The organism is Fodinibius salsisoli (assembly GCF_026229185.1).
GTDB classification, from domain to species: Bacteria; Bacteroidota; Rhodothermia; order Balneolales; family Balneolaceae; genus Fodinibius; species Fodinibius salsisoli.
The window spans coordinates 57672-113530 of the sequence record NZ_JAGGJA010000012.1 but is presented as its reverse complement, the minus strand read 5'-3'; the positions used below and the strand labels follow the sequence as shown (position 1 = coordinate 113530).

At 44.2% G+C, this 55859-nt stretch carries 46 protein-coding genes and 6 tRNA genes (1 of these 52 only partly in view); 38 read left to right on the top strand and 14 right to left on the bottom strand.

Features of this window, described 5'->3' with window-relative positions:
* Positions 1-1294 precede the first annotated feature (1294 nt).
* Positions 1295-1621, bottom strand: a complete 327-nt coding sequence (locus J6I44_RS16175; RefSeq protein WP_265767195.1) for a MerR family transcriptional regulator — start codon at positions 1619-1621, stop codon at positions 1295-1297.
* A gap of 89 nt (positions 1622-1710) precedes the next feature.
* On the opposite strand from J6I44_RS16175, the gene J6I44_RS16170 reads away from it, so the two are divergent.
* From J6I44_RS16170 to J6I44_RS16150, 5 genes are all read left to right on the top strand, one after another.
* Positions 1711-2667 (top strand): glycosyltransferase family 2 protein, encoded by a 957-nt coding sequence (locus J6I44_RS16170; protein WP_265767194.1) that lies wholly within the window; start codon positions 1711-1713, stop codon positions 2665-2667.
* 290 nt (positions 2668-2957) lie between these two features.
* Positions 2958-3374, top strand: a complete 417-nt coding sequence (locus J6I44_RS16165; protein ID WP_265767193.1) for an endonuclease domain-containing protein — start codon at positions 2958-2960, stop codon at positions 3372-3374.
* A 68-nt stretch (positions 3375-3442) separates the two neighbouring features.
* Complete coding sequence (locus J6I44_RS16160) at positions 3443-4267, top strand: class I SAM-dependent methyltransferase (protein WP_265767192.1); 825 nt, start codon at positions 3443-3445, stop codon at positions 4265-4267.
* 656 nt (positions 4268-4923) lie between these two features.
* On the top strand, positions 4924-5610 hold the full coding sequence (locus tag J6I44_RS16155) for an SGNH/GDSL hydrolase family protein (RefSeq protein WP_265767191.1): 687 nt from the start codon (positions 4924-4926) through the stop codon (positions 5608-5610).
* 171 nt (positions 5611-5781) lie between these two features.
* Positions 5782-6552, top strand: coding sequence for a creatininase family protein (locus J6I44_RS16150; RefSeq protein ID WP_265767190.1), 771 nt, complete (start codon positions 5782-5784; stop codon positions 6550-6552).
* Positions 6553-6776: 224 nt separating this feature from the next.
* On the opposite strand, the gene J6I44_RS16145 is transcribed toward J6I44_RS16150, so the two are convergent.
* The 7 genes from J6I44_RS16145 to J6I44_RS16115 all read right to left on the bottom strand — a co-directional run bounded on the left by J6I44_RS16145 (position 6777) and on the right by J6I44_RS16115 (position 8520).
* Positions 6777-6852: transfer RNA gene (locus tag J6I44_RS16145), tRNA-Glu, on the bottom strand.
* A 105-nt stretch (positions 6853-6957) separates the two neighbouring features.
* A tRNA-His gene (locus J6I44_RS16140) sits at positions 6958-7034 on the bottom strand.
* A gap of 10 nt (positions 7035-7044) precedes the next feature.
* A tRNA-Glu gene (locus J6I44_RS16135) sits at positions 7045-7117 on the bottom strand.
* Positions 7118-7145: 28 nt separating this feature from the next.
* Positions 7146-7216: transfer RNA gene (locus J6I44_RS16130), tRNA-Cys, on the bottom strand.
* A gap of 18 nt (positions 7217-7234) precedes the next feature.
* Positions 7235-7308: transfer RNA gene (locus J6I44_RS16125), tRNA-Arg, on the bottom strand.
* Positions 7309-7415: 107 nt separating this feature from the next.
* Positions 7416-7489: transfer RNA gene (locus J6I44_RS16120), tRNA-Pro, on the bottom strand.
* A gap of 71 nt (positions 7490-7560) precedes the next feature.
* Positions 7561-8520, bottom strand: a complete 960-nt coding sequence (locus tag J6I44_RS16115) for a glycosyltransferase (protein WP_265767189.1) — start codon at positions 8518-8520, stop codon at positions 7561-7563.
* Between the two features lie 137 nt (positions 8521-8657).
* Here J6I44_RS16115 and J6I44_RS16110 point away from each other — a divergent pair, with 137 nt between their 5' ends.
* On the top strand, positions 8658-9785 hold the full coding sequence (locus J6I44_RS16110) for a hypothetical protein (RefSeq protein ID WP_265767188.1): 1128 nt from the start codon (positions 8658-8660) through the stop codon (positions 9783-9785).
* A gap of 144 nt (positions 9786-9929) precedes the next feature.
* Here the strand turns inward: J6I44_RS16110 and J6I44_RS16105 are convergent, their stop codons facing one another.
* The 3 genes from J6I44_RS16105 to rpsT all read right to left on the bottom strand — a co-directional run bounded on the left by J6I44_RS16105 (position 9930) and on the right by rpsT (position 14575).
* Positions 9930-12545: an ATP-dependent Clp protease ATP-binding subunit gene (locus J6I44_RS16105; RefSeq protein WP_265767187.1), complete on the bottom strand. Its 2616-nt coding sequence runs from the start codon at positions 12543-12545 to the stop codon at positions 9930-9932.
* 238 nt (positions 12546-12783) lie between these two features.
* Positions 12784-14304: a 2,3-bisphosphoglycerate-independent phosphoglycerate mutase gene (gene gpmI / locus J6I44_RS16100; RefSeq protein WP_265767186.1), complete on the bottom strand. Its 1521-nt coding sequence runs from the start codon at positions 14302-14304 to the stop codon at positions 12784-12786.
* A gap of 19 nt (positions 14305-14323) precedes the next feature.
* Positions 14324-14575: a 30S ribosomal protein S20 gene (gene rpsT, locus J6I44_RS16095; RefSeq protein ID WP_265767185.1), complete on the bottom strand. Its 252-nt coding sequence runs from the start codon at positions 14573-14575 to the stop codon at positions 14324-14326.
* Positions 14576-14729: 154 nt separating this feature from the next.
* On the opposite strand from rpsT, the gene cmk reads away from it, so the two are divergent.
* A complete protein-coding gene (cmk, locus tag J6I44_RS16090; RefSeq protein WP_265767184.1) occupies positions 14730-15386 on the top strand; it encodes a (d)CMP kinase in 657 nt (218 codons plus the stop codon).
* Positions 15387-15461: 75 nt separating this feature from the next.
* Positions 15462-17441, top strand: a complete 1980-nt coding sequence (rpsA, locus tag J6I44_RS16085) for a 30S ribosomal protein S1 (RefSeq protein ID WP_265767183.1) — start codon at positions 15462-15464, stop codon at positions 17439-17441.
* Positions 17442-17528: 87 nt separating this feature from the next.
* On the opposite strand, the gene J6I44_RS16080 is transcribed toward rpsA, so the two are convergent.
* Both J6I44_RS16080 and J6I44_RS16075 read right to left on the bottom strand, forming a co-directional pair.
* On the bottom strand, positions 17529-17762 hold the full coding sequence (locus J6I44_RS16080) for a hypothetical protein (RefSeq protein ID WP_265767182.1): 234 nt from the start codon (positions 17760-17762) through the stop codon (positions 17529-17531).
* 376 nt (positions 17763-18138) lie between these two features.
* Positions 18139-19146 (bottom strand): AAA family ATPase, encoded by a 1008-nt coding sequence (locus J6I44_RS16075; RefSeq protein WP_265767181.1) that lies wholly within the window; start codon positions 19144-19146, stop codon positions 18139-18141.
* Positions 19147-19228: 82 nt separating this feature from the next.
* On the opposite strand from J6I44_RS16075, the gene J6I44_RS16070 reads away from it, so the two are divergent.
* The 25 genes from J6I44_RS16070 (at position 19229) to folE2 (ending at position 45675) form a co-directional block, all read left to right on the top strand.
* Positions 19229-20044 (top strand): undecaprenyl-diphosphate phosphatase, encoded by an 816-nt coding sequence (locus tag J6I44_RS16070; protein ID WP_265767180.1) that lies wholly within the window; start codon positions 19229-19231, stop codon positions 20042-20044.
* Between the two features lie 104 nt (positions 20045-20148).
* Positions 20149-20673: an NADH-quinone oxidoreductase subunit J family protein gene (locus J6I44_RS16065; protein ID WP_265767179.1), complete on the top strand. Its 525-nt coding sequence runs from the start codon at positions 20149-20151 to the stop codon at positions 20671-20673.
* Positions 20666-20968 (top strand): NADH-quinone oxidoreductase subunit NuoK, encoded by a 303-nt coding sequence (gene nuoK, locus J6I44_RS16060; RefSeq protein ID WP_265767178.1) that lies wholly within the window; start codon positions 20666-20668, stop codon positions 20966-20968. Before J6I44_RS16065 ends, nuoK begins: the two co-directional genes overlap by 8 nt.
* Before the next feature lie 256 nt (positions 20969-21224).
* Positions 21225-23246: an NADH-quinone oxidoreductase subunit L gene (gene nuoL / locus J6I44_RS16055; protein ID WP_265767177.1), complete on the top strand. Its 2022-nt coding sequence runs from the start codon at positions 21225-21227 to the stop codon at positions 23244-23246.
* 13 nt (positions 23247-23259) lie between these two features.
* Positions 23260-24867 (top strand): complex I subunit 4 family protein, encoded by a 1608-nt coding sequence (locus J6I44_RS16050; protein WP_265767176.1) that lies wholly within the window; start codon positions 23260-23262, stop codon positions 24865-24867.
* A gap of 4 nt (positions 24868-24871) precedes the next feature.
* Positions 24872-25162, top strand: coding sequence for a 4a-hydroxytetrahydrobiopterin dehydratase (locus J6I44_RS16045; protein WP_265767175.1), 291 nt, complete (start codon positions 24872-24874; stop codon positions 25160-25162).
* 5 nt (positions 25163-25167) lie between these two features.
* Positions 25168-26619 carry an NADH-quinone oxidoreductase subunit N gene (locus J6I44_RS16040; RefSeq protein WP_265767174.1) on the top strand — a complete coding sequence of 484 codons (1452 nt, stop codon included), beginning with the start codon at positions 25168-25170 and terminating at the stop codon, positions 26617-26619.
* 225 nt (positions 26620-26844) lie between these two features.
* A complete protein-coding gene (gene rpsF / locus J6I44_RS16035; RefSeq protein ID WP_265767173.1) occupies positions 26845-27231 on the top strand; it encodes a 30S ribosomal protein S6 in 387 nt (128 codons plus the stop codon).
* 31 nt (positions 27232-27262) lie between these two features.
* Positions 27263-27514, top strand: a complete 252-nt coding sequence (gene rpsR, locus J6I44_RS16030; protein WP_265767172.1) for a 30S ribosomal protein S18 — start codon at positions 27263-27265, stop codon at positions 27512-27514.
* A gap of 32 nt (positions 27515-27546) precedes the next feature.
* Positions 27547-27990, top strand: coding sequence for a 50S ribosomal protein L9 (rplI, locus tag J6I44_RS16025; RefSeq protein ID WP_265767171.1), 444 nt, complete (start codon positions 27547-27549; stop codon positions 27988-27990).
* 33 nt (positions 27991-28023) lie between these two features.
* On the top strand, positions 28024-30039 hold the full coding sequence (locus J6I44_RS16020) for a protein-disulfide reductase DsbD family protein (protein ID WP_265767170.1): 2016 nt from the start codon (positions 28024-28026) through the stop codon (positions 30037-30039).
* A gap of 152 nt (positions 30040-30191) precedes the next feature.
* A complete protein-coding gene (locus J6I44_RS16015; protein ID WP_265767169.1) occupies positions 30192-30905 on the top strand; it encodes a MotA/TolQ/ExbB proton channel family protein in 714 nt (237 codons plus the stop codon).
* Positions 30906-30944: 39 nt separating this feature from the next.
* The gene (locus J6I44_RS16010; protein WP_265767168.1) at positions 30945-31214 is read left to right on the top strand and encodes a hypothetical protein; all 270 of its coding nucleotides are present in this window, start codon (positions 30945-30947) and stop codon (positions 31212-31214) included.
* An 18-nt stretch (positions 31215-31232) separates the two neighbouring features.
* Positions 31233-31778: a biopolymer transporter ExbD gene (locus tag J6I44_RS16005; protein ID WP_265767167.1), complete on the top strand. Its 546-nt coding sequence runs from the start codon at positions 31233-31235 to the stop codon at positions 31776-31778.
* Between the two features lie 9 nt (positions 31779-31787).
* The gene (locus J6I44_RS16000) at positions 31788-32240 is read left to right on the top strand and encodes an ExbD/TolR family protein (RefSeq protein ID WP_265767166.1); all 453 of its coding nucleotides are present in this window, start codon (positions 31788-31790) and stop codon (positions 32238-32240) included.
* 91 nt (positions 32241-32331) lie between these two features.
* Positions 32332-33375, top strand: a complete 1044-nt coding sequence (thiL, locus tag J6I44_RS15995) for a thiamine-phosphate kinase (RefSeq protein WP_265767165.1) — start codon at positions 32332-32334, stop codon at positions 33373-33375.
* Positions 33376-33626: 251 nt separating this feature from the next.
* A complete protein-coding gene (gene ftsH, locus J6I44_RS15990; protein WP_265767164.1) occupies positions 33627-35687 on the top strand; it encodes an ATP-dependent zinc metalloprotease FtsH in 2061 nt (686 codons plus the stop codon).
* Between the two features lie 472 nt (positions 35688-36159).
* Complete coding sequence (locus J6I44_RS15985) at positions 36160-38877, top strand: TonB-dependent receptor (RefSeq protein WP_265767163.1); 2718 nt, start codon at positions 36160-36162, stop codon at positions 38875-38877.
* Positions 38878-38992: 115 nt separating this feature from the next.
* The gene (locus tag J6I44_RS15980; protein WP_265767162.1) at positions 38993-40354 is read left to right on the top strand and encodes a beta-helix domain-containing protein; all 1362 of its coding nucleotides are present in this window, start codon (positions 38993-38995) and stop codon (positions 40352-40354) included.
* A gap of 495 nt (positions 40355-40849) precedes the next feature.
* Positions 40850-41185, top strand: coding sequence for an ArsR/SmtB family transcription factor (locus J6I44_RS15975; RefSeq protein ID WP_265767161.1), 336 nt, complete (start codon positions 40850-40852; stop codon positions 41183-41185).
* 1 nt (position 41186) lies between these two features.
* A complete protein-coding gene (locus J6I44_RS15970; protein WP_265767160.1) occupies positions 41187-42077 on the top strand; it encodes an arsenite methyltransferase in 891 nt (296 codons plus the stop codon).
* A gap of 239 nt (positions 42078-42316) precedes the next feature.
* Positions 42317-42928 (top strand): arsenate-mycothiol transferase ArsC, encoded by a 612-nt coding sequence (locus J6I44_RS15965; protein ID WP_265767159.1) that lies wholly within the window; start codon positions 42317-42319, stop codon positions 42926-42928.
* A 189-nt stretch (positions 42929-43117) separates the two neighbouring features.
* Positions 43118-44200, top strand: coding sequence for an ACR3 family arsenite efflux transporter (arsB, locus tag J6I44_RS15960; RefSeq protein WP_265767158.1), 1083 nt, complete (start codon positions 43118-43120; stop codon positions 44198-44200).
* 84 nt (positions 44201-44284) lie between these two features.
* On the top strand, positions 44285-44737 hold the full coding sequence (locus J6I44_RS15955; protein WP_265767157.1) for a 6-pyruvoyl trahydropterin synthase family protein: 453 nt from the start codon (positions 44285-44287) through the stop codon (positions 44735-44737).
* Between the two features lie 38 nt (positions 44738-44775).
* Positions 44776-45675 carry a GTP cyclohydrolase FolE2 gene (gene folE2, locus J6I44_RS15950; RefSeq protein ID WP_265767156.1) on the top strand — a complete coding sequence of 300 codons (900 nt, stop codon included), beginning with the start codon at positions 44776-44778 and terminating at the stop codon, positions 45673-45675.
* Positions 45676-45793: 118 nt separating this feature from the next.
* Here the strand turns inward: folE2 and J6I44_RS15945 are convergent, their stop codons facing one another.
* The gene (locus J6I44_RS15945) at positions 45794-49438 is read right to left on the bottom strand and encodes a multifunctional oxoglutarate decarboxylase/oxoglutarate dehydrogenase thiamine pyrophosphate-binding subunit/dihydrolipoyllysine-residue succinyltransferase subunit (protein ID WP_265767155.1); all 3645 of its coding nucleotides are present in this window, start codon (positions 49436-49438) and stop codon (positions 45794-45796) included.
* Between the two features lie 214 nt (positions 49439-49652).
* Between J6I44_RS15945 and J6I44_RS15940 the strand changes: the two genes are divergently transcribed.
* The 5 genes from J6I44_RS15940 to J6I44_RS15920 all read left to right on the top strand — a co-directional run.
* Positions 49653-51446 (top strand): M3 family oligoendopeptidase, encoded by a 1794-nt coding sequence (locus J6I44_RS15940; protein WP_265767154.1) that lies wholly within the window; start codon positions 49653-49655, stop codon positions 51444-51446.
* Between the two features lie 57 nt (positions 51447-51503).
* Positions 51504-52964: a GAF domain-containing protein gene (locus tag J6I44_RS15935; RefSeq protein ID WP_265767153.1), complete on the top strand. Its 1461-nt coding sequence runs from the start codon at positions 51504-51506 to the stop codon at positions 52962-52964.
* 2 nt (positions 52965-52966) lie between these two features.
* A complete protein-coding gene (locus tag J6I44_RS15930) occupies positions 52967-54136 on the top strand; it encodes a phosphopentomutase (protein WP_265767152.1) in 1170 nt (389 codons plus the stop codon).
* Positions 54137-54327: 191 nt separating this feature from the next.
* Positions 54328-55182: a sigma-70 family RNA polymerase sigma factor gene (locus J6I44_RS15925; RefSeq protein ID WP_073062696.1), complete on the top strand. Its 855-nt coding sequence runs from the start codon at positions 54328-54330 to the stop codon at positions 55180-55182.
* A gap of 132 nt (positions 55183-55314) precedes the next feature.
* Positions 55315-55859, top strand: partial view of a ligand-binding sensor domain-containing protein gene (locus J6I44_RS15920; RefSeq protein ID WP_265767151.1) — the start only. Its footprint extends 2320 nt past the window's final position; the window shows 545 of its 2865 coding nt (coding positions 1-545); the start codon lies at positions 55315-55317; its stop codon lies beyond the right edge, outside the window.

Here is a 55859-nt window from a genome sequence, read left to right as displayed (position 1 = left end):
GAGGGGCTGATTCCCTCCTTGGAGTCTAAACTCCAGTGTACTCCTTAGCCTTTCTCCGGCCGGCTGGTATTTTTAAAATGACAAGATTATTGCCATTTGCAATAGGTTGGTAAGTCTAACAGAGTTGTACTCCCGCAGTCTTTTGAGCCAATTAACATTGCCTGATGTTCCACTTCGACTACGCTGCACTTATTCGGAAGTGAAGGATTCTAAGGCCGAAGGAAAATAGCCTCCCTTTATTAAAAGTGACAAGTCCCCACCGGAAGAATTTCTGTCTGACGAGGGGCTGCCTGCAAACCGTGAACAACGGTGGTTTAATTTGTCAGCACCGAGGAGTTAAATTCTTCTTGGCTTTTTACGAGCCTTTTGTGCCAAGCCCCTCGTATGGACGGGACACGGCAAAAGAAACAATAGCTCGGTTAGTAAATAGTGTATTAGACGAGGAGCTTTAAGAAGGAGTAGGTTTATCACTCATCGGATGAGTGATTTGACCGAATAGGTAACCATGTCTCTTGGTACTCATCCGATGAGTATGAAATGCTCTAATTTTCGGCTGTAGTGCGAAATTTATTTCGCTTAGATACCCTCTACCCTCTACCCCTAAAACCTGTGCTCCGAAGCACGGCCTACTTAGCCGCCTTGCTACTTCGGCTATAGTGGGCCCTTTGGGCGTAGGATATAGGGGACTTTCTATGATTGAATATAGTATTGTAGGTCGGGAAGCTTTCCCGACTGTAACGACAATAATAGAGCTGCTATCAGCCGGACAAGATGTCCAGCCTACTATTGTATAGGCTACCTGTCACAATCTAATCTCCCCTTGAAGGGAGTACTGCGAAGCAGGGAGGGGGGTATTACAAATGTCGGTTGTCGGATATTGGTTGTTTTTGATCCATCCATGGGGGGCAGGCCCTTCAGTTGAAGGCCCAAGTTGCAAACTTGCGCCAGTTGGGGGGGTAGTAATTATACTGCTGTTTCAAGTTTGTAACTTGGAACAGTGTAAAGCATCCCTATATTATTAACAAGTTATCAATCCGAGGTACTTGTGACGAGGAGTCTCAAGCGGGGAATAGTTGGTTATCACTCATCCGATGAGTCTAAGCTTTAACGGATCAAGGCCCAGAATCCTTGGGATAGAATGGCAGGCAAGCTTCTTCAACGTCTCCTGATATTGATTACAAGGATTTGTTCTGTCCAGACCACTATGGACATCCAAACATATAACCAGTAAGAGAAATGTTAAGGTAAGCGCATCGCACTACCAACACTTCGGTTCAAAAAGCCGGGGCGGGCGTTACAGTTTTTCCAATAGTCTTTTTAGGAAAACCCGCATCTCTTTAAGGTCTTTTTTGAGACTGACGGGGACGTCTTCGGTGGAATTCCCGGATTCGGCTTCCTGCTGCAGTACCTGCTGCGCCCCTTCCGTGCTATACTTTTTCTCCTGGATTAGTTCTTTTAGTTTGAGAATAGTCTCAATATCCTGCTCCTTGTAGGTACGGTTGCCGGCTTTATTCTTCTTGGGACTTAATTCATCGAATACCGATTCCCAATAGCGCAACACATGGGCATCCACGCCCGATATTTCACTGACTTCACCGATGGAGTAATAAAGTTTTTTCATAGCAGATCTAAAAGTGTATCTTTACTGCTAATTATACATGATCTGAAGGATTTTTTCTAACTATTTGTGGTAAAATAAGTAAGAAAACATTGTCTCAACAATATTCGAATACATCAGAGATTAGTCTTAGCGTAGTTGTACCCTTATATAATGAGGAGCAGTCGATTACAGAAGTTACCAAAGGGGTGACGGAAGCCCTGTCTGATCGGGCTGCTTTTGAACTTATCTTTGTGGATGACGGTTCTTCAGATCAGTCCTGGAACGAAATTAAAAAGGTTATAGCAGAGCATCCCCGGGTAAAGGGAATTCAGCTGCAGCGTAACTATGGAAAGAGTTCGGCCATGCAAGCTGGTTTTGAGCATGCCCGAGGCCAATATATTGCTACGATGGATGCCGACCTGCAGGATGATCCGTTAGAGATCCCAAAGATGCTTCAACAGCTAAAAGAGCAGCAGCTGGATATAGTGAGCGGATGGAAAAAAACACGGCATGATCCGATCTCAAAAACAATTCCGTCCAAGTTTTTCAATAAGGTTACATCTTTATTTACAGGTATTGAGCTGAACGATTTTAACTGTGGACTAAAGGTCTATCGCCGCGAAGTGATTGACCACATCCATCTATATGGCGAGCTGCATCGCTATATCCCCTTTCTGGCCAAGCTGGAAGGCTATGATCGTATTGGTGAGAAAGTGGTGAAGCACCATCCCCGTAAATACGGAACCACCAAGTTTGGTCTTTCTCGCTTCATGCACGGCTTTCTTGATCTCCTGACGCTATTATTTGTCAACCGTTATCTTCAGCGACCGATGCACTTCTTCGGTACCCTGGGCTTCCTGTTCTTATTTGTGGGAGGGGTAATTAACCTCTATCTAACCATTGATAAACTGGTTTTTGGAGCTAACCTCGGCGATCGGCCGTTGCTGCTGTTTGGAGTCATGCTGATGGTACTGGGAGCCCAAACCTTCTCTATTGGCTTTTTGGGTGAACTCATCCAAAAACGTAATGAAAAGCAACAAAAGCCAAATATTAAAGAGGTGCTATGACCAGTTTTAAGTAAAACATAAGCTCATATTTTTTGATTGAACTTGCTACATTTTGGTGGACACCCGGTTAAGTTTCCCCCTTCCAAAGGGGGACAGGGGGATTTATCGATAAGCTGACGAGGCAAGAGACTATATTGTTGCTATTGAAAGTGAATATATTTCGGCATCACCATGGCGAGGCTTTTGACTTCGATTGATACATCCCCCTTGCTTCGCAGAAAAACGCTGCAAAGCTTCCCCCTTAGAAGGGGGGGAATACAGACTTACTTTAAAGAAGGTTTTATTTTGGCATGAGCTATATAAAATATAATCCAAAGCTTAAAAAGCGTGCCCGGAAACTACGGAAAAACAGTACGTCTTCTGAGATTGAGTTATGGAAAGCTCTTCGTGCCGGTAAGTTTTTGGGATATACATTTAACAGGCAAAAACCATTAGATGAATACATTGTCGATTTTTATTGTAAGAGCTTACATTTGGTGATTGAAGTAGATGGCGAAAGTCATGATGGTAAGAAAGAATATGATCAGAATAGACAGCAAAGATTGGAATCACTGGGCTTGACTGTAGTCCGGTTTTATGATCATGAGGTAATCAATAATATTGGAGGCGTTTTAGAGAAGCTCGAAAAAATGATTCAAGGACTTAATAAGAAACACGGCGTTCCCCCTTCCAAAGGGGGACAGGGGGATTTGAAAAAGGAAGAATAGTGAAGAGTTATATTATCCTGGCTTAGGCAAGAAACACTGATTTTAAATAGGAAAAAGTTTTTAGATAGATGAGTCGTATTGCTTATGATCCGGTAAAAGACCGGTTTGCTAATATCATCCGCAGCAGTCCAATATTGCGGACTGTTTTTTATAAATTACTCGACCTCTTTTTTCTCCGGAGCTGGTATGTACGTAACATCCTTCGGGAATATGGTGGTGAAATAGATCAGAAGGGGCCTTGGAAGTTGCTGGATGCCGGTTCGGGCTTTGGCCAATATGATCGCTTTGTGTTAAACGAGTTCCCCAATGTGAGGCTCAAAGCAGTGGATGTAAAGGAGGACTACCTGGCTGACTCCCGAGCGTATTTTGAGGAAGAGGTAAAGGCGGGGCGGGTCCAATTCCAGCAGATGGATTTACTCACTTTTGATGAAAGAGAAACGTACGACTTTGCCATCTGTATCGACGTACTCGAGCATATTGAAGAAGACCGTCGGGTGATGGGAAATGTTCATCAATCATTGCGCCCTGGCGGCTATTTCCTGATGCATTCGCCCTCCATCTACTCCGAAGAGGATGCCGGAGACGATGACTCTTTTGTAGATGAACACGCCCGCATTGGTTATTCAAAGGATGATATCCGCGGCAAATTAGAAGCCGCAGGATTTACTCCCGTTGATATCGCCTATACCTATGGATCGAAGGGACATCTGGCCTGGGAGCTGTTGATTAAATACCCCATGCTCTGGATGACGAAGATCAGGCTCTGGGCGCTCCCGCTTATGGCTATCTATTATATTTTTACCTTGCCTATAGGGCTTGTGTTAATGAAGCTGGACCTCCACGATACCAATCAAAAGGGAACGGGGATTTACGCTTTGGCCAGAAAGACGTAATCTGGTTTATATCCAGCTGCAACTAAAGCAGAACAATAGTATTTGCGCATTTAGCAGTGCTGGGGTACGGTTTACTTGTAGGATGGGCTTCCAGCCCGTCCAGCCAGATTCATGTGATAGAGTACCTTTTGTTTGTATATTTACTGTTCCATTTTTGAAACGACACAAAAACGGAACCCAAAAACGTCGCCGGCTGAGAATTCTGAAATCGGTTCCGAACGTGCGGCGAGAGTATTTCGATGGTCCATCACACTTACTGCTGCTTTTAATAAACGGACCGGTACGAAATACTCTGATTTCACCTTTCGTTCTCCACTCAGAATTCTTAAGCCGGGGATAACTGGAGACTTTATGAAAAAATAAACACTTGTACCTCCACAGTTTCCTCCAAAATTTGTCAAGTTTTGTGCTTTGATTAGGAGTCTCTCCCTTCCTTAAACTATTAGGGAAGGGAGAACAAGAGGGATGGGTAAAAACAGTCAGGCTCATTTGGTATAGCACCGAGGATTAAGGTAAGATATTCAAACAACTACTAGCGTTTGGGGGGGAATGAAGTTGGCACGGGCATATATTCCCGCGAACAGGCTCAATACAGGGTAGCATTTGTAAGATAAACTTTTATATTCGTATCAACAGTTAATTATATTTTATATGCTATGAAGTTTTTTCAATATTTTCTTTCCATATTTTTATTGTCGGTATTAATACTTCCGGCCCAAAATAGTTGGGCTCAAGAAACGGAAGAAAAACCGGATTTTGGAGCCTATTACTATCATAAAAAAGGCCTGTTTGAAGCCTTGCCAAATGCGAGCAATGAGATTATCTGGCTGGGCGACAGTATCACCGATGGTAATCAGTGGGCCGAACTATTCGGCAACCACAGGATGAAGAATCGTGGTATTTCAGGGGATATTACTGATGGCGTACTGTATCGCCTGGATGAGGTGACTGAATCGAAGCCGGCTAAGGTGTTTATTATGATTGGGGTGAACGATTTTGCCCGCGACCGTTCGGTTGATGATGTGCTCTCCAACTATAAAGAAATTGTTAATCGGATCAGGGAAGCCTCGCCGGAGACTGAAATTTATATTCAGAGTATTTTGCCGGTCAATGACGACTTCACACAGTTTCCTTCCCATACGGATGAGACTTCAGATATCAAAGAAGCCAACCGACAGTTACAGCAGCTGGCTGAAGAAAAAGGAGCCGTCTACATCAACCTTTTTGATGAGATGAGTGTGCAGGATGATAAACTAAATCCTGACTACACCGAAGATGGCCTTCATCTAAACGGTCAGGGATACCTGGTTTGGAAGTCAGCCGTTGAGCAATATCTGGATTGATTCTCACTGTATCGAGGCCTCCTTCTTGTCATTCTGAACTCGTTTCAGAATCTTATAAATATTTGTTAGCAACTTAAATATAGATGCTGAACTAAATTAAAAATGACCAGTTAAGTTTTGCAAAATCTCCTGCACCTTAATAATTCACTCCAACTAAATTTATGAACTAAGATGGGATCACCACGTCCGTATATTCTTGCCGAAACGAATTGGAAAACGGTTAAAGACCAAAATTATAATCTAGCGGTACTTCCATGGGGAGCGATCGAGGCTCATAACTATCACTTGCCCTATGCCACGGATGTGATGCAGTGCGATTATGTGGCGGCAGAGGCAGCTCGCAAAGCCTGGGAAGAGGAGGCTCAAGTCATTGTACTGCCTACGGTTCCTTTTGGGGTAAATACGGGTCAGCTGGATGTAAAACTTTGCCTTAATATGAATCCATCTACCCAGTTGGCGGTGCTTAATGACATTGCGGATGTCCTTAACCGACAGCAAATATCAAAGCTTGTAATCTTAAACGGGCATGGCGGCAATAACTTCAAGCAGATGCTGCGTACCCTTAACGTCGACTATCCGGAGGTCTTTTCTTGTGCACTTAACTGGTACCAGGCAGCAGATGCGGATCAGTTTTTTGATGAACCGGGTGACCATGCCGGGGAACTGGAGACCAGCGCTATGATGCATATTCTTCCGGATTTGGTGTTGCCCTTATCCGAAGCCGGTGATGGAAGGGCCCGCTCTTTTGCCGTGCAGGGACTGAATGAGCAGTGGACCCAAACACAGCGTAAGTGGACCGAGGTAACCGAAGATACGGGCGTTGGAGATCCATCCCAATCAACCCCCGAGAAAGGGGAAGCCTTCCTGGATGCGACGACGGATGCCATTGCGCAACTGTTCATAGACCTTTCGAATACGCCAAACCAGAAGCTGTATGAGTGAGGGGGAGATTCAGTAATTGCTGGCAGTATATAGTTTGCTGGATCCCTTTTCCCAATCCCAATAGCTGGAAAAGTTAGGCCTCAGCTACAGCTCAATGAAATAGGGAGAATTTAATATGAGGGGCGTCCCAGAGCTATATTTACCAAAGGTATGATTAAGCTGATTATTGAGTAATACCTACAAATAAAAAAGCCTTGATAAATTAGCTTTATCAAGGCTTTAGATGGTACCGCGTACGGGATTCGAACCCGTGTTACCGCCGTGAAAGGGCGGCGTCCTAAACCCCTAGACGAACGCGGCATTTAATCCAGTAAAAAAGCTTCACCGAACGGTCGTTCAGCAAAGCTGAAAAATGAAGTGCAAGGATACGTTAATTTATCCTTTATTACAAACATTTTCGAAAAATGGGGAGCCTGATGGGATTTGAACCCACGGCCTCCAGGGCCACAACCTGGCGCTCTAACCAACTGAGCTACAGGCTCCATCGAAGAGTACCGCGTACGGGATTCGAACCCGTGTTACCGCCGTGAAAGGGCGGCGTCCTAAACCCCTAGACGAACGCGGCATAATAGAATCAATATATAAAATAACAGAGGCGACAGGCGGATTCGAACCGCCGTAGGAGGTTTTGCAGACCTCTGCCTAACCACTCGGCCATGTCGCCTTAAAACAACAATCTGAGTACGCCCGACAGGAGTCGAACCTGTAACCTACGGCTTAGAAGGCCGTTGCTCTATCCAGTTGAGCTACGGGCGCCTGTCGGAATTTAGAATGTAACCCCTCCTAATACTGTTGGGATTGAATGGTGATTATTGCCCGTATCTAAATAAGTTTCAATAATCGTAATTCATCATTCCTTAATGTCGGGGAGACAGGATTTGAACCTGCGACCCTTCGCTCCCAAAGCGAATGCGCTACCGGACTGCGCTACTCCCCGAATTTCCTTTCAGAAAGAAGTCAAATATAAGGGTCTTCTGGTCTGAAATCAATTTCAAAACCAAATGATTTTTATTCTTTTAGTTTAGCCCACCATTCCTGCAAAAATCCGTGTCCATAGGCCGTAAGCTGAATGAATGAGGCCAAAACACTAAGGGCACCAATGGATATACTTTTATTTTTATAGGTAGCATGTGTAAAGAGTAGTGCGCAGGTAAAGAAAAAGGGATAAAGAAAAAGCTTAAACAGAGATAAATTCCACAAGGGAAGCGTTATAAAGACAAAGAATCCAATGGTAAATAGTGCCGGAAGCAGGTGGACTATTTTAATTTCGGAGGGATAAAAACGGCTAATATTAATACGAGCCCGCCCAAAAAAGTGCAGTTGATTATAGAACTGTTTTAAACTGGTGCGCCGCTTGTGGTATACGAATGCGTCTTCAATGAGTGCGGTTTTAAATCCGCTGTTGATAATACGAATGCTAAACTCAATGTCTTCGCCCATCCGGGTGATACGATACCCGCCGGTTTCTTCAAATACCTGCCGCGAAATGCCCATATTAAAACTTCTGGGATGAAAGGTGCCGGCATGCCGCTTATTCCCACGAATTCCGCCTGTGGTGAGGGGAGAGGTCATGGCATAGCTGATGGCCTTCTGAGTGGGGGTAAAAGCTTGATGCGCCCGATCAGGCCCGCCAAAGGCATCCACCGAATGTTCCTCAAGGTATTGATTGACGGTTTCAAAATAATGAGGGGGAATGATGCAATCAGAGTCAAAAACGATGAAATAGTCCCCCCCGGCTCGTGTAAATCCATAATTCCGGCTAAAACCCTGTCCCGAATTCTCCTTATAATAATATTGTATGTCTAACTGGTCGGTATATTTTTCTACAATATTTTTACATCGCTTTTCGGAACCATCTTCAATAATTAACGTTTCAAAATTTTTGTAGGACTGTCTGTTCAGGCTTTCCAGGAGTTCATCTACTTCCTGGGGGCGATTGTAAACGGGTATGATAACCGAAAAAAACATGCATTCAATACTAAGTTAAAAGTAGGCCAAATCTACAAATAAAATGATAGAATTGTGACTTGGATACAGGCCTGCAAGTTTGCCTAAAAATTACGTTCTTAAATTTGCTAATTCTTAATGCTTCAGTTGTTTCAATTATGATTCGTACTCTGTTTTCATTGATATTTTTGATGCTCTTACCTGCCATGGTGTGGGGACAATCATTAACAATTGCACCAACACCCGCTACATCTACAAATGAACCTTCCGAATTTACTATGGAAGGAGGGGCTAAGATAAAGCTGGATGGTAATAGTCTGCATTTTTTAAATTCGGGGAAAAGGGTATCGCAATATTTTGCTTTTGGAGTTTCCCAGGACCGCTCTGTGCTTAGTTTATTAGGCTACTCCGATGGCAAAGCCCAAATAACGTTATTTACGCCCCTTGGAGATACGCTGAATAGTTACGCTTCCATATCGGTCAATCCCAATGACCCCTCTTTGGCGGTGTATCCAGTGAGTTCGGGGCATCTTTTGCTTCGGGATAATATTATGAATTTTATTTGGCACGATGGGCTTGGCAATAAGGGGACTAACATCTCAAGCGGAAGTGGTAGCCAGCAGGGAGAGACGATCTCGGAAGTGGCAATGAGTACCGACCGCCAGACCGTCGTTGTATATACGCCTAAAATTAAGCTGAAAAACGGCTTAGGATCCAAAGCAGAATTGCTGAAGGCTGATGATGAGTTCCAACGAATTTTTCAGTCTGACAGTCGCTATATTAAAGATTTAGGGGTAGCCGATGATGGTAATTTAATAACGGTTGTAACAGCTGCTGAAGGGACCAGCGACGAGGTAATTATCCTGGATAAGTATGGAAATGAAATCAATACTTTCACCATTGAAGAGCCTGTATTGGGAGCTAACTTGGCAGCAGATGGAAAACATATCACTGTTTATTCTAATAAGAGGGTAGGGGTGTATAATACTCTCAATGGCGAACGTCTGGGAAGGGCCAGCCTGCGAGAAGCCGTTTTGTCAGCCGACTATTTTCCAGCCGACCAGATGATTGTTCTGCTTAGTGGTGATTACTCTTCGGCCTCCGGGATCTTAAATGATGTACAGGTTAAAGCCATAGACTTAGAAAAAAGAGACATTGTCAGTGAAGGTTATTCAGGGGCATTGGGATTTAATGAGGCCTTTACCCTTAGCTTTGAGCGGCTTTCCACCAACAAGTATCAGTTTAACGGAAGTAACAAGGAACTGATTATTGATGTTGCCTTTTAACAGTTCAGAAATAATCCACAAAACGTAACGCAGTATCGGATGTATTTGAAGAGAGTGCGTTATTAAGATTATAGAGTAACAAAAAAGGCCTCCGGTTGGAGGCCTTTTGTATAAGGAGTTTTAATAAGTTACAGTGGTTAACCTTTAGGCTTTCGCCTCAGAGGCAGACTCTTCATTTTCAGAAGAGCTATCACCGCTCTTATTTTTGGTTTCTTTATCCGTGGTGGATTCATCACTGCTTTCGTCTCCATCAGCTTCAGACCAATCAAAAACAAGACCATCGCGCGACTTGTTCATCTTGATTTTAATACTTGATCCTTCCGGATGATCTGCTTCAAGGAGATCCTCTGCCAGTGGTTCTTCCACATATTTCTGGATGGCTCGTTTCAATGGACGCGCCCCATATTTCTGGTCAAAGCCTTTGTCGCTGAGGAAGTCTTTTGCTCCCTGCGTCACTTCAATCTCATATCCAAGCTCTCTGATACGCTCGAAAAGGTCGTCAGACAGCAAGTCGATGATTTGGAAGATGTCTTCTTTTTCCAGTGCACGGAAGGTGATGACATCGTCAATACGATTGAGAAACTCAGGATTGAAGACCTTTTTGAGAGCATCCTGAATTGTGGACTTCATCTTTTCATAATCCAGGTTACTGTCTCCTGACCCAAAGCCAATACCCTGGCCAAGATTTCGAATATCGCGGGCACCAATATTGGAAGTCATGATGATGATGGTGTTACGGAAATCGACCTTTCGTCCAAGGCTGTCCGTAAGGATTCCATCATCCAATACCTGCAACAGAATGTTGAAGACATCGGGGTGGGCTTTCTCTATTTCATCCAGCAGTACGACGCTGTATGGTTTGCGTCGAACTTTTTCGGTAAGCATACCACCTTCTTCGTAGCCAACATAGCCCGGAGGTGCACCAACCAGTCGTGAAACGGAGAATTTCTCCATATACTCACTCATGTCGATGCGGATAAGGGCATCTTCTTTGTCGAAAAGATATTCTGCGAGCACTTTGGCCATTTCCGTTTTACCAACACCTGTTGGACCCAGAAAAATAAATGAACCAATCGGTCGCGTGGGATCTTTAAGTCCGGCGCGGGTACGTTTGATGGCTTTTGTCAGTTTGACAATAGCTTCGTTTTGGCCAATAATCTGTTTGGAAAGTTCTTCCTGCATCTTAACCAGCTTCTTGCTTTCGCTCTGGTTAATTTTGCTGACTGGAACGCCGCTCATCATACCTACAACCTGGGCTACATCATCTTCCTCAACGTCGTAGATAATTTCTTCGGATTCCTTTTCCCATTTCTTCTGTTCTTGCTCCAGCTCTTCGGTCAGGCGCTTCTCCTTATCACGAAGTCGGGCGGCCTCTTCGAAGCGCTGTTTTTTGACCATTCCATTCTTCTCTTTGCTGGTCTCTTCAATCTCTTCTTCGAGATCAATGATATGCTGAGGAACGTGAATGTTCGAGAGATGAACACGCGCACCAGCTTCATCCAGTGCGTCAATAGCCTTATCCGGCAGAAAATGATCCGTCACATAGCGATCCGTAAGTTTAACGCAAGCTTCGATTGCGTCGTCGGAATAGGCAACGCTGTGGTGTTTCTCGTATTTATCCTTTATTTGAGTAAGGATTTCAGTGGTTTCTTCCGGCGTAGTGGGATCAACCATAATTTTTTGGAACCGACGTTCCAGGGCGCCATCCTTTTCAATATGCTGGCGATACTCGTTGAGCGTGGTTGCCCCAATGGCTTGAACTTCGCCACGAGCCAGGGCCGGTTTCAACATGTTGGAGGCATCTAATGAGCCACTGGCACCACCAGCGCCTACAATAGTATGTAACTCGTCGATAAACAGAATGACGTTCTCTGTTTTCTCGAGCTCGCCCATGACGGCTTTCATACGTTCTTCAAACTGCCCGCGATATTTTGTGCCTGCAACCAGGGCTGCAAGATCCAGAGCAATGACCCGCTTGTCATAAAGGACGCGTGATACCTTGCGCTCTACAATGCGCGATGCCAGTCCTTCGGCGATTGCTGTTTTACCTACTCCAGGCTCACCGATTAAAACAGGGTTATTCTTTTTACGTCGGCTAAGGACCTGGGCAACACGTTCAATTTCTTTTTCCCGACCGATGATAGGATCGAGTTTACCTTCTTCGGACATTTGGGTAAGATCGCGTCCGAAGTTATCGAGTACCGGTGTTTTTGATTTTTCCATTTTCTTTTCTCGTGAGCTTCCGGATGATTTTGAGCCTTTAGATGAAGAGGAAAGGCTGGCAGAAACCGAGCGTGAATCCTGACGGTCTTCATCCGGGGATTTTCCTGATATAATAAGATCCAGTTCTTCGCGAACGGCATCGTACGACACATTGAATTGCTGCAATATTTGAGCGGCGATATTTTCATCATCGCGCAAAAGGGAAAGCAGCAGATGCTCCGTGCCAATAGTATCACTTTTGTATAGTTTCGCTTCCAGGTACGTAATTCGAAGTACTTTTTCGGCCTGCTTGGTAAGCGGGATGTTGCCAACTTTCACCGAACCACCGGTACCCCGAACCGTATCTTCTACAGTTTTCTTTAGCTTGAAAAGATCACAATTCAAGTTTTTGAGAATTTTAACCGCAACGCCTTCGCCCAGACGTACAATTCCTAATATTAGATGCTCTGTGCCGATATAATCATGACCTAATCGCAGCGCTTCTTCGCGGCTGAATTGGATGACATCTCGAACTTTGCTTGAGAAATTACCCTCCATAAAAATGAATCTTCTTAGGTGTTTGGGGTTATCTTCAATCGGTAAAACGAGTGAGTCGTAAATTTAGTTCATATTTATTATCGAAAGTAGTACTGGCATTATGCAAAAGCAAACAAAATCGGCGAATTAACCTGATAGAAGTTAGAACTCTTTGATGATACCGATTTAAAACCGATGCCTGATAGTAATATACAGGGATGTAAATTTATAAGAAAAGGATATCTGCTTTTAGCGACCGTTAAAACAGAGCAGAACCTGTCATCTCTTCTGGCTTAGACAGCCCCATTAGCTTGAGCAGAGTAGGGGCTACATCTGCGAGGATACCATCGCGAAGGGTCTGTGCCTGGGGTTCATTTAAAATTAGGGCAGGAACTAAAGCCGATGTGTGCGCGGTATGAGGATTGCCTTGTTCATCAAATAGTTTGTCAGCATTGCCATGATCGGCAATAATGAGAATTTTATATCCATGTTCTGTAGCAGTCTCTACGGTTCTTTGAAGCTGCTCATCAACGGCTTCAACGGCTTTAATGGCTGCTTGTAAATCACCGGTGTGACCGACCATATCCGCGTTGGCATAATTGAGCACACACAGCTGATATTGTTCGGTCTCCAGCTGTTCGCATAGTGCATCGGTTACTTTGGAGGCACTCATCTCTGGCTGAAGGTCATAAGTAGCCACCTTTGGACTTGGGATGAGGATACGCTCTTCGCCCTCGAAAGGTGTTTCTTCCCCTCCGTTGAAAAAGTAAGTGACATGCGGATACTTCTCGGTCTCTGCAATACGGAGCTGCGGCAGGTTATGACTGCTTACTACCTCACCCAGCGTATTATGAAGTTTAAGGGGAGGGTAGACGACATTGACATCAAAGTTTTCATCGTAAGCGGTGAAGGTAGTGTAATGCAGATTAAGCTCTGGTTCTACATTAAATTCACTAAAATCATCTTCCGTAAGCGCCCGGGTAATCTGCCGCGCCCGATCTCCACGTATGTTATAAAAGATGACGACGTCACCTTCCTGGATGCGGGAGTCGGATGATTGATCAATAAGCTTAGGCTTGATGAACTCGTCCGTTATGTCTTCGTTATAAGAAGATTGCAGTGCTTCTGCTGGGGTGTCAAAGGGTTCGCCCTGGCCATGCACTAACAGATCGTATGCTAGTTTCGTACGCTCCCAGCGATTATCGCGATCCATAGCATAGTAACGACCTACAATGGAAGCAATTTTGCCGGTACCAATCTCTTCGGCTTGCTGTTCAAATTCCCGAACATATTCAATTCCCCCATTTGGATCGGTATCACGTCCATCGGTAAAAGCATGAACATAGGTATTGGGGATACCTGACTTTTTCATGAGCTTCAGCAGGGCAAAAAGGTGGTTGTTGTGGCTATGCACGCCGCCATCGGAGAAAAGCCCCAGGATATGGACACGCCCATTTTCTTTGGCTTTATCTACCGCTGTTGTGAGGACGTCGTTCTCGAAGAACGAGCCGTCCTCGATAGAAGTGTTCACCCTGGTCAATTCTTGAGGTACAATGCGCCCGGCCCCAATATTAAGGTGGCCAACTTCAGAATTGCCAAACTGGCCATCAGGTAACCCTACCTGTTGCCCACTGGCTGTAAGCTTAGAATGCGGATGCTGCTCAAAAAGTGAATCGATAAAGGGTTTGTTTGCTTTATCAATGGCGCTGGCCTCAGGGTTTTCAGCCAACCCATAGCCATCCAATATAATAAGAAGTGCTTTCGAAGTTGAGTTGGCCAAAATAAAAGAAACGTTTTATTTAGAGGTTGTTCAGATGCTTAGCAAGCTTTGACTTTCTGCGGGCCGCAAAGTTTTTGTGAATGAGTCCTTTGCCCGCTAACTTATCCAAGTAAGCCGTAGCTTCTCTGACCGCTTCCTGAGCTTCCTCTTTGTCAGTCGTTTCAAGAGCTTCGTTGACCAGCGTTTTCATTTTTGAACGCTGTGGTTGATTGTGTTTGCGTCGTTTTTCGTTCTGACGAACGCGCTTTATTGCTGATTTATGTTGTGGCATAGATTTATAAAAAGTTTCTTAACAGTTCTTTAAATTAATTTGTATCATCTCTTCGCCATTTCAGAAAGAGCCCAAAGTTAAAATTTCTGGAATTGTTAAACAAGAAATCATTGAAAAATTAATAAAAGAAGGGTAAATTAGGAGACTTTCCATTATGATCACAGTGATCGATGGACCGGCCGGTTCAGGAAAAAGTTCAACTGCGCGGGCCGTAGCCGATAAATTAAAGATAGAATATCTCGATTCGGGAGCGCTTTATAGAACGGCGACACTGCTTTATTTGCAGGCAGCGTGCGATGAAGCGCAGTTCTTTCAGTTGTTGAATAAGATAAAGGTTACGTTTAGCTATTACGATCAGCAGTTTCATGTAAAAGTGAACGATGATGCGGTAACAGATCAGCTCCGTACCCCCAAAGTAGCGCAAAATGTAAGTCACGTTGCAGCTATGCCTCGTGTGCGTGCATTTATTAATGATTTAATGCGCGAAGCTGTGGCCAATGGTGTATATATAGCTGAGGGCCGAGATCTGGGAACGGCCGTGTTTCCGAATGCTGATTTAAAGTTTTTTATGAAAGCAGCACTCGAAGAGCGGGCTCGCCGACGGTATAAAGAACGAAAGCCGGACAATCCTGAGCTTACACTCGACGAAGTAAAGCAAAATATTGAGCAGCGTGACCATAAAGATTCAAATCGTGAGGCTGATCCGCTCCAAAAAGCGGACGATGCCATCGAGATCGATACGACCCATTTGAGTTTCGAACAACAGGTCGAAAAAATTTGTTCACATATCAGCGATCAGATCGAAAGCTGATTTTTAAACTATAACATATAACTCTAATCCCATTCTGGGTATCCGGGATGCGGTAATTTTAACTAAAAGTAAATAATGACAGACGAACTAAAACAAGAACCACAACAAGACGAAACAGAAGATCAAGCAGTAACAAATGAAGCTGAAGAAACTGCTGTAGATACTGTTACGGAAGACGAAGTGCGTGTAGCTCCGGAAGAAGACAAAATTGCCACATTTACCGGCGAAGCGGACGAAGATGAAACCTACACCTATGAAGAACTGCAGGCAGCATCCGAGGATTATACGGATGAGGAGTTCCATCAGCTTGCAGATATGTATGAAGATACCCTCAATGAGATTGAGGAAAAAGAAATTGTAACGGGTCGTGTTGTTTCCGTTGACGAAGATTATGTAATTGTAGATATCGGATTTAAATCCGAAGGAATTGTACAGGCAAATGAATTTCCGAATGAAGTACTTGAAGATCTTGCGCCTGGCGATGAAGTAGATGTTTTCCTTGATCAGGTTGAAGATCAGGAAGGCCAGTTAATTCTGTCTCGTCGTAAAGCCGACATCCTGCATGCCTGGGAGACTATTGAACGGGCCTCAGAAACCGGCGAAATTATTGAGGGATATATTAAGCGACGCATTAAAGGCGGTATGGTTGCCGATATTATGGGCATTGATGCATTCCTGCCCGGCTCTCAGATTGATGTACGTCCTGTGCGCGACTTTGATGCCTATGTCGGTAAGACGATGGAGTTTCAGGTTGTAAAACTCAATATGCATGCCGAGAACGTTGTTGTCTCGCACCGTGCGCTTATTGAGTCTGACCTTGAAGAGCAGCGCGAAGAGATCCTTGCTACCATTGAAGAAGGCCAGGTACTCGAAGGTATTGTCAAGAATATTACCGACTTCGGTGTATTTATTGATCTTGGAGGCGTTGACGGTCTCTTGCACATTACGGACCTCTCTTGGGGACGTGTGGAGCATCCGGATGAAATTGTTTCGCTTGATCAGCGACTTAATGTGGCTGTTATCGACTTTGATGAAGACACCAAGCGTGTTTCTCTGGGACTTAAGCAGCTGCAACCGCATCCATGGGATGAAATCGACCTCAAGTATCCTGAAAATATTCAGGTTCAGGGCCGCGTAGTTTCAATAGCGGATTACGGTGCCTTTATTGAGCTCGAAAAAGGTGTTGAAGGCTTGATCCACATTAGTGAAATGTCGTGGACACAGCATATCAAGCACCCATCGCAGCTGGTAAGCAAAGATGATATTATTGACTGTGTTGTACTTAATGTGAACGAGCCGGAGAAGAAAATCTCCCTCGGTGTTAAGCAGCTTGAGAAAGATCCCTGGGAAGATATCGACAAGCGTTATCCTGTGGGATCCAAGCATACGGGAACCGTTCGCAACCTCACCAACTTCGGTGTGTTTGTTGAACTCGAGCCCGGCATCGACGGACTTATCCACATTTCTGACCTGAGCTGGACTGAAAAGGTTAACCACCCGAATGAAATCATCGATAAGGATGAAGAGATCGAAGTGGTTATTCTGGCGATCGACTTTGAAAATCGTCGTATTACGCTTGGTCATAAGCAAATCGAGGAAAATCCTTGGGAAGAGTTCGCTGAAGAATACAGTGGAACCAACCAGGTTGAAGGTGAGGTTGTAAATACCACCGATAAGGGGGTATTTGTCAAATTGCCTCATAACCTCGAAGGCTTTATTCCTGCCAGCAAAACGGAAGCGGATGGAGAACCCGCCGACAACTTTGCTGAAGGTGATAGCGTGAAAGCGTATGTTATTGAACTGGATGAAACGAATAAAAACATTACGCTCAGTCAGCGCGAGCAAGATGTGAAGAAGGCGACTAAATCTTCAGGCAAGAAAAGCCGTTCTCAGAAAAAAGATTCTGCACCTCAAACCGGTACACCTACTTTAGGTGAGATGTCGGGTCTTGCAGATCTTAAAGAGCAGATGGCTGCCAAAGAAAAATCGGAGGCTGCGCAGAATTTAGAAGCAGCGGAAGATGAAGAGGAAGAAGCCGGAGACGAGCAAGAGTAATTGCTTGGGTAGGTTTACTACAAAAAAATAGAAAGGCTCAGCGTTTAAGACGCTGAGCCTTTTTTATGTTAAATTATTTTTGTCTTCCTATATGTAGAAAAAGACAGTGTTAAGGTCAGGCTTCTTACTGCTTCTGATGGTCTTTTCATTATTCTGGTTAATTTTTAGTGCCAGATCTATTGCTGAATTCAATTCAGCTTCAGATTTACAGGATACTTCAAGGGCTTTGCCACCTTCCGTTAGTTTTTGGAGGGCAGTGGCGAGGGATTTACGCTCTTTTTTGGGCATTTGGTTTATGTGGGGTTGGGGTTCAATTGCCATGGATACCTCAGCTTTAGTTAAGGTTTATGAACCAGATATATATTTATTATAGGATTATATAAGACTTGGTACTTAAGGTAATGCCTGTTGTATGATTAGGCTCTAATGATATTTCTTGAGGTTCTATAGCCTGTATATAACCTTGATGTAATTATATAGCTAAGTAATAAACTAATGGAATAACATTCAAATTATTTAGTTATTAACTAATCTTTAAGCTCTTGTTGAGTAAAATGCCAGTAAAAAGGGAAAGGAGGGAAGGTAATTTAAGGTGTTCAGAAAGGTAAATAATGAACTGACGCCTTGAGTCTGATACTCATGACAAGTACAAGGTTGCGCCAGTTCATCATCTGTTTGGCTAACAATAATATACAGATTATGGTACTTGCACGGTTGACATGATTTTGTCGATGAGATCTTCAGAGGTAATATTTTCGGCTTCGGCTTCGAATGTTGGGATAACGCGATGTCGAAGAACATCCATGGCAATAGTCCGGACATCTTCAGGAGTTACATATGGCCGATGTTCCATAAAGGCATGAGCCCGTGAGGCAAGATTAAGGTTAATGGAAGCGCGGGGGGAAGCACCAAAGTTAATCAGGTCAGAAAGATCTTCGAGGTTGTATTTTTCGGGATCTCGTGTGGCAAAAACCAAATCAATAATGTATTGTTCAACCTTTTCATCTACATAAATTTCATCTACGACCTCGCGTGCTTCCAGTACTTTTTCGGTCGTAATAACAGGTTTCAGCTCTTGCTTGTCGGCCGTTTTAGCCATGCGGCGCATAATCTCAAGCTCTTCGCTTTCGCTGGGATAGTCAATTTTAATTTTTAGCATAAAGCGGTCTACCTGTGCTTCCGGAAGAGGGTAGGTTCCTTCCTGCTCAACGGGGTTCTGGGTAGCCAGCGTCAGGAAGGGCTTATCAAGAGGGTAGGTGGTGTCACCGATGGTAACCTGCTTCTCCTGCATGGCTTCTAAGAGGGCACTTTGTACTTTGGCAGGAGAACGGTTGATTTCGTCAGCAAGAATGATGTTGGCAAAAATAGGCCCTTTTTTTACCGTGAATTCCGCTTCTTTTTGATTGTAGATGAGCGTACCGATAAGGTCGGCCGGCAACAGATCCGGCGTAAACTGGAGACGCTGAAATTTTGTATTAATAACTTTGGCCAGAGATGAGACGGTAAGGGTTTTTGCCAATCCGGGGACTCCCTCCAGGAGAACGTGCCCGTCGGCCAGCAGGCCCACCAGCAGGCGGTTGATCATATACTTTTGGCCTACGATCACTTTATCTAATTCGGTATAAATATCTTCAATAAATGCACTGGATTGCTGAATTTTTTCTCCCAGCGCCTGCATATCTACGGACGTTGAAGTGTTAGCCATGACAAAAATGGTTGTTGAATTTAGAATTTGGTTGTGTAATAGCTATTTTCTGCTCGAAAATATAAACGGCGAAAGTTAACAAATGGAAATCATAGATTCTTTTTTATTAGGACTTATTCAGGGTTTAACCGAATTTTTACCAATAAGCAGTTCAGGTCACCTTGTCCTGGGGGAAGCCTTATTGGGAGGAAAGCTTGATAAAAATATTACGTTCGAAGTGGTTGTTCATTTCGGCACCTTATGTAGTATTCTGGTGTATTATCATAAAAAAATTAAGGAGATCCTCAGTTCATTATGGGGCTTGGTTAGACATCCCGGCGAATTTTCTGAGCGGACGGCCCATGATACTAACATAAAACTCAGTGGATTTATTTTGTTGAGTATGATTCCCGCCCTGATCGTTGGACTCACCATGAAGGAAACAATAGAGAACATCTTTCTCAACCCCTTTATGGTCTCCATCATGCTTTTGGTTACCGGCGCCATTCTTTATTTGACCAAATTCAGGGATTATTTTCCGAACAGTATGAATGCTTCACGGGCCTTTGGTATAGGATTAGCTCAGGCATTTGCCATCCTTCCGGGCATCAGCCGATCAGGATCTACGATATCACTGGGGCTTTATTTAGGGATAGAACGTCAAGAGGTGGCCAACTTTTCTTTCCTGATGGTTATTCCCGTTATAGCTGGAGCTATGCTATTGGAAATTAAAGATATGATTGAGATGGGTATTCAAATACAGGCCCTCTGGAATTTAATAATAGGCTTTTTAGTCTCTTTTATATCCGGATATTATGCCCTTAAATATTTGATTATCATGTTGCAAAGCAAGGGTATTCACCCCTTTGCATGGTACTGCTGGATATTAGGTACAATAGGTATAATTTATTTTTACTAATCGGCGGCGCTGGACATCAAGATTTAACATCTAAAAGTAGAATTCGAGTTGATGCCGTTTCCAAATTTATCTACCTTTGAAGCCACAATAAAAAATTGGATAACATGATTACATACTCCTTTATTTTTCTGGCTGTATTAGCCGTTGCCACCGCCTTGGGTTTGGTAATAAGTAAAAATACGGTTAACAGTGCTCTGTTTTTGGTATTAAATATGGTGTCGCTATCCGGGGTCTACCTACTGTTGCAGGCACAATTCCTGGCGATCATCCAAATATTGGTATATGCCGGGGCCATCATGGTTCTGTTCCTGTTTGTAATTATGTTGTTGAATATTGATGAAGAAGAGAGCCTGTTTAACAAGTTTCGTATCAAATATTTTGTCGCCTTTCTGTTGGGAGTAGGAATTTTTGCCCAGCTGATATATAGTATCGGCAGCTTCTCTGATACATTACCCGTCGTGTCTGCACAAATGGCCGAAGCCGGAACGGTTGAAGCTATCGGGGATGTCCTTTATACAAAGTATTCACTGCCTTTTCATATAATCGCTATGCTTCTGACTGCTGCCGTGAATGGGGCCCTACTGGTAGCACAGCATAAAACTAAGCCTCTCACTGAAGAAAATGATTAGTATAGATTGGTATTTAGCACTTAGTGCAATTTTATTTTGTATCGGAATCGTGGGTGTGCTCATCCGTAAAAATGCAATTGTCATTTTTATGTGTGTAGAGTTGATGCTCAACGCTGTAAATCTGAGCCTTGTTTCTTTTAGTAGTCACTATGGCAATGTGGATGGGCAAATTTTAGTATTCTTTTCGCTGGCTATTGCTGCAGCAGAAGCTGTAGTAGGGCTCGCTATTATTATTGCCATTTTCCGAAATAACTTCTCAGTCGACATTACTCAAATTAACCTCCTCCGATGGTAGGAATTGAACCGCAAGGGGTGCGGTATTTGGCCGGCAGGTGATGATGGGTGTTCGTTATGCTCAACAAAGATGGATGGTCTGCTAATTTAGAAACTAACTAAATTAAAAAATCCACAAATTAGAGTATGGCTGGACCTTTACCTTCACTCACTTTTTTGTATCTTTGCCACTTGAGAATTTTCCCCTAAAGCTCGGGGTGATGAACTGCTTTCGGGCCGGATATTTTGTAAGGATAAAACACTGAAAAATCTGTTAAATGGATTCTGTAACAACGCTTACAAGTTTGATTATTGTCCTGCCGCTGGTGGGTTTTCTTATTAATGGCCTTTTGGGATTGCGTTCCAACACATTCCGTGAGAAGAAGAGCCTGATTGGGACGATCGCCAACCTTTCGGTCTTTATTCCATTTGTTATAGCTGTTTACTTCTTCCTTAACATGGGCCAAGAGTCCGCTGCTATATCGGCCGAGCTTTTCCGATGGATAGAAGTTGGTTCTTTTAGTGTGGATATTGCTTATCAAATTGATCAGCTTTCCATCCTTATGACGCTGGTCGTTACCGGGGTTGGGTTCTTGATTCATCTCTACTCCATTGGCTATATGTGGCATGATGATGGATATTGGAAGTTCTTTGCATACCTCAATCTTTTTATTTTTGCCATGCTGAACCTGGTGCTGGCAGATAATCTGCTGCTGCTTTTCCTTGGGTGGGAGGGCGTCGGCCTCTGTTCGTATCTGTTGATTGGCTTTTGGTACACTGATATGGATAAGTCGGATGCGGCCAAAAAAGCTTTTCTTTACAACAGGGTGGGGGACTTTGCTTTCCTGATAGCCATGTTTATGACCTTTCAACATGTGGGTAGTCTCGATTTTAGTGCTATCCTAAGCAGTCTGGATGCTATTCCTGCTGACGACAAGTTTTGGATTGGTTTGCTTATGTTTATTGGTGCTACTGGTAAGAGTGCACAGATTCCGCTTTTTGTATGGCTGCCGGATGCGATGGCTGGTCCCACTTCTGTTTCGGCACTTATTCACGCAGCAACGATGGTTACATCCGGCATTTATTTGATTTCAAGAATGTCTCCGATGTTCGTCATGTCGCCAGAGATTATGATGATTATCGCTGCTATTGGTGCTCTGACGGCTATTGTCGCGGCAACCATTGCCATTACACAAAACGATATTAAAGGAGTACTCGCCTATTCCACCGTGTCGCAGTTGGGCTATATGTTCTTAGCTTTGGGCTCTGGCGCCTTCACGGCCGCGATGTTTCATGTAGTAACACATGCATTTTTCAAGGCTTGTCTCTTCTTGGGATCTGGTTCCGTCATTCATGCGATGGAGCACGTTGAGCACGGCCTCCATGACGAGGGTAAAGATGTGCATTTTGATCCACAGGACATGCGGTTCATGGGTGGACTCAAAGAGTATATGCCCTCTACCTATAAAACTTTTTTAATTGCCACCGTCGCTATTGCTGGAATTCCTCCGCTGGCAGGCTTTTTCTCCAAAGATGAAATTTTAGCGTTTGCCTTTAATGCCGGTCTGGGCGAGTTCGCTGGTTCACTTTACTTTTTGCTCTGGGGAGTGGGAATGATTACCGCCTTCTTAACAGCTTTCTATATGTTCAGGCTCATCTTTGGGACATTCAATGGCAAGTTTAAGCTGCCAGAAAAGATTCAGGAAGCCAAGGGGGCGGAGAAGTATCTGCACGAAAGCCCCAAGACGATGACCATCCCATTGTGGACGCTTGGAGGACTTTCAATCGTCGGTGGGTTTTTGGGCGTACCCAATTTTTTACTGTCAACCTTTACGCACCAGGAAGAGCATATAAATCTGCTCCATAACTGGCTCCATACTATCACGGCTGATTATGGCCTCGTATTATCCCACGCCACAGAATGGATTTTGCTTTTTATTTCGGTAGCAGTTGCAGTTGTAGGTCTCTATGCAGCATATCGAATGTATGGGGATGGCGCAACGGAAGAGTCGGATACCAAGCTTGCTGGACGCTTTGGAGGACTTTATCAAACCTGGAAAGAGAAATACAGCCTCGATGAGTTTTACGAAGGGTTGGTTGTTAATCCACTGGTACGCTTCTCGGATAAGGGGCTGGCCAAATTTGATATGAAAATTGTAGATGGTATTGTCAACACTGTTGGCGGAGTTGTGCGTTTGTTTGGAAGTGTCTTCCGTTATATTCAAACAGGTGTTGCCAGTAGCTACGCCTTAGCACTCGTCGTCGGTGTTCTCATCGTTTTAAGTATGTTGATCCTGTAAATTACCTTTAAAGATGCAGTTACTTTTAAATATTTGTATTTATTTACCGCTTGTGGGCATCGCCGGAATTCTGGTGGCCCGAAACGACAAGGCTACAAAATGGATTAGCCTGCTTGCAACAAGTGCTACTTTTTTGTTGTCATTACCTCTGTTATTTAATTTTGATATCGCTGCCTCGGGTACAGCCCAGTATTTAACTGAAACGGCACCGCTTATTGGTGGTATGGATATCAAGTATCTGATTGGTCTCGATGGACTCAGCCTACTTCTTTTCATGTTGACCACCCTGATGGGACCCATCGTTATTCTTTCTTCCTGGGATTCGATTAAGAAGCATTTGGCAGGATACTATTCCATGCTTCTGTTGTTACAAACGGCCTCGATGGGCGTTTTTGCCTCTCTTGATCTGATTGTTTTCTATGTATTTTTCGAGTTATCACTCATCCCCATGTACTTCCTGATTGGTATTTGGGGCGGTAAAAATCGTATCCATGCAACCGTTAAGTTCTTTATCTATACCCTGGTAGGGTCGCTCATTATGCTGGTTGGACTGATATACTTAGGATATGATGCCGGCTCCGTGATGGAAGGTGTTAGCTTTAGTACCGACTGGCGTTTTCTTTCCGGTACTGAATATACCATTGGATTAGTGGAACAAACCTATTTATTTGCTGCTTTTGCATTGGCCTTCTGTATTAAAGTACCGCTTTTCCCATTCCATACCTGGTTGCCATACGCTCACACGGAAGCGCCTACAGCCGGATCTGTGGTGCTGGCAGCCATTATGTTGAAGATGGGTACTTATGGACTTCTCCGTGTGTGTTTACCCGTATTTCCGAATGCTTTCGCTGCCTTTGCTCCTTATATGGCAGCATTAGCCGTAATCGGTATTATCTATGGCGCTTTGGTTGCGATGGTTCAGAAAGATGTTAAAAAACTGGTGGCCTATTCCTCGGTTAGTCACTTGGGTTTTGTTGTACTGGGCTTATTTGCGGTAAATGTGATTGGTGTGCAGGGAGCATTAATCCAGATGGTAAATCACGGCTTGTCAACGGGAGCCCTCTTCCTGATTGTTGGAATGATTTATGACCGCCGCCATACGCGTATGATTGAGGATTTTGGGGGCATTGCCAAAGTAGTGCCAATTTTTGCGGTCATGTTTATGATTGCTACGCTGGCGTCAATTGGGTTGCCCGGATTAAACGGATTTATAGGTGAGTTCTTGATTCTAAACGGGGCTTTTAACTCAAGCGTCATACCACAGAATGCTTTTGCAGTCTTTGCTGCGCTCGGGGTTATTCTTGCAGCGGTTTATATGCTCTGGATGTATCAGCGTGTGATGTTTGGACCGTTAAAGCATAAAGTGAATGAAAAATTACAAGATCTTAATGCCCGTGAAATCGGCATCCTGGTCCCACTTATCATCTTTATGGTTTGGATTGGTATACGTCCCGTTGACTTTACCCGGTATTCCGAAGCACAGGTTAATGAACTGATTGAACAGTCTCAGCAAAAACGAATTGCGGTACAACAAGCGGCTCACAAGGAGGAACTTCCCGGATGGGCTTCTACATTGTATGATGTTACTAATGAATTGGCATCTAAATCCCAAAACAAGTAACGCCATGGCTGAACCACTTTCGACAGACAAGATTGAAGAAGCATTAGCAGATCTTACGAACTGGAGTCATGAAGACGACAAAATAACCAAGGAATTTACTTTCGATAATTTCCGTGATGCTATCGGTTTTATTACCCGCATCTCTTTTGAGGCGGAAGAGCAAGTTCATCATCCGGAAATTTTTAACGTCTATAATACGGTAACCATCTCACTGAGCACACATGATGCTGGCGGAAAGGTTACTGAGAAAGACGTTGCACTTGCAAAAACCATCGAGTCACTGTATAACAACTAATTTGCATGAATTATTTATTCGACCTTAACGCTTTTTTGCCCGGTGTTATCGCAGGCGTTGCCGGACTTATTGCCCTTTTAATTGATTCCTACAAGAATGATCATGACGGAATTTATGGGTTAACCGTAGTATCATTAATTGCGGCCTTGGGTCTGTCGATTATTGATATGTTTGGTCCGGTAGGAGAGGCTTGGTCCGGCATGATCACCTATGGCGGGGTTTCTGCTTTTGGTAACACGGTTGTCCTATTAGGAGCTCTTTTCTGTGTACTTATTTCCCGAGAGTACCTTAAGGCCATTGAGCATGAGTTTGGAGAAGTCTATGCCATGGTGCTTATCGCAACCTCGGGGATGTTAGCGCTGGCCAGTGCTAATAACCTGATCATGATTTTTGTAGGCCTAGAGACAATGTCTATTTGTTTGTATGTACTGGCGGGACTTATCAAGGAACATAAAATTGGGGCAGAGGCAGCTCTAAAATATTTTCTACTGGGCGCCTTTTCTACCGGCTTTTTGCTCTACGGTATGGCTTTACTTTATGGTGCTACAGGATCGCTAAGTATTCCTGAAATCGCACAGAATGCAAGTTCAAACCTGTTGTTTATAGCTGGTGCAGGGCTGTTGCTGGTTGGCTTCTTCTTTAAGGTTTCAGCAGTTCCATTCCATATGTGGACCCCCGATGTTTATCAGGGTACGCCCACAACGCTGACAGCATACATGGCAACGGCATCAAAATCAGCGACCTTTGTTGCCCTGATTTTAATAGTTTCAAAGATGCTTCCCGCAGAAACAGCCGAATGGTCGGAAGTACTGGAAGTCATTGCAATTATTACGATGATCCTGGGGAATATCATCGCACTTGTACAAGATAATATTAAACGAATGCTGGCTTATTCCAGTATTGCCCATGCCGGTTACCTATTGGTTGGACTCGCAGCAGGCACCCCGGAAGGCTACAGCGCAGTGCTCTTTTACCTGTTGGCCTATACAATAATGAATGTTGGAGCTTTCGGAATAGTGGCTTACTACGAGCGCCAACAGGGGTTGGACTTTACTGACGTCAATAACTATGCAGGCCTTGGATTCAAGCGCCCAATTATGGGAGTCATGCTTTCCATTTTCTTATTTTCTCTGGCAGGAATCCCCCCCTTGGTGGGCTTTTTTGGAAAGTACCTCGTATTTGCTGCCGCCATTAATGCGGATATGATAGCCCTTGCTGTCATCGGGGTCTTAGCCAGTGCCGCCAGTGTCTATTATTACTTGCGCCCCATGGTTTATATGTACTTCCGGGAGCCGCACAAGGATGTTCCTTTTGTGCAGGCTGGCATTACCTTTAAGGGTACACTGATTGTACTTACCATTCTTACGATCTATTTTGGTGTGGCATTTGGAGGACTGCACGATCTCCTCGCCTCATATTATTCCGGGGATTGGGTCACACATCTGACTGGCAATTAAGGGGATGGAATCAAACCAAGCTTAAGCCAAAAGCAAGAAAGTTTTAGCGGGGTTTTACCCAAATAGAGCTCCTTATTCCGTGTGTCTTTACCTCCCTAACATAATTCAGAAAACCTATTATTGTATTTGGGTTTAAAAAGCACTATTTTTGCGAGCCCTGCTAACGAGTGAAAGTCACGACGTTGGCTGTTCCAAAATGGAAACAACCAAAGGAAATTTATACAAATGAGTAGAAACTATTACGAGTTAACGTATATTATCAATCCCGTACTTGAAGATGACGAGTACGAAGGGGTTGTGAACAAATTCACCGAGCTTATCCGAGATAACGGTGGAGAAATTGATGAAATAGATGAATGGGGTATCCGTAAGTTTGAGCATGAAATGGACGATAAGTCCAGCGGCTACTATGTGAACGCCTATTTTAACGCGCCAGGTGAGCTCATCGAGAAGTTAGAGCGAGCTCTTAGAATTAGCGATTACGTACTTCGCTATCTTACCCTCAAGTATGATGCTAAAATGTTACGGCATCGTGACCTTCAACGCAAAAATGAGGTACCTGCGGTCTTTGTTGACGAAGACGAGGAAGGTGAGGAAGAAGACGAAGATTAACCCATTTCTATAAAACCAACGACTTTTTATTATGATTAAGAATCCATCGCACCCAAAGAAGGGCCAGATTAAAACCCGTAAATGCAAGTTTACAGAATCTGGCATTGAGTATATTGATTATAAAGATACCGAACTGTTAGAGCGGTTTATGAACGATCAGGGAAAAATTTTGCCCCGCCGTGTAACAGGGACAAGTGCCAAATATCAGCGCCAGCTTTCTCGTGCCATTAAGCGAGCTCGCTTTTTAGGGCTGATTCCATATGTAGCAGAAAACCTTCGATAAAAATATTTCCTATTTCCATGGCTAATAAATACATGAAGTTAATCTTACGAGAAGATGTAAATAAGCTCGGTGATGCCGGCGATATGGTCGAAGTCAGAGCCGGATATGGCCGTAACTACTTGATTCCCCAAGGGAAAGCCATGATGGCTACTGAAGGGGCGCTGAAGCAGTTAGAGCGAATGAAAGAAAAAGCTGAACGCCGTGCTGAATTAACAATTGAGGCCGCCCAGGATATGGCGGAGCGTTTGGAGACCACATCGGTAACTATTTCAGTTTCTGTAGGTGAAGACGAACGTATCCACGGTTCTGTAACCAACCAAGATGTTGCAGATGCCCTTGATGAACGAGATATTACAATAGATAAGCGTAAGATTTCGTTAGACCAAGACATCAAAACGTTAGGCGAATACACTGCAACCATTAATCTCGTTGGTGAGATTAAGCCACAAATTAAAGTTTGGGTGGTTAAGCAGTAACACGCTGTTTTGTTTTAACCTAAACTTTCTGGCATGAAAAAAGTTATCAAGCCTATAATGGGGATCATCATGGTGATGTTATCCCCATTTTTTATTCAGGCACAGGCCCAAATGTTGGATCCGGTGTCTTACACCATCATGGAAGCTCCCGAACAGGTAAAAGCGGGAGAGATCTTTGAAGTACAGATTCAAGCGACGATCGATGGTAAGTGGCATCTGTATTCGGTCGCTAATGATCCGGATGCCGGTCCCTATCCCACACAGTTTTCCTCTGCCAATCCAAAGATGGCTGTAGCTGGAGAAGTCGGGGAGTCAGAGCCAGCCATTGAGATGGATCCCAATTTTAATGCAGAGCTGGGATGGCATACTAAAGAAGCTACCTTTACCATACCGGTGGCATTCCGGCCCGAAGTAGAAGGGAGTACAATGATAGACCTGGAAGTCTTGTACCAGGTCTGTGATGACAAATCCTGCCTGCCTCCCAAGACCAAGTCCATTACACAATCAATTTCTGTAAGCGGTGTTGCCGCTGATCCCTACCAGGGTTTTAGCGAACAAGAATCCTCACAGCAGAGTGAGGGAGATGCTGCTATAGGCTTAAATAATACACCCACAGCCCAGGAGGATACCTCAACCGATGGAGCCGAAATTTCTGCCTCTGGTTCCGGCTATGGTAATGATGGTATCTTTTCCTTCCTCTGGATTGCTTTGACGGCTGGCTTTGCCGCGCTGTTAACCCCGTGCGTATTCCCGATGATTCCACTCACTGTTTCCTTCTTCACCAAGCAGAAAGAGGGAGAGGGGAAGCGAGCCGTGGGACAGGCCCTTGGCTTTGGTGCTGCTATTGTAGCAACCTTTACCATTTTGGGCGCTTTGTTAGCTCTGCTGATAGGAGCCTCAGGCGCTAACAAGTTTGCCGCCAATCCGTGGGTCAATTTGTTCATTGCTCTTGTTCTTGTGGTGTTTGCGGTCAGCCTGTTGGGAGCCTTCGAACTACGGTTGCCCTACCAGCTTACGAACTGGCTGAACAAGAAGAGCGATGAAAGTTCAGGAGGCATTGGCATCTTGTTTATGGCGTTGACCATCAGCGCGGTCTCTTTTTCCTGTACAGCTCCTTTTGTAGGGGGTGTCTTAGCTGCTACAGCCGGCGGCGAATGGTTTTATCCCATTATTGGAATGGCGGGCTTTTCAGCAGCCTTTTCCAGTCCGTTTGTTCTATTTGCACTCTTCCCACGATGGCTCGAGTCGCTGCCACAAAGTGGCTCGTGGATGAATATTGTAAAAGTTTTACTGGGATTTATCGAATTAGCTGCAGCATTTAAGTTTTTATCAAACGCAGACTTAGTATGGCAATGGGGACTTATTTCACGACCTTTTACAATTGCTGCGTGGATCGCCATATTTTTGGTTGCCGGGCTATATGTTTTGGGCACGTTTGCAATCTCGCACGAATCGAAGCCCGATAGTATAGGCACTGGACGCGTTATGCTCTCTCTTCCATTTCTGCTTTTCAGCTTTTATCTGATTCCCGGATTACTTGGAGCTTCTCTCGGAATTTGGGATTCCTGGCTGCCTCCGAAGCAAGCCACTGATGTTAGCGTAGTACAAACGCTCGCACAGCAAGCGCCGGGCAATAACGGAAGCAGTGAGTCAGAATCTTGGTCAAGTAATTATCAAACATCCCTTGAAGAGGCTAAAAAAGAAAATAAAGCTGTATTTATTGACTTCACAGGTTATACGTGTACAAACTGCCGGGCCATGGAAACCAACGTGTTTCCGCTAGAGCCAATCCAAAAACGATTTGCAAAAATGGAGCAAGTGCGTTTATATACAGATGATGGAATTGAAGGCCCAAAAAACCAACAATTTCAATTTGAATTGACGGGCACTGTGGCTCTACCTACATATGTGATTGTAGATCCAAGAACGGAACAAGTTGTGGAACAACTGGTAGGGTATGCGGATAAAAAAGAATTCCAACAATTTCTGGATTCAGGTCTCCAACGATTTGAATCCAGGGTCAATGAATTTCAAACGGGCATGAAATGATGGGTGGTTTATTTAGCAAAATGTGCTGGAAGGGTAAAATTTATAAAATATGTTTCCTTCCTTTGACATTTTAAATAAATTAATCTATAATTTTCCATCTTTGTGAGCCCATTTATAACAGATAACTAATATAATTTAACTGGAGTAATCGTATGATAACGTCAATAACTCTCTTTTTCCTTCAAGCAGGAGCAGACCAAGGATTTTTTAATATAATTGTCGAAAAATTTAATGAAGGTAACGAGGGTGGGTTCATGTGGCCAGTCCTTGTCGCTCTTATTCTTGGTTTAGCTATCTTCCTGGAGCGTATAATTACCTTAAACTTAGCTGATATCGATACTCGAAAATTTGTCGTTGACGTTCAGGAAGCACTGGATGAAGGTGGCGTACCTGCAGCACGGCAATTGTGTGCGGAAACACGAGGCCCCGTTGCTTCTGTTTTTCAGGCAGGCTTAATGCGTGTGGATGAAGGCATTGAGGCCGCAGAAAAAGCCATATCAGCCTATGGTTCTATCGAAATGAGTTTTCTGGAACGAGGGCTCGTCTGGCTATCGCTCTTTATTGCTATTGCCCCGCTGCTCGGATTCCTCGGTACCGTAGTTGGTATGATTCAGGCTTTCGATGCCATTGAGCAAGCTGGCGATATTTCTCCTACACTGGTAGCCGGTGGTATTAAAGTAGCTCTCTTGACGACAGCAGGTGGCCTTCTCGCGGGTATTATTCTGCAGATCGGTTATAACTACTGCGTGTCTAAAATTGATCGTATTATTTCCGAAATGGAAGAAAGTTCCATTACGCTCATCGATTCTATTGTTATGCTTAAGGATGGGAAGCAAGTAGCGCCAGAAACTCCTAATGAAGAGTAAATTAACCTCTTATTAAATTCTAATTCTTAATTCATTATTATGATTGTAACTATAGCAATAGGATTAGGCTTGGGGTTAATCGGACTTGGTATTATAGGAATGCTGATTTCTGGTATCCAAAGCCTTATAAAAGGTAAACAAGACGTTAAAAAGATTGTGACCATGTTGGTGCCCTTTGCCGTGTTTGCAGTAGCATACGGTGTTTTTGGGGATGTCACCCAAGCCGGAGTGGCAACCATGATCTTTATGATCGCAGCGATGATCTTACTGGTCTTTTTAACCGGCTTGAGAGGAACGTTTAATTTATAACACTTAGGTGGTAAATTTATGTTTAATAAAAATAGACAGCGTGAGGACCCCGAAGTAGGGGGCGCGGGAATGGCGGATATCGCCTTTCTGCTGCTGATTTTCTTTCTGCTGGTTACGACGATTGATGTTGATACAGGTATCGGTTTGCAATTGCCGCCTGCACCTGAGGAAAATCAGGACCCACCACCCATTAAAGAGCGTAATTTGCTCAACATTCTTGTGAATGTTCAGGGTTTGGTTATGATTGATGATGAGCCAACGCCAATATCCGAAGTAAAGCAGACGATTAAAGATTTTGTAACCAACAGGGGACAGGATCCTAATCTTTCTGATTCGCCGGATAAAGCGATTGTTTCTATTAAAACTCAGCGCCAGACACCCTATAAAACATATATCAATATGTTGGATGAGGTGATGGGAGCATATGCTGAACTTCGTAATCAGGCATCACAGTCTGAATTTGGAGTTCCCTACAGTCAACTTGAGGATGAAGGGGAACGCCAGCAGCAGGTGCAGGATATTTATCCCAAGAAAATTTCAATCGCAGAACCAGACGAGGGATAAGGTTTAATTATGGCACATTTTGAAAAAAAATCTGCTAAGACAAGTCAGGACGTACCGACATCGGCCATGCCTGATGTAGTCTTTATGTTGCTCATCTTTTTTATGGTGACGACGGTATTGCGTGAGGTTAATTTGCAAGTCCAGATTAACTTCGCTCAGGCAGAAAATATTGAGAAAATTGAGCAAAAACGACTGATTAGTTATATCTACATTGGTCCTGAAAAACAGCAAGGCAACCAAACCGGTCCAACCCGCGTACAAATCGACGATGCTTTGATTGAAGATATTGGCGCGATTCGGAATCTTATGTATGATAAATACAAAGAGCAGCCTAAGCTTATTGTTTCTTTACGAGTCAATGATGAATCGGAGTTTGGCGTTGTCACAGACGTCCAGGAAGAACTTCGTGAAGCAGGTACGCTCAGGATCAATTACTCCACCAAGCAGGAGGTTAATAACTAAGCAGTATTATTTTAGAAATATATAACTTTCTATAAAAGGAAAAGGCAAGTACACTTTTGTGTACCTGCCTTTTTTATTATTGAATTAAATTATGGATAACGAATCTTTTAGGACAATACAATCATTGGGTCGCGGTGAACTTATTGAAGAGTTGATGGAGCAAGGCTCGGTCAGCCATGACTTTGTTGTACAGGGGCATGGCGATGATAGTGCCGTTGTAAAACCAACGGAAGGCTTACAGCTATTGAGCTCAGAGAGTTTTATGGAGGGGGTAGATTTCGACTTAACCTATGTGCCCCTGCATCATTTGGGATATAAAATTGCTACAGCTGCTGTAAGCGATATCTATGCAATGAATGGAACCCCTCAAACAGTACTGGTCAACCTTTCGGTACCCAATAAGTTATCCGTTGATATGCTGAAAGAAATTTACCGGGGGATAGGAGCAGCGGGTAAAGACTATGATATTCAGATTGTTGGGGGAGATCTCGCCGCTTCCCATCAGCTCTTGAACATTAGTATTAGTTGTTATGGGTCTGTTGCTGAAGAAAATGTGATTTATCGTAAAGGAGCTCAGCTTGGTGATGCCATTTGTATTACCGGTGATCTGGGAGGTGCAGCAGCAGGGTTACGAATTTTAATGCGTGAAAAACGGTTCTGGGAAGAACAGAATAAACAGCAAGCGTTTCAGCCAGATCTCGAGGACTATGAACAGGTTGTAAAACGCCAGTTAGTGCCCATAGCCAGAAAAGATTTTGTCGAACAATTAGCGGATGCTGATATTCTACCCACATCTATGATTGATTTAACTCAGGGTTTGCTAAGTGAAATTCGTAATATCAGCGAAGCCTCGGAGGTTGGAGCTTATTTCTATCAGGCCGCACTGCCTATAGCCCTTGAAACAAGGACGGTTGCTGATGAAATGAAAGAAGATGTTGATAAATATGCCCTATATGGGGGAGAGGATTATGAGCTTATGTTTACTTTGCCTGAGCAACAGGTAGAAACACTGGCCGATATTTTTAGTGACTTTACCGTCATAGGTAAAATTACTGAACAGGACGAAGGCATCCGGATGCAACAAGCAGAAGGGGGCGTCGCTGTCTTTGATGAAAGGGGAAACACTAAAGACTAAAATCAGCTCATCAAATGCACACTTAATGAAATATCTGCAGCAGTTAAAGCGTTAAAATAAATGTTAATTGTCTTGCCAGCGCCAGTTAAGGTTATGGTAACTGAAAGCTATTCTCAACTTAGCAATGAGTTTTAACTAAACCATTTATTATTCTTCTTATCTTATAAAAGTAAATTGAGGGTGCCATTACGCAGGCTTTAAATATTTACCGTATATTCCATAGATAAGATCAATCTGCTAACAATTTGTACATGCCGAAGAACGAAAACTTTTCCCCAAAACAATCGAATAAGAAAGGATCTTCCAAAGGGAAGGATGATAGTCCAAAGTTTCCGATTTGGATATATGTAGTTCTGCTGATGGCCCTGTTGGGCATCCAGGTATATTTTATGAATACCGAAAGTGGATCCCGTATTAAGTACAGTACTTTTTTGTCGTATGTAGAACAGGGCTATGTGAAGCAAATTACGATAAGAAACGGTAGTTACATCAGTGGCGAATACACCGAAAAGGCGGTCAAAGAAGGGATAGTAAAGCCTGCCGAAGAGGAAGAGCAATGGCAGTTTGGGAGCAGCCCTGAAACCAACCGGTTTTCTACAACGATGCTGGAAGGGGATGAGATTCGGCCAATACTTGACCGTAATGAGGTGACCTACGATGTGCAGATTGAAGAGGATTGGTTCAGCGGTATCCTGATATGGTTAATTCCTATCGGACTGGCCGTCATATTTTGGATTTTTATTTTCCGACGCATGAATCCCGGTCAGCAGGTTCTTAATATCGGTAAAAATAAAGCTTCGCTCTACGATAAACAGGCCAATAATGAAGTTTCATTTAAGGATGTAGCCGGTCTTGAAGAGGCTAAAGGAGAAGTAGAAGAAGTGGTAGAGTTTCTGAGAAATCCCCAGAAGTTTACCAAGCTTGGCGGTACCTTACCCAAAGGAGTGCTCCTGGTGGGCCCACCGGGCACTGGTAAGACATTACTGGCTAAAGCTACGGCGGGCGAAGCGGATGTGCCTTTCTTTAGCTTAAGCGGTTCTGATTTTGTAGAGATGTTTGTAGGAGTGGGGGCTGCCCGTGTACGAGATCTGTTTAAACAGGCCAAAGAAAAAGCGCCCTGTATTATCTTTATTGATGAAATTGATGCCATTGGGAGAAGCCGGGGTAAAGGAGCGATGATGGGATCAAACGATGAGCGGGAAAATACCCTCAATCAGCTTCTAAGTGAGATGGATGGCTTCAATACCGACAAGGGCGTCATCATCATGGCGGCAACCAACCGGCCTGACGTTTTGGATTCGGCACTGTTACGACCTGGTCGCTTTGATCGTCAGATATTGATCGATAAGCCGGATCTGAGAGGGCGTGTAGAAGTACTGAAGGTCCATGCCCGAAACTTAATCCTCTCCGATGATATTGATTTAAAGCTTCTGGCTTCCCAAACACCCGGCTTTGCCGGTGCGGAGTTGGCTAACCTCTGTAATGAGGCGGCATTGATGGCTGCGCGCAGAGGTAAGGAGAAAGTTGAGATGGAGGATTTCCAGGATTCTATTGAGCGGGTTATCGCCGGACTGGAGAAAAAAAATAAACTCATTAGTCCCAAAGAACGTGAAATAGTGGCCTACCATGAATCAGGTCATGCAATAGTTGGCTGGTATCTTGAACATACCGATCCGGTTCTAAAGGTGAGTATTGTACCCCGTGGACTTGCTGCACTGGGTTATACCCTCCAAACCCCACTTGAAGATCGCTTCCTGATGACCACAGAAGAGCTTAATGATAAAATTTGTGCTCTGTTAGGTGGAAGGATAGCAGAGGAGATCATCTTTGGACGTATTTCTACCGGTGCTCAGAATGATCTGGAGCGCATTACCAATATGGCCTTTGCTATGGTGGCAGAATACGGAATGAGTGATGAATTGGGGTATCTGTCGCTAAAAAATTCCAATAACCCGGAAAACAGTTATGGGTTTAATAAGAAATATTCCGAGCGAACGGCAGAGCGCATCGATGATGCAGTGAGTGATATTATCAAACACAATTATGAGAGAACCAAGGCTTTGTTGACCAAGCATAAAGATCAGCTTGAGAAAATGGCCAAGACGTTGTTGGATAAAGAAGTCATTGATCATAATGACTTAAAAGACCTTTTAGGGGCTCATCCCGAAGGGAAATATCCGGAAGGAATTTTTGATGACGAGGGTGATACGAATAAATCTAACGGTCATGATGAGGTCTCCGATGCTGAAATTTTGGAAGAAAGTTCGGATGATGAGCTAACCAAAAATACGTCTTCTGAAAAAGAGGAATGACATTGCTGCTTAGAAATAAGTGGCGAAATAGGTTTATCTTTTCGTGATAGCAGCCGTTTTCAGGTTGAACAGGTAGACGGCTATTTATTTAGGAGTTATATGCCCCAAATATCCCTAAGAGAAAGAGGCTAAGGAATTTAGGCTCTTGGATGGGTTGCCTAATGGTACTTGGGTTGATTATCCGTAACGTGTTTGAACAGATTGTACGGTCTTTGAGAGAGACATTATCATAAAATTAAATTTCTAATTCATTCTCCGCGTTTAACATAGATAAGTAGGAAAAGCTTATTTATCCGCGATAAGAGGGGTCTCTTAACATTAAGGTAAAATTAGAATAATGTATTCGTAATGGTTGCATAATAGTTCTGAAATCTAAGTGTGCTATCCTTGACATGTCATGTTAAGGAATAAACTACAAAATAAAATCAGCACACTTACCGTGAATAATTTACGCTTTCTAATTCGATATTTAATGGCTGCCTCGCTACTTGCAGTCGCAATTAATGTAAACGCCCAACCCGCCTCCGATAATAGTAAAAAAGGTAAAATTGTTGGAACTGTCATTGACGCCGCAACAGGCCAAACGGTTATCGGAGCTAATGTTTCTATTACAGGAACCACTAAAGGATCAGCAACTGATTTGGATGGTAAATTTGCGATTCGAAACCTGACGCCGGGTACTTATTCAGTAACTGTTTCTTACATATCTTATAACAAGAAGAACATTACCGGGGTTGAGGTCAGTGCCGGCTCTCCGACAACGGTAAACATAACCTTGCAACCCAAAACTGTTGGGATGGATGAAGTGGTTGTGACAGCTACCGCAGATCAAAGTAGCTCGGCGGGCTTGCTTTCAATACAACGTAAATCGGTCCCCATGCAAGATGGGTTGTCTTCTCAACAGATATCCAAATTGGGCGACGGTGATGTAGGATCAGCCATAAAAAGAGTAACGGGTGTCACGGTACAGGATGGCAAAAATGTATTTGTTCGTGGACTCGGTAACCGATATAGTAATGTTCAGTTGAATGGTTCTCAGCTACCCTCTACCAATCCTAATAAGAAAGAAGCGCCGATGGATTTGTTTGGTAGTGGGCTGGTCAGCAATATCATCGTTCAAAAGACATTTACGGCCGACCAATCAGCTGAATTTTCCGGAGGCTCAGTCCAAATAACAACGCGTGAGTTTCCGGAAGAGCGCAACTTTACGTTAAGCTATTCCACCAGCTATAACACGGTTTCTACGCTTGAAAATACACTTACAAGCGGGGGGAGCAGTACAGATTTCCTGGGATATGACAATGGGAAACGACAACTGCCTTCTGTATTGAATAGTCAGCGAGTTTCTGATCAGAATGCTGGGCAAGTAGCGAATGGGTTACATAACAGCTGGGGCATTTCCTCCAATCAATCTGCTATTCCATCGCAGAGCATCAGCGTTAACTATGCCAATCAATTTAATGAAGATAAGATGCCGATTGGGGTAGTCAGTAACTTTTCTTACAAATATGCTCGCGAGCTTGAGCCCAATAAGGTGCAGCGGTTCATCCAGTTCTTTAATGAGGGTTCCCCCAACTTCCTTACGGATTACAATCAGACGGAAGGGGTTATATCTGCTGATCTAAGTGGGATGTTGAATATTTTTGTTAAGCCATCACCCGTGACCAAGATCGGTCTTAAATCGTTGTATTCAAACTCCACCAGCGACACCAAAAGCATTATCCAGGGCCCTTACCAAAACGGTGTAAACCGTTTGACGATTTTAAACTTTGATCGCCGTACGGTATTCTCCAATACGCTGGAAATGGAGACCTATTTTCAGAACTTCTTGTCTTCGACTCTTACCGCAAATGTTAGCTTCAACAGTGCGAAGAGAATTCGACCGGATAGGCGCACTACCCGATATAACCTTTCTGGTAACGAGTATAGCTTTGCACCTTTTGGAGATAATAATGGGCACTTTTTCTCTAACCAAAAAGACAATAACTATGCTGCCAAATTGAAGTACAAATTTGAGCCGGCGGATTTTCTTTCCGTTTCAACAGGAGGGAATGTGATACTCAAAGATCGCCGGTTTACTGCTCGACGAATTTCTTATCGTGACCAGGTGGCACCTTTCATTGACGAAGCCACGGCCACTCAGTCCCCAGACGTTCTTTTTAATGACGAACAGGTTGAAAACGGGACCTTGGAAATGGTTGAAACGACTCAGTTCGGTACAACACAATCAGACTGGTATGATGGATTCCAGTCAATTTATGCCGGATTTATAAGCACTCAGTGGAACGCTATCGATCGATTATCATTCGAGGTTGGGGGGCGTATTGAAAATTCTGTGCAAACTATTGAGGTACCATTGAGTTTGGATGGAGAATACCAGGAAGTTTCCGAGGTAGATAATACGGACTTTCTGCCGGCGGTAAACGTCACTTATGAGGTAAGTGACCGAACCAACTTGCGGGCAGCATTTTCGCGAACACTGGCACGTCCGGAATTCAGAGAGATCTCCAACTTTAACTTTGCTGATTTTTTTGGCGGTCAGCGAATTTATGGCAATCCTGATCTGGAGAGAACTCGCATTACCAATTACGACCTTAGGTTTGAGACGTATCCAAGCGGAGGAGAGTTATTTGCACTTAGCGCTTTTTACAAGCAGTTTGAGAATCCTATCGAGCTTTTTTACCGGTTGACCGATGCCAACGAGGTATTTTACGATAATGCTCCTGAAGCTGATTTATTTGGAGTAGAAGTAGAGGGGCGTAAAAATATTACCGATCGACTGCAAGTAGTGGCCAATGCTTCCTACATATTTTCTGAGACTGATATGGGGAGCCAGGCTTCCAACAGGGTAGCAAATATAACGCGTCCCATGGTAGGGCAGTCTCCTTACATTATCAACGTCTCCTCCTTCTATACGATACCCAAGTGGGATATGAATCTCTCTCTTAGTTATAACACCTTTGGCGAGCGTATCGTCACGGTGGGCAAAAACGGCCAGCAGTATGATGAATATGAAGAGCCGTTCCACGATTTGGGTGCCAAAATTGAATATCCACTGGGGAGAGTAGATCTGAGTTTAGAAGCGAGCAACCTTTTAAACCAAGAGCGCGAATACACCCAGGGACCTGCTACAACTTTCCGCTATAAGCCGGGCGTTACCTTACAGTTGGGGGCCAAGCTCTCGCTATAATTAATGGTTAAAAAATATGGACGTAACAGTTTCGTAATGAACATCACTTATGTTCACACACAAAGAAATGAACCTTACACTTTCACACACTAATCAAATAACATTCAAACTTACTATGAAATCAACAGTCACAAAACTAATAGCATTTTTGGTTCTTCCATCAATGCTACTATTGACAAGCTGCGGAGACGATAACGGTGTTGGCCCAGATCCAGACCCTGATCCCGATCCCGACATAGAAATACCAGCAGTGTATGAAGACCTTCCAGGCGAGCTTATTGCTGAAGATCAAACCTGGTCGAACGATACCACACTCACCGGACCACGATTCGTACTTCCCGGTGTTACTTTAACGGTAGAACCCGGTGTAGAAGTAAGCTTTACCTACCACAACAATAATAATGCTGAAGTTGGAACTATTATTACCTTACCGGGTGATGTCGCGAACTTTGATTCACCTCAGGCATCAGGTCGATTAGTCGCCGAAGGTACGGCCGATAATCCCATTGTGTTTACTTCCGAGCGTAAGGAAGTTGCCAGCTGGGGCGGTATTATTTTAGCCGGTGAAGCCAGTAATAACGTTCCGGGCGGACTCGGAGAAATTGAAGGGCTTGACCAAGGCGTTCAATATGGCGCTGATACTGGTAATGGAGAATCCTTCAACGACCAGGACGATAGTGGCCATTTAAGCTACGTTCGTATTGAATACTCCGGATACAGCATTGCTGACGGAAGTGAGCTGCAGGCATTGACCCTGTATTCTGTAGGTAGCGAAACACAGCTGGATCATATCAGCATCTACCAGTCAGTGGATGACGGTGTTGAACTTTTCGGCGGTACCGTTGATATCAAGTACTTGGTCATAAAGGGGGCCCAGGATGATACCTTTGACTACGACCAGGGATGGACCGGAAGAGGACAGTTTTGGGTTGGTGTACAAACCGATGGAACCCCTTCTAACCGTGGTTTTGAGAACGATGGCTGTGATGATCAGGCCGACTGCAGTGGTGGAAACGGCCCAACTTCTCCCCAAATTTTCAACGCTACCATCTATGGAAATGATGCTGCCAATGGCGAAACTATCCGTGGGCTGCACCTGCGTGAAAGTATTGAAGGCGAATATAAAAACATCATTGTTGCTAACTTTGGTAAAAACACAGAAGCTCCAATTTATGTGGACACCGAGGATGGAACCGATGCAAACGTAGGTTCTTCTCTGACCTTTGGCGGTAACATTTCGCACAACAATGCCAACGACGGTTCTTCGCTCGCTTACTATAGCGATCTTGGGCTGCAGAATGTGGATCCTCAATTTGTTGATGCCGCTTCTTTTAACTTTGCACTCCAGGCAGGATCACCTGCACTGACCAGTGGTGTTGAAGTTCCTTCAGACGACTTCTTTGACCAGGTTGATTATAGTGGTGCCTTCGGTACCGAAGACTGGACGCAGGAAGGAAGCTGGGTACGCTGGGAATAACCCATCCAGGAAAGAATTTTAAAAATACTCTCACATAAATCGTGTGAGGTGTGCTGATCACAGGGGGGCTCCGTTGACTCGGAGCCTTTCTCATTTTCAATGATATTTTATTGAAACAGAATGTGTTTGACGGTTAGGTTTAAACGATTCTGAGGATGGTCATTACGCGCTGTGCAGTTAGCGTTGATTGGGGAAAAGGCAATTACCTATAGGTAAAACCCTTAATTACACCCTTTTTGACCTACTTACCGACAGCGGTTGGTATAGGCTCTGTCCTCTCTCTATCAGTAGGGAAAGGAACCTTTTTATTTTCTCCAATTGCCCAACAAGATGTCTCTCTCCCTGCCTGTAGGGGTAGAACAAGATGCTCATAAAAGCCAAATGACTTGTAACCCGCTCCAATTCTAACCGCTTAATGCGTAGTCATCATTTTTGTTTGACTGAAAACTTTTTTTAATTATATTAATCGTAAATTTACGATAAACGATTAATATTATGGCAATTACAAAAGCAAAGCTGTTTAATACTTCGCAAAAACGTACTTCCGAGCTGATGAAAGCCCTGGGACATCCGGCGCGTATTGCTATCATCGAATTGCTGGCGGAACGAGAAACCTGCATCTGTGGTGATATTACGGATGAACTTCCATTGGCGCAATCAACGGTTTCTCAACATCTGAAAGCGTTAAAAAAGGCCGGCATCATCCAGGGCGAAATTGATGGGGTCCGCACATGCTATTGCCTTAGTGAGGAGGGAATTGAAGACCTTAATGAGCTATTTGTACCCCTGATTAAAAATTTAACAACTGCAACCCAAAAAAACTGCTGCTGATATGAGTACCAAATCAAAAAATGCCGATGAACTGAAGAAAACAGTAAAAGAAAAATACAGCCAGATTAGTGAACAGTCCGCAGATTTCAATGCAAGTTCTTGCTGTGGGTCTGGGTCCTCGTCTGATGAAGTCTATAACATTATGACCGACGACTACAGCGAGGTAGAAGGCTATAACGCCGATGCTGACCTGGGACTTGGCTGCGGTCTGCCGACCCAATTTGCCAAGATAAAGGAGGGTGATACCGTGATTGACTTAGGATCGGGAGCGGGCAACGATTGTTTTGTGGCCCGTCACGAGACCGGAGCCTCAGGAAAGGTTCTGGGTATCGATTTTGCGGAGCCGATGATTGCCAAAGCCCGAAAAAATGCCGAAAAATTGAACTTCAATAATGTAGAGTTTCGCTCTGGTGATATTGAAGAGATGCCTGTCTCGGATAATCTGGCAGATGTGATCGTCAGCAACTGCGTGCTGAACCTGGTCCCCAATAAACAGCAAGTCTTTTCGGAGATATTCCGCGTGTTAAAGCCCGGCGGACATTTTAGTATTTCGGATATTGTTTTGCTTGGTGAATTACCGGAAGCATTGAAAGAAGATGCCGAGATGTATGCCGGTTGCGTGGCTGGTGCCATCCAAAAGGAACAGTATCTTGGCTATATTGAAGAGCAGGGCTTTGAAAACATTAGGCTGCAAAAGGAAAAAGTGATTACCCTTCCGGATGATATCCTGAGTCGCTACCTTTCTGAAGAGAAGATTGAAGATTTTAAAAATGGTGACACGGGTATCTATAGTATCACCGTCTTTGCCCAAAAACCGGGAGGAGAAGAGGAAGGGAAGGTTACCTCCGCTACAGAAGCTGAAGCCGCCTGCTGTAGACCTGATTGCTGTTAGTGTTAATTATAAGCTTCCATCATCGGATGACTGGGCTTGTCATCCGATGAATATTTAGCTTTGGATAAGAAGTGAAGACGATACACCTTCCTGATGGGAGTGCCGTCCCGATTTACTCGGGAGGAGGGGGCAAGACACCAGAAATGAGTAATACCTCCCGTACCAATACTGAAAATCGTAGCATTTAGATACCCTCCTCAAGGAGGGATTAATCAAGTTTTAATCCGTAATATATTATAATGTACCAAGAGCTTTTGACTTACATTCAACAACTTGAGGATGACACCTTCCAAATAGGGAGCGAACGCAAGCAGAAGCTTCGTCAAATTTCCGACTTTATCTCATCAAAGGTAGAAGAGGGGAGTGGTGCCAAGTTAACGTTTGTTTGCACGCACAACAGCCGTAGGAGTCATTTCTGCCAGGTCTGGGCGGCAGTATTAGCGCATCATTTTGGATTAGAATATATCAACACCTTTTCCGGCGGTACCGAAGAAACGGCTTTTAACCCAAGGGCGGTGGCGGCCATTGAGCGAGCGGGTTTCAAGGTCGAAAATCCGGGTGGAGAAAATCCACGATATAAGGTTTTCTATGCTGAAGATGCAGCTCCGCTCACTTGTTTTTCGAAGACGTTTGATGATGAGGCTAATCCACAGGATGGTTTTGCGGCTATTATGACTTGTTCAGATGCCGATGAAAACTGTCCATTGGTACCCGGCACTTCTCTTCGCATCTCTATTCCCTACATCGATCCCAAAGAGTCTGATGGTACTCCAGGGGAAGCCCAAACCTATGATGAACGCTGCCGGCAGATTGCCTCGGAGATGTATTATATGCTGTCTCAGTTAAGTTGAGGCTTGTCTCACTAACAGGCCTTTGGAGAATCTAACTTGTCATCCTGTCCCGAATTCTTGGGATCAGGATCTCTTTTAAAAGGCTGCCAAAGATATCTGATATTCTGAAACGAGTTCAGAATGACAAACTGGGGCAGTATTGCAAAGCCTCTAATAAACCCAAATACTATACAAATTTTTGTGCACTCTATGTCTTCTCCACGCAAAAAGATGAATCTGTTAGACCGTTTTCTAACGCTGTGGATATTCGTTGCTATGGCGGTGGGCGTTGGAATCGGTTACGCCTTTCCTTCCACTTCGCAATTTATTAATTCCTTCAGCAGCGGATCGACCAATATTCCCATTGCAATCGGACTTATTTTGATGATGTATCCACCACTGGCGAAGGTAGATTATAAGCTCCTTCCCAAAGTTTTTAAAGATGTAAAGGTATTGAGCATATCGTTGGTACTAAACTGGATCATTGGTCCGGTCCTTATGTTTGCCTTGGCTATTATTTTTTTGCATGACTATCCGGAGTATATGGTCGGCTTAATCCTTATTGGACTGGCCCGCTGTATTGCCATGGTCTTGGTGTGGAACGATCTGGCGGAGGGAAGTAGTGAATATGGGGCTGGCCTGGTGGCGCTGAACAGTCTTTTCCAAGTCTTTACGTACAGCTTCTATGCGTGGCTTTTTATCACTAAACTGCCGCCGCTATTGGGTTTTGAAGGTGCTATTGTAGATATCTCGATTATGACTGTAGCTGAGAGTGTGGCTATTTATCTTGGTATCCCGTTTTTGGCAGGTATGATCAGTCGTTTTGCATTGGTAAAACTGAAAGGCCGAAAATGGTATGAAGAAAAATTTTTGCCCGCTGTTTCTCCGCTTACACTTATGGCTCTTCTTTTCACTATTGTGGTCATGTTTAGTCTTAAAGGCGAACTGATTGTACAAATTCCGCTGGATGTAGTTCGCATTGCTATACCCCTAATTATTTATTTTATAGTAATGTTCTTTATTGGATTTATCATTAGTAAAGTGATGGGAGCCGATTATGACAAGAATGCGTCTATTGCTTTTACGGCGGCCGGCAACAATTTTGAGCTGGCGATCGCTGTTGCTATTGCCATATTTGGCCTCAACAGTGGACAAGCTTTTACCGGAGTCATTGGTCCTTTGGTTGAAGTACCAGTACTGATTGCATTGGTTAATGTCGCTTTCTGGTTAAAGGAAAAATACTATAGAAAGGATTCATATCAGTTATCAGTTGAAAAAAATGTTAAATCGTGATAATTTTAGCTGATATTTTGGAACCATGGCTTTTGAAGATTCGTTTTGGAGAGTCGATATTTTAAACAATAAAATGACAAACAATTGGTTTTTGTAACGAGAAGAGCTCATTTTAACGCGGCTCACCGACTTCATAATCCAGACAAATCGGACGAATGGAATCGCGAAATGTTTGGGAAGTGCAACCATGAAAATTGGCATGGGCATAATTATATCATAAATGTAACGGTAGCCGGGGAAGTTGATAGTACAACCGGCTATGTTATCGATCTGTCAACGTTAAAACAGATTATCGAGAACCGGGTTATCGAAAAGTGTGATCACAAGAATTTAAACCTTGATGTTCCGTTTTTGAATGGTATGATGCCGTCGACGGAAAATTTGGTTAGGGCTTTTTTCGACCAACTTGAAGGGCCGATTGCTGAGGCAGAGGGGAGTAATGGGTTTCTATATAAAGTTGAATTACAAGAAACCGAACGAAATTCAGCCGAATATTGTCCATATCTTTTGGGCAAGCCGTTGCCCAATATTGATTAACCATACAGCTTATAGTCATAGAACAGTAGCTTAAACGAATGATTTCTACGAAATTGAAGCGTTATTACGACCCTACATTTACCGTTTCGGATGCGTATAAGGAAAGTCTGCCCGATCTGCAGAATGGCCCGGCTTCGCTTATTGAAGGAGCAAACGTACCCATCCAGCAGGTCGGTATCTCGGATTTTAAACTTCCATTAAAATATCCTCGTCCGGATGGCGAAATCATAACACTTGAAACATCAGTGGGTGGATATGTAGGTCTTGAAGCAGGTAAAAAGGGGATCAATATGAGCCGTATTATACGACGGTTTTATGATTTTAAGGATGAAGTATTTCATCCGGATATGTTGGAGGAAGTCCTCAAAACCTATGTTGAAGAGCTGGATTCTCAATCGGCTTACATCAAACTGTCGTTCAATTATCCGATCTTGCAAGAAAGTCTGCGTTCGGGCTTGGAAGGATACCAGTATTATGAGGCTGCTATTGAGGGCACCTTAAGTGCTAATGGCGAGTTTCGCAAGTTTATGCACTTGGATTTTGAGTATAGCAGTGCCTGCCCCTGTTCTTATGAGTTATCCGAACATGCGCGAGACTCACGGGGCGTAGCATCTATACCGCACAGCCAGCGGAGCGTGGCCAGTATGACGGTAGAGTTGGATGACTCTATGTTCGTAGAAAATTTGGTTCAACATTGCCGCGAGGCCCTGATGACAGAAACCCAGGTTATGGTGAAGCGCGAGGATGAACAAGCTTTTGCTGAAATGAATGGAGCCTTTCAAAAGTTTGTGGAAGATGCTGCGCGATTGATTTATGAGCAGCTCAACGAACAGAAGGAGATTCTGGATTTTGTGATCCGTTGTGTTCATATGGAGAGCCTGCATAGCCATGATGCGGTTAGCCGTATTTGTAAGGGGGTGTCCAACGGCTTGCGATGACGACGGGAATCATAAATTCTACAAAAAAAGGGTACTAAACTTTTGAAGTTTAGTACCCTTTTTCTATGAAAAAGAAATTGCCAGGCACTTCAGAAGTGCCTGGCAGTTATATCTCTTCTTATTTTAAGGCCTCATTAATCAACTTATCCTGCTCCGCTTTGTGGATTTTAGCCTGTCCGGTTGCCGGGGAAGCTGAAGCCTGACGTCCGACATATCTCAGGGACTGATTCTCCTGCAGCTGTTCCATAATACGGGGGGTGACGAAAGTCCATCCGCCCATATTCTTAGGCTCTTCCTGGCACCATACAATGTCATCGACATGGCTGTATTCTTCCAGTATCTCGTGAACATCGCGGTCGGGGAAGGGGTAGAACTGCTCCAATCGAGCGATAGCTACATTCTCCACTTCTTCATCCTGACGCTGTTTGTAGAGGTCATAGTAGACCTTACCCGAACAGATGACCAGACGATCGATCTTACTCTTGTCTTCAACCTCTTGATCAGGAATGAACGGCTGATAACGTCCTTTCGCCAAATCTTCTGTCTGTGAGGTAGCAAGCGGGTGTCTGAGCAGGCTTTTGGGAGACATGATGATAAGCGGACGTTTTTCGTCTTGCTTGGCCTGTTTGCGCAGGATATGGAAGTATTGTGCAGGGGTAGTCAGGTTGGCCACTTGCATATTATCTTCAGCACAGAGTTGTAGATAACGTTCCAATCGTGCTGATGAGTGCTCGGGTCCCTGGCCTTCATAACCATGCGGCAGAGTCATAACCAGCGATGATTTCTGTCCCCACTTTGCTTCACTGGCAGATACAAATTGATCCACGGGAATTTGAGCACCGTTAGCAAAGTCGCCAAATTGTGCTTCCCAAATAACGAGGGCATCCAGCTTAGCGGCACTATATCCAAACTCGAAGCCTACACAGGCAAACTCGCTGAGTAGACTGTTATATGGATAAAAAGGCGCCTGATCATCCTTGAGGTTATTCAGTGGGATAAATTCCTGATCGGTCTCCGTACCGTGTAGTTTGGCGTGGCGGTGAGAGAAAGTACCGCGTTCAGCATCCTGGCCGGTGAGTCGGACTGTTGTATTATTCTTCAATAAGGAACCAAAGGCTAATGCTTCAGCAAAGCCCCAGTCAATTTTCTTGGCATTGGTTTCAACGATTTCAGCTCGTTTGGCAAGCTGTTTTAACAGCTTGGGATTAGCATCGAAATCTTTGGGTACCGTATTCAGCTTGACAGCAATATCTTTGAGTTCTTCTTCTGAATAGGTCGTATCGGGATATTCCGGCCAGTCGTCCTGCTTGGTCTCCTGCCGGTCGATCATATCTTCCGTGACTTCAAGCGGGGAAGAACTCTTGGCATCTTCAAAAGCCTGACGTAATAGCTCATCAAATTCGTCAAAAATCTCTTGTGCTTCTTCTTCGGTAAGATCTTCTCGGTTGAGCAGATGCTTCGCATAAATATCGCGCACCGGTGGATGGCTGTCAATTTCCTGATACATGCCGGGCTGAGTAAAAGCGGGCTCATCGCCTTCGTTGTGACCGTATTTACGGTAACATATCAGGTCGATAATAACATCTTTATTAAATTTCTGGCGATATTCAAAAGCCATTTGTATAGCATGTACCGCTTCTTCTGGATTGTCTCCGTTCACGTGGAAGATCGGGGCCAGAATCATTTTTGCCAGATCAGAGGCATACTCGGTAGAACGCCCATCTTCGGGCAGTGTAGTAAAACCAATCTGGTTGTTGATGATAATATGCACCGTACCACCCGTCTGGTAAGCATCCAGTTGCGACATATTGAGCGTTTCACTTACTACACCCTGGCCGGCAAAAGCTGCATCACCATGGATCAATACCGGCATAATATTTTTGTTAGCCTCATCCTCTTGGTGGTGATCCTGTGTTGCACGTGTAGCGCCTTCTACCACCGGATTTACAGATTCGAGGTGGCTTGGGTTGGGCAACAGTTCGATATCAACATCAGCACCGGATGATGTTTGGTAAGCTCCTTCTGCGCCAAGGTGATATTTTACGTCACCTGAGCCCTGAATACTGCCCGGATCCAGATTACCCTCAAAGTCGGCAAAGACTTTGCGGTAGGGTTTATTCATAATATTCACCAGGATATTCAGGCGTCCCCGGTGGGCCATACCCATAAATATTTTTTCGACTTTATCTTCTCCGGCTTTCTCTAGCATGTGGTGCATCATGGGGATCAGCGTATCGGCCCCTTCGAGCGAGAATCGCTTATGTCCAATATATTTCTTGTGGAGAAACTGCTCGAATGCTTTCGCCTGATTTAACTTATGAAGGATCTCTTTCTTTTGATCATTATCCAGCTCCGGAGTATTGGTGGTCGACTCCATGCGCTCGCGCAGCCACTGACGTTCTTCCAGATCCAGCAGGTGCATGTATTCGGCCCCGATCTTGCCACAATAAGTGTCACGGAGCAGGCGAACGATCTCTTGCAGCGAAGCTTTCTCTTTACCGCCAAGGCCGCCGCAGTAGAATTCGCGATCCATATCCCAGAGCGTAAGTCCATAGTATTCCAAGTCCAGTTCCGGACTGTGGCCCGGTTCATCACTCAGGGGGTCAAGGTCGGCCAGTACATGCCCGCGCGTGCGATACATATTAATAAGTCGCATGACGGCAATAGCCCGCTTGTTATCTTCGAGCGTAGCGCCCTGTCCGTCGAGCTGCCCCATATATGTATCTCCGCCAAAGGGCAGGGGATCGTAAGGGATTTCAAGATCCTCAAAAATCTGATCGTAAAAATCTTCTTCGCCATTGAGCAGGCTGTGGATTTTCTTCAGGAATGATCCCGATTCCGCTCCCTGGATAACACGGTGATCATAAGTAGAGGTAACGGTCATTACTTTGCTGATGCCCAGCTTGTTCAAGACCTTTTGGGACATTGATTTGAATTCGGCAGGATAATCTATGGCGCCGGTCGCAATAATCGTTCCCTGGGTTTCCATAAGGCGCGGTACAGACTGCACCGTTCCGATCATGCCTGGATTGGTAAGGGTAATGGAGGTACCCTCAAAATCCGATAGCTGCAGGTTACCATTTCGAACTTTGTTGATGAGTCCGTTATAGGCGTCCAGAAATTCCCTGAAATTCATCTTGTCAACGCCCTTGATGTTCGGCACCAACAGGTTGCGAGAACCGTCTTTGTTCTCAACATCTACGGCAAGTCCCAGGTTCACCTGGTCTGGAATAACCTTATGAGGTTCGCCATCCTTTCGGGTAAAGGAGTTGTTCATATTCGGAAACTCCTTAAGCGCTTGCACAATGGCCCAGGCAATGTAGTGGGTAAAAGAAGACTTGGGCTCATCGCGCTGCAGAAGCTGTCGGTTAATAATAGCCCGATCCTCAATAAGCATCTTCATGGGCAGTACCCGTACAGAGGTAGCCGTAGGAATATTGAGGCTTTCGTCCATATTCTCTACAATTTTGCTCGAGACCCCTTTGATCTGTTCCAGCTGAGCGCCTTTAATAACTTTATCCTGTTCTTTTTCTTTATCAGCAGGTTTCTTCTTGACTTCGGAAGGGGCAGGCTTACTCGAAGCAGCAGGAGCTCCATTTTGTTCTGCTTCTTCTTTCAGTTCTTCTATGGAATCATCTTCATCAATTTCATCAAAATATTTTCTCCAGTGGTTAGGTACGGATGAAGGATCTTTTTTGTATTGGTTAAACAGTTCTTCAACAAGTGCGGAATTGGGTCCGAAAACAGCTTCGAGCGACTTCAAAATGTGATCTTATTGAGTGAATTTAAAATTAGCGATAAAAAGAAATTCGACTGTTAAATTTGGCCGATTTTTTTGGTTTCTTTAAGAGAACCGAATAAATCTAAAGTTAATCATTGTAATGCTAAAATACGATTCTTCTATGCAGATAATTTTTTATCCGCTGTGTAGAGCAAAAAAGGCATTTACGATGTAAATAACCCGTGTATAGCATTTTATGAGTACTGATGTAAATAACCCCACTGGGGCTGAAGAAGTTCAATGGGATCTTTCTGATCTTTATAATTCCACCGACGATCCCGCACTGCAAGAAGATAAAAAGCGTGTCCGGCAGCAGGCAAAGCAGTTTGCCTCCGACTATCGCGGCAAAGTAAAATCATTTGATGCCAGCCAGATGCATCAGGCTCTGCAGGATTATGAAAGTATTATTGAACGATTGAGTAAAATCGGTTCATTTGCCCAGCTTATTTGGTCGACAGACACCTCTAATGCGAAATATGGAAAATTAGTTCAGGATGCGAATGAACTTTCTTCCGAGATTCAGCAGCAGCTGGTGTTCTTTGATGTGGAATGGCTGGCTATGGATGATGAACAGGCTCAAACACTCATTGAAAGTGAGGTGTTAAGCCATTATGAGCATTACCTGGAAACCTCCCGTCGGTATAAATCCCATGTATTAAATGAGGAAGCGGAACAGGTTTTTTCTGCCAAGAAGGTGACGGGCAGTAGTGCATGGAACAGGTATTTTGATGAGACTATGGGAGCCGCTCGCTTTACCCTGGATGGGGAAGAATTAACTCAGCAAGAAGCACTGAGCAAATTGCATGAGCCCGATCGGGAACTCCGCGAACGTGCTCATGCGTCGTTGACCGAAACGTTTTCGGAATTAAGCCATACGCTCACCTTTATATTTAATACTCTGCTGGCCGACAAGCATAGTAGCGATAAACTCCGCGATTATCCCAGCTGGATTTCTTCACGAAACCTGTCTAACGAAATTGACGACGATACCGTCGAGTTGTTAGTGAATTCCGTTACGGATCACTATAGCCTGGTGCACCGGTTTTACAATCTTAAGAAATCACTGCTGGGCTATGATGAGTTTTATGATTACGACCGCTATGCCCCGCTGCTGAAAAGCGAGAAACAGGTTCATTGGAATGATGCCCGATCGATGGTACTTGATTCTTATTCCAGCTTTCATCCGAAGATGGGAGAGATCGCAGGCGATTTTTTTGAGCATAACTGGATTGACGCAGCAATGAAACCAGGGAAACGTGGCGGAGCATACTCTGCAAGCACGGTTCCCTCCGTGCATCCCTATGTGTTTATGAATTATGATGGCAAGGTGAGGGATGTGCAGACTCTGGCGCATGAGTTGGGCCACGGGGTGCACCAGTATCTTTCTCGAGAGCAGGGTGCTCTGCAGGCCAGTACGCCTCTGACGACGGCAGAAACGGCTTCCGTATTTGGAGAAATGCTTGTTTTTCAGCGGCTCATGAGCAACCTGGATGATCCCAAAGAAAAATTAGCCCTGCTGGTTGGCAAAATTGATGATACTATTGCTACCGTCTTTCGCCAGGTTTCGATGAACCGCTTTGAGCACGCTATGCATACCAAGCGAAGGCAAGAAGGGGAGTTGACTACGGAAGAGTTTTCATCGTTATGGCGAGAAACTCAGAAAGATATTTATGGTGATTCGGTTACACTGACGGAAGGCTATGATTTATGGTGGAGCTACATCCCCCATTTTCTGCATACGCCGGGCTACGTTTATGCCTACGCATTTGGAGAATTATTGGTGTTGGCACTTTATGAAGCATATACGCAATCCGAAGATGACTTTGCCGATAACTATATCGAAATGCTGCGAGCAGGGGGATCAGATTGGCCGGAACATATTATCGGTAAATTGGGTCTGGATATTACGGATCCTGAATTCTGGAATAACGGGCTTGCCGCTATTGAAAGGATGATCAGTGAAGCAGAAGCTTTAGCGAAGCAGATTTAAGACATGATCATGAACAGTTTTTCAGCATCTAAAAAAGAATACTCTAAAGCAGAGATTATGGGAAAAAAACGCCAGAAAAAAGCACTGAGAGAATTTAAGCACGTGCTCAAAGACCTTATCTATCTGCTGCGAGGAGCTTCGAAGATGGAGACGGTATACATGTACTGGATTAACCGATCTCGTGAGCAGTTCGTGCTTGAGACAAAGTCCACTGAGCTGGATAACGTTATGTTTAAAGATCGGTTGAAATTCGAAGATCATTTTTTGAATGAATTTAAGGATTATACAGAACCCACCGCCGTAGAAGTAGGGAAAAGGCTGGATAAATCGCATCTGGACCATTATTACAATGACGTTCCTGTTCGGTATGTCACGATGTTACCTTTCGTCAATAATGGGGAAACGGTGGCTATTACGGTATTGGAGTCGAAGGACCATATTTTTACTGAAGAGAAGCGGGATGTCATCCATTCCTATATTGAGGCCTTACGGAATGTATTGAATACCTACTTAGAAATCAGTGATCTATATGAACAGCAAAACGAGTGGATCGATTACGAAAAGTGCCTGGGCCGATTGAACGTGCGCTGCCACCGTGCAGACATGATAAAACGGCTGCTTAATATTTTGCAGGACTTTTTGCACGACGGTGGCGTATCTTTTGTCACCCAGGGTATGGACAGCTGGTGTAACGTTATGAATTCGGATGAGGCAAAACATGCTCCACCCATCGGGATGAAGATGGAAGATCGCTCGCTTACCAGTGATGCCGCAGAGAATGGAGAAACCGAATTTGCCATCCATTTCAATAACAGTCCGAAACGATTGTCGCCACGTGAACGACATACCGACGGGGCCACGCTGGCGGTACCTTTGTTAATGAATGACCGCCGGCAGGGGGTGGTGCTTATTTACGACCAAAATCCACTGCTTTTTAAAGAGTCTACAAAGCATAAATTGGCTAACCTGGTGCGGGTGGCGGGACTTCAAATTATGGGAAATGATCCCAAAATTGATATCGATGAGCCCGTTTTCGCCAATGAGTTTGGTGCATTCCTTCCCGATATATGGGAAAAGAGTGTAGACGCCGAGATTGAAAATATAATTGCAGAAAAGTCCAATGTACACTCTTGGTTTGGGCTTATTACGCTTTCCAATTTGCCGAAGCTGCGTACAAAAATGCGCATTGACCAGCTTGATCAGATGCAAAAAGATTTGATTACGGCTTTCAATCCCGGTCAGTTCGGATATACCGGAATTTTAGGCTATCATTCCGATTATATCTATTCCTTTTTTATCCAGAATAGAGATCCGGAAGCGTTAAAACGATGGATCTCGTCGGTGCGCCAAAAGTTTGCTAATCCATTTGAGCTTAATAATGGCATGCATATACAGACGAATATTAAGGTTGGTTTTACAAAGTTGGGCCCCGAATCCAAAGGCTCTTACCAGGTGCTTTCTGAAGCAAAGTCGGCCCTCTCCCAAGCCATGAAGTCCGAACAGAATAAAGCTATATAGCCATGGGAAACTGCTATGTTATTGTTATTGATGGACTTGGTGTAGGCGCTCAGGAAGATGCTGCCGAGTATGGTGATGAGAACGAAAATACGTTAGCACACCTTTGTGAAGCAACAGGGTGTAAATTGCCAAACTTTCAAAAACTGGGACTGGGTAACATTATACCATTATCGTCAGTCCCGGCTAACAATGAGCCTCTCTGCGCTTACGGAAAAATGCGTGAACAGTCGGCAGGCAAAGATTCTACAACCGGTCATTGGGAGCTGGCTGGCATTACTTTGGATACACCATTTCCAACTTATTCGGAGGGCTTTCCTAATGAAGTGATTCAACAATTCTGTGGTGGAATTGGTGTTGAGGATGTACTGGTGAATAAACCCTATTCCGGAACAGAAGTGATTGCGGATTATGGGGAGCAACATCTCCAAACGGGGCTCCCTATTGTCTATACCTCGGCAGACAGTGTCTTTCAAGTAGCAGCTCATGTAGATGTAACGCCCATAGATAAGCTCTATGAGTGGTGTGATTTTGCCCGGCAGCATGTCTGTACCGGTGAGCATGGGGTGGGAAGGGTCATTGCTCGTCCCTTTAAGGGAACACCCGGTGATTTTGAGCGAATTTCGGATAAACGACACGATTTTTCTATCAAACCACCGATGCATAATTTATTGAGCAGTCTGCAGCAACATAAAATAAAGACCTACTCAATAGGTAAAGTGGTAGACCTGTTTTCCGAAGAGTTGTTCACCCAGTATCGCCGAACCAAACACAATGCAGAAGGCATTTCACAGTTGCTAAGCTTAATGTCGGCTGTTTCGGACAGCTTTGTGTTTATAAATTTGATTGATACGGATCAAAAATATGGTCATCGGTTAGATCCTGCCGGTTATGCTGCTTGCCTGCAGCAACTGGATCGGGCCATACCTGCTATTATAAGTAAACTTCAGGAGGAAGATCTGCTGATTATAACGGGCGATCATGGTAATGATCCGACGTCGGAAAGTACCGATCACAGCCGGGAATTTGTGCCTATTTTGTTGTTTCCAGCATCACTCAGCATGGATATTAACCTCGGTACGCGGCAGACATTTAGTGACGTGGCTTCTACGGTGAGCCACTTTTTTGGGATTAATGTGGATTTTCCTGGAGAGAGTATGCTAACAATGGAATGAAAAGGTCATTAATATTTGTTAGTAATTATGCAACATAATGGTTATATTGCAGAGATTTCTAATACAACAATTTTATATTTTAGGCGTTATTATACCCTAAATATATTTGATTAGCCTCCCATACTCCTAAGGTAGGTGAGTCAAATACGAGTTATACGCACTGAAATTACCAATAAACCCAGTAATATCCCGTGGCAAGAAGTTCAGGAATTTCTACTCGAGAATCAGAATCACTCGACCGCTATTTACAGGAGATAGGAAAAGAGAAGCTTATCACCCCGGAAGATGAAGTGAGGCTGGCCAAAGAAATTCAGAAAGGCAGCCAAAAAGCTCTTGAAGACTTAACAAAGGCGAATCTTCGTTTTGTTGTTTCGGTCGCTAAACAATATCAGAATCAGGGTCTTTCGCTTGGCGACCTCATTAACGAAGGTAATCTGGGATTGATTAAAGCGGCCAAGCGTTTCGATGAAACGCGGGGCTTTAAGTTTATTTCCTATGCTGTATGGTGGATTCGACAATCGATTTTACAAGCTCTGGCTGAGCAAAGCCGAATTGTCAGGCTTCCGCTTAACCGCGTTGGAGCTCTGAACAAGATTGGCAAAGAACTTTCCAAACTGGAACAGGAATATGAGCGTGTACCTTCTGCTGCAGAGCTTGCTGAAAGCCTGGATATGACGGTTTCGGAAGTAGCCGATACACTTAAAATTTCTGGTCGACACCTTTCGGTAGATGCTCCTTTTGCCCAGGGTGAAGATAACCGCTTGCTGGATGTTCTTGAAAACGAAGAAACCCCGGATCCGGATAACGATCTGATGGGTGAATCGCTTAAAGTCGAGATCGAGCGGGCGCTTTCTAAGCTGACAGACCGAGAAGCAGAAGTCATTCGTCTCTATTTTGGTATCGGTCGCGAACATTCGCTTACGCTCGAAGAAATCGGCGAACGATTTGACTTGACGCGAGAGCGAGTCCGGCAGATTAAAGAAAAAGCACTTCGAAAGCTGCGCCATCATAACCGAAGTGCCGCTCTGCGGGCTTATCTCGGTTAATCGATAGATTTTAATTTTCTTATAAGACTAAAAACCCCGGATTTCCGGGGTTTTTTTATTTCCCCAAACTTTTAATAGAATGAAGGCGGTATCCAAAGTATTATTATGATCTATATGACCGTTAATAATCCTATGAAAAAGTTATTCCCTATATTTGTAGTCTTATGCATTGGGTTAAGCTATAGTGCCTACTCACAGGTACTTCCCTTTAGAACATATTCCATCGAAAAAGGATTGAGTGAGTCGGTAGTCAACGACTTATTACAGGATAATGAAGGGTATTTATGGATAGGTACCAGCTACGGCCTCAACCGCTTTGACGGAATTCGCTTTCAAAATTACTATACCGAAGATGGACTGCTTGATAATAAGATATCAGCACTACATCAGGATCATAAAGATCAGCTTTGGGTCGGCACCTCAAATGGGGTAAATATCGTCAACAAGGATAGTATCTATACCCTTCCAGTGTTAAAGCCACTTACGTCGGGCGCGGTTTTAAGCATCCATCAGGATCAGTTTAATGAATATTGGTTTGCAACAGATGGACAGGGCATTTGGCACCTGGATCGGAATCAGCATCTAACCCAATACCGAGAGGTGAATGGGTTGGGAGACGACCGGGTTCGCGACATCGTAGAAGATCAGCAAGGCATTCTTTGGTTTGCTACAAGAGC

Coding starts and splice junctions, on each gene's coding strand:
- J6I44_RS16175 (WP_265767195.1), bottom strand. CDS start 1,621: ATGAAAAAACTTTATTACTCCATCGGTGAAGTCAGTGAAATATCGGGC.
- J6I44_RS16165 (WP_265767193.1), top strand. CDS start 2,958: ATGAGCTATATAAAATATAATCCAAAGCTTAAAAAGCGTGCCCGGAAA.
- J6I44_RS16160 (WP_265767192.1), top strand. CDS start 3,443: ATGAGTCGTATTGCTTATGATCCGGTAAAAGACCGGTTTGCTAATATC.
- J6I44_RS16155 (WP_265767191.1), top strand. CDS start 4,924: ATGAAGTTTTTTCAATATTTTCTTTCCATATTTTTATTGTCGGTATTA.
- J6I44_RS16150 (WP_265767190.1), top strand. CDS start 5,782: ATGGGATCACCACGTCCGTATATTCTTGCCGAAACGAATTGGAAAACG.
- J6I44_RS16115 (WP_265767189.1), bottom strand. CDS start 8,520: ATGTTTTTTTCGGTTATCATACCCGTTTACAATCGCCCCCAGGAAGTA.
- J6I44_RS16110 (WP_265767188.1), top strand. CDS start 8,658: ATGATTCGTACTCTGTTTTCATTGATATTTTTGATGCTCTTACCTGCC.
- J6I44_RS16105 (WP_265767187.1), bottom strand. CDS start 12,545: ATGGAGGGTAATTTCTCAAGCAAAGTTCGAGATGTCATCCAATTCAGC.
- rpsT (WP_265767185.1), bottom strand. CDS start 14,575: ATGCCACAACATAAATCAGCAATAAAGCGCGTTCGTCAGAACGAAAAA.
- cmk (WP_265767184.1), top strand. CDS start 14,730: ATGATCACAGTGATCGATGGACCGGCCGGTTCAGGAAAAAGTTCAACT.
- rpsA (WP_265767183.1), top strand. CDS start 15,462: ATGACAGACGAACTAAAACAAGAACCACAACAAGACGAAACAGAAGAT.
- J6I44_RS16080 (WP_265767182.1), bottom strand. CDS start 17,762: ATGGCAATTGAACCCCAACCCCACATAAACCAAATGCCCAAAAAAGAG.
- J6I44_RS16075 (WP_265767181.1), bottom strand. CDS start 19,146: ATGGCTAACACTTCAACGTCCGTAGATATGCAGGCGCTGGGAGAAAAA.
- J6I44_RS16070 (WP_265767180.1), top strand. CDS start 19,229: ATGGAAATCATAGATTCTTTTTTATTAGGACTTATTCAGGGTTTAACC.
- J6I44_RS16065 (WP_265767179.1), top strand. CDS start 20,149: ATGATTACATACTCCTTTATTTTTCTGGCTGTATTAGCCGTTGCCACC.
- nuoK (WP_265767178.1), top strand. CDS start 20,666: ATGATTAGTATAGATTGGTATTTAGCACTTAGTGCAATTTTATTTTGT.
- nuoL (WP_265767177.1), top strand. CDS start 21,225: ATGGATTCTGTAACAACGCTTACAAGTTTGATTATTGTCCTGCCGCTG.
- J6I44_RS16050 (WP_265767176.1), top strand. CDS start 23,260: ATGCAGTTACTTTTAAATATTTGTATTTATTTACCGCTTGTGGGCATC.
- J6I44_RS16045 (WP_265767175.1), top strand. CDS start 24,872: ATGGCTGAACCACTTTCGACAGACAAGATTGAAGAAGCATTAGCAGAT.
- J6I44_RS16040 (WP_265767174.1), top strand. CDS start 25,168: ATGAATTATTTATTCGACCTTAACGCTTTTTTGCCCGGTGTTATCGCA.
- rpsF (WP_265767173.1), top strand. CDS start 26,845: ATGAGTAGAAACTATTACGAGTTAACGTATATTATCAATCCCGTACTT.
- rpsR (WP_265767172.1), top strand. CDS start 27,263: ATGATTAAGAATCCATCGCACCCAAAGAAGGGCCAGATTAAAACCCGT.
- rplI (WP_265767171.1), top strand. CDS start 27,547: ATGAAGTTAATCTTACGAGAAGATGTAAATAAGCTCGGTGATGCCGGC.
- J6I44_RS16020 (WP_265767170.1), top strand. CDS start 28,024: ATGAAAAAAGTTATCAAGCCTATAATGGGGATCATCATGGTGATGTTA.
- J6I44_RS16015 (WP_265767169.1), top strand. CDS start 30,192: ATGATAACGTCAATAACTCTCTTTTTCCTTCAAGCAGGAGCAGACCAA.
- J6I44_RS16010 (WP_265767168.1), top strand. CDS start 30,945: ATGATTGTAACTATAGCAATAGGATTAGGCTTGGGGTTAATCGGACTT.
- J6I44_RS16005 (WP_265767167.1), top strand. CDS start 31,233: ATGTTTAATAAAAATAGACAGCGTGAGGACCCCGAAGTAGGGGGCGCG.
- J6I44_RS16000 (WP_265767166.1), top strand. CDS start 31,788: ATGGCACATTTTGAAAAAAAATCTGCTAAGACAAGTCAGGACGTACCG.
- thiL (WP_265767165.1), top strand. CDS start 32,332: ATGGATAACGAATCTTTTAGGACAATACAATCATTGGGTCGCGGTGAA.
- ftsH (WP_265767164.1), top strand. CDS start 33,627: ATGCCGAAGAACGAAAACTTTTCCCCAAAACAATCGAATAAGAAAGGA.
- J6I44_RS15985 (WP_265767163.1), top strand. CDS start 36,160: ATGGCTGCCTCGCTACTTGCAGTCGCAATTAATGTAAACGCCCAACCC.
- J6I44_RS15980 (WP_265767162.1), top strand. CDS start 38,993: ATGAAATCAACAGTCACAAAACTAATAGCATTTTTGGTTCTTCCATCA.
- J6I44_RS15975 (WP_265767161.1), top strand. CDS start 40,850: ATGGCAATTACAAAAGCAAAGCTGTTTAATACTTCGCAAAAACGTACT.
- J6I44_RS15970 (WP_265767160.1), top strand. CDS start 41,187: ATGAGTACCAAATCAAAAAATGCCGATGAACTGAAGAAAACAGTAAAA.
- J6I44_RS15965 (WP_265767159.1), top strand. CDS start 42,317: ATGTACCAAGAGCTTTTGACTTACATTCAACAACTTGAGGATGACACC.
- arsB (WP_265767158.1), top strand. CDS start 43,118: ATGTCTTCTCCACGCAAAAAGATGAATCTGTTAGACCGTTTTCTAACG.
- folE2 (WP_265767156.1), top strand. CDS start 44,776: ATGATTTCTACGAAATTGAAGCGTTATTACGACCCTACATTTACCGTT.
- J6I44_RS15940 (WP_265767154.1), top strand. CDS start 49,653: ATGAGTACTGATGTAAATAACCCCACTGGGGCTGAAGAAGTTCAATGG.
- J6I44_RS15935 (WP_265767153.1), top strand. CDS start 51,504: ATGGGAAAAAAACGCCAGAAAAAAGCACTGAGAGAATTTAAGCACGTG.
- J6I44_RS15930 (WP_265767152.1), top strand. CDS start 52,967: ATGGGAAACTGCTATGTTATTGTTATTGATGGACTTGGTGTAGGCGCT.